Here is a 57,671-nt window from a genome sequence, read left to right on the forward strand (position 1 = left end):
GTTTTGTCATAGGCTCGTTGGTCGTTAGCAGCTTGCTGGCTTTGTCTGGCAAAACTAGCCTTCCTCTGGTCACTATAGCTATCGTAGTCTAAATGCTCTACAAGCGTTTCCGCTTCTTTCCGATGCTTGACCAGTCGCAAGTGGACAATAGTATCTGCCGTTTGAGAGAGAAAGTCTTCATCATGGGAAATGAAAATAACAGTTTGCCTAATCTTTTGAATCTGACCTTTTAGCCAATCAACCGTCTCAAGGTCTAGGTCATTTGAAGGTTCATCTAAAAATAGAATTTCAAAAGGTTTTGCTAACTCGTGGATGAGCTGAATTTTTAAAGCTTCGCCCCCCGATAGACTGCCAATCTTTTGCTCACTAGCGAAGCGATCACTATTAAAATGCAACTCCTCAGCCAAACGATAGAGGATACTGTAGTCTAAATCAGTAGACTCTAAAAAGAAGTAATCGTGTAGAGTTCTATTTTTTAGCTCCTCAGGTAACTTTTGAGGAATGTAGGCCAGTGACTGAAGGTCAGACTGGATGTCTCCCTTGATAGTGAAATCAGGTAATGCTTCCCCCATTAAAGCTCGTAGCAAGGTTGATTTGCCATTTCCTTCTTCACCAATAATAGCAACCTTTTCCCCGTCTTGGATAGTCATGGTTAGGTTAGAAACAAGCTCTCGTAGATCTTTGTTTTGTGTGATGGTCAGATGATTGATTTTTATCATATTGTTGCCCTTTCTAGAATGTCCATAGTGCATAACAAAAAGCTCTACTTTACCTAGTAGAGCCCAAAGTCACTGTCAAAAACTCCATTATCCATGTAAAAAAATCCCGTCAAGCTAGGTCAGTCTAACCCTATCCAAGCCAAGAGGAGCAGATGGTTAGCTTTCTAGTTTTTTGATTTTCAAAGAGGATAAAGTACCAGAAGATCTAGTACAAAAAGAGCACACAAAAAGAGACAAAAACACGATCTACTAAATAAAGTTTCTTTATTTGATAGACTTAGTTGTTCATGTCTCCCTTACCTCCGAGTATTAGTACCTCTATCCTATACCTTTCAGGAAATTTTGTCAATAGAAAACAAGTAATTTCAAGATCTAAAATCCAAAAACAGGTCCATAGAGAGTCAGTACGTGTTTGACATGCTCGTAATGGAACTTATCATAGTTGCGCCAAGCGGTGCGTGCTTGGTCGTTTAGTTTTAGGCTCCCCAGTCCAATCAGAAGACTGGTACGTTGGTAAAATTTCTCAAGGTCGATTAAGATACTATTGTCAAGCTTTTCCGCTTTTTTAAGTTCCTTGAGAGTGCTGTTCAGCAGTTCTTGTAGACGGAAATCATCGGCTGTACTTTGTTTGCAGTTTTGGTAGCTTTTATTTAACTCGGATAGGAGTTGGTAAGCTTCGTTGATTAGTATTTTGTCTTCCATATGAGCATCCTCCTTGCTCTGATGTATTCTTGCCTATAGTATAGCACTAAACAGAAAATATGTCATAGTAAATATGTTAAAAACGAGATTTTAATATCAAGGTTTGGGAGGCTGACTTATAGCCTTTTCATGGTATAATCAAGTGAGTACATCTTTATGGAGGAAATATGAAGTTAAATATTCAAGAAATTCGTAAGCAGCCTGAAGGTCTACACTTTGAACAAGCTTTAGACCTGGCAGCAGACTTGCGTAAACGAAATCAAGAGATTTTAGATGTCAAAGATATCCTTGCTGTGGGGAAGGTGCAGTACGAAGATCGTCTGTATTTCTTAGACTATCAGCTATCTTATACCATTGTCCTTGCTTCCAGCCGCAGTATGGAGCCAGTTGAGTTGGCTGAGTCTTATCCAGTGACAGAGGTCTTCATGGAAGGAGCAACCAATCAACTAGACCAGGAAGTTCTAGATGATGACTTGGTCTTGCCTATCGAAAATGGGGAAATCGACCTTGCTGAGAGCGTTTCCGATAATATCTTGCTAAACATTCCAATCAAAGTCTTAACAGCAGAAGAAGAAGCTGGTCAAGGTTTTGTGTCTGGAAATGACTGGCAAATCATGACTGAGGAAGAATACCAAGCCCAACAAGCAGTCAAGAAAGAAGAAAACAGTCCATTTGCTGGCTTGCAAGGACTATTTGACGGAGACGAATAATGGTCTTGTCAAAAAAACGAGCACGAAAGGTGCTAGAAGAAATCATTGCCCTCTTCCCAGACGCCAAACCCAGCCTTGATTTTACCAATCATTTTGAACTACTGGTTGCGGTGATGTTGTCAGCTCAGACAACAGATGCTGCAGTCAACAAGGCTACGCCAGCCCTCTTTGCAGCTTTTCCAACGCCTCAAGCCATGTCTGTCGCGACTGAAAGTGAAATTGCCTCACACATTTCCCGCCTAGGACTTTATCGAAATAAGGCCAAGTTTCTAAAAAAATGTGCCCAACAGCTACTAGACGATTTTGATGGTCAAGTCCCTCAGACTCGCGAGGAATTAGAAAGTCTAGCAGGTGTTGGACGTAAAACAGCAAATGTCGTTATGAGTGTGGGCTTTGGAATTCCAGCCTTTGCAGTGGATACCCATGTTGAACGTATCTGCAAGCACCATGATATTGTTAAAAAATCAGCCACACCCCTTGAAGTAGAAAAACGTGTCATGGATATTCTGCCACCAGAGAAATGGTTGGCAGCCCATCAAGCCATGATTTACTTTGGACGGGCTATCTGTCATCCAAAGAACCCAGAATGCGATCACTATCCCCAATTATATGATTTTAGTTCGTTATAAGATAAAAATTTTATGTTTTTTTCTTGCATTGATCCATTCTTTGTGATATAGTAATAACAATAAAATATTCCTTTAAACCTGTCCCGTGAGGCAGGCAAGGAGTCGGATCAATAGATAGCAGAAGTCTATACTCTTTACAGTAGGGCTGGCTTGGCTATACATTCTGAAGTCTCCTTGTTAAGGAGACTTTTCTTTTTGGAGGTTTGTCATGAGGACAAAAGAAGTTGTAGACGAATTGACCGTCAAACGAGCGATCACTCGGATTACCTACGAGATTATCGAACGCAACAAAGATTTAAATAGAATCGTTCTGGCTGGGATTAAAACACGTGGAGTTTTTATCGCCCATCGTATTCAAGAACGTTTGGAACAGCTAGAAAATGTCTCTGTTCCCGTAGTAGAATTGGATACCAAACCTTTCCGTGACGATGTCAAAAGTGGGGAAGATACCTCTGTAATCTCTGTTGATGTGACAGATCGGGAAGTCATTTTGGTGGATGATGTGCTCTATACAGGTCGTACTATTCGTGCAGCTATTGACAACATCGTCAGCCATGGTCGTCCTGCTCGCGTGAGTTTGGCAGTCTTGGTTGATCGTGGCCACAGAGAACTTCCAATCCGTCCGGACTATGTTGGGAAAAATATCCCAACCAGTCGTTCTGAAGAAATCATCGTAGAGATGACAGAACTGGATGGACAAGACAGAGTACTAATCACAGAACAAGCCTAAACACCAAAAGGAGTAAAAAAATGTCAGAAAATCAACAAGCTTTGCAACATGTCGTTTCTATGGAAGACCTTACTGTAGAACAAGTAATGAAATTGATTAAACGAGGAATCGAATTTAAAAACGGAGCGAGTGCTTCTTATGAGGAACAACATATCGTTTCCAACCTTTTCTTTGAAAGTTCAACTCGTACCCACAAATCCTTTGAGGTAGCAGAACTGAAACTTGGACTTGATCTTTTGGATTTCGATGTGAAGACCAGTTCAGTGAATAAGGGTGAAACACTCTATGACACAATCTTGACGCTGTCTGCACTTGGAGTGGATGCCTGTGTCATTCGTCACCCAGAGGTGGACTACTATAGAGAATTGATTGCTAGCCCGACCATCACAACTTCGATTATCAATGGTGGGGACGGTTCAGGGCAACACCCTAGCCAAAGTTTGCTTGATTTGATGACAATTTATGAAGAATTTGGACATTTTGAAGGTCTTAAGGTGGCCATCGCTGGCGACCTAAACCACTCTCGAGTAGCTAAGTCTAATATGCAAATTCTTAAACGCTTAGGAGCGGAGCTTTACTTTGCGGGTCCTGAGGAATGGAGAAGTGAGGAGTTTGAGCATTACGGTCGCTTTGTATCAATTGATGAGGTAATTGATCAAGTAGATGTTATGATGTTTCTTCGTGTGCAACATGAACGTCATGAAATTGTGACAGGATTTTCAAAAGAAGACTATCATAACCAGCATGGATTGACACAAGAACGCTATGACCGCTTGAAAGAAAAAGCAATCCTTATGCACCCAGCTCCAGTCAATCGTGATGTGGAAATCGCTGATCACTTGGTAGAAGCACCGAAATCACGTATTGTTCAGCAAATGACCAACGGTGTCTTTGTCAGAATGGCAATTTTAGAATCTGTGCTGGCCTATAGAAAAGCAAAATAAGGCACAAAGCGTTAAAAGATGTCTGAGAGCATCAACGAGAGGTGAGTAGATGAAAAAACGACTTCTAGTATTAGAAGATGGTACAGTATTTGAAGGCAAGGCCTTCGGAGCAGATATTGATGTAACAGGGGAAATCGTCTTTAATACAGGGATGACTGGTTACCAAGAGTCTATAACAGACCAGTCTTACAATGGACAAATCTTAACCTTTACCTACCCTTTGGTGGGAAATTATGGAATTAACCGTGACGACTACGAATCTATCAATCCTACCTGTAAGGGAGTAGTAGTTTTTGAAGAAGCGCGTAGAGCCAGCAACTGGCGTAATCAAATGACCTTGGATGAATTCTTGAAAGCGAAGAAAATCCCAGGTATCTCAGGAATTGATACCCGGGCTTTGACAAAAATTATCCGTAAGCATGGTACCATGCGTGCAACCCTTACGCATGTTGGTGATACGATGGACCATATCATAGACCAGCTCCAAGCGACAGTTCTACCGACAGATAATATCAAGCAAGTCTCTACTAAGACAGCTTATCCTGCTCCTGGAGTTGGATTGAGTGTCGTATTGGTAGACTTTGGTCTCAAACACTCCATCTTACGCGAACTATCTAAGCGTAACTGTAACGTGACCGTTGTTCCATACACAACAACAGCAGAAGAGATTCTCCATCTCCATCCTGACGGGATCATGTTGTCAAACGGTCCAGGTAACCCAGAAGATGTTCCCCAGGCGCTCGATATGATTCGTGGTGTGCAAGGGAAAATTCCGATCTTTGGTATCTGTATGGGACATCAACTTTTTGCTATGGCAAATGGTGCTAAGACCTACAAGATGAAGTTTGGTCACCGTGGATTTAACCATGCGGTGCGTGAAATTGCAACAGGCCGAGTAGACTTTACTAGCCAGAACCATGGTTATGCGGTTAGCCGTGAGGATTTGCCAGAGCATTTGATTATTACCCACGAAGAAATCAATGACAAGTCAGTTGAAGGTGTGCGTCACAGATACCAACCAGGTTTCTCTGTGCAATTCCACCCAGATGCAGCTCCAGGACCGCATGATGCAAGCTATCTCTTTGATGAATTTATCGAAATGATGGAGTCGTTTAAATCTGCTAATCGCTGATATAGGAAACTCTGTCAGAGGCTTGTCGAATAAAAAGGCAAGTCCTTTCTTTTAGTTGAGCAATGAGATGCTGAAAATTTTTACACTCGATTTATTATTGAAAAATCATCGGAGAATTTATTTAATGGCAACCTGAGAGTTGCCGAATAGAAAGGCAGGTCGTTTCTTTTAGTCGCTATTAGGCGAACTAAAAACTCCCTGCACTAGATTTTTTATCGAAAAGTATCGTTTCGCTAAAAAATCGTCGGAGAATTTATTTAATGTCGCTCTGTGAGGCGACGAATAGAAAGGAGAAGATACATTGTTCGCGGAAGTGAACACGCCCTAAGAACTGTGTGAAAAAGATAAACATCGTCTTGATGCTGAAGGCATCTGCACCGAGTTTCCTATTTTCACTTTGTTCTTGACGGGCTTTGTATCATAAACTATGCCTAAACGTACTGATATTCAAAAAATTATGGTGATTGGTTCTGGTCCGATTATTATTGGTCAGGCTGCTGAGTTTGACTACGCGGGAACCCAGGCCTGCTTGTCTTTGAAAGAGGAAGGTTATGAAGTTGTCTTGGTGAACTCAAACCCTGCCACTATCATGACGGACAAGGAGATTGCAGACAAGGTTTATATTGAACCGATTACACTTGAGTTTGTGACACGTATTCTCCGTAAGGAACGTCCAGATGCCTTGCTTCCAACTCTTGGTGGTCAAACAGGGCTTAATATGGCCATGGAATTGTCTAAAAATGGTATTCTAGATGAGCTTGGGGTAGAGCTTTTAGGTACTAAATTATCTGCCATCGACCAAGCGGAGGACCGTGACCTCTTTAAACAATTGATGGAAGAGCTTGAGCAACCGATCCCTGAATCTGAAATTGTCAACACAGTGGAAGAAGCTGTTTCCTTTGCGGCATCAATCGGCTACCCAGTTATCGTTCGTCCAGCTTTCACACTTGGTGGTACTGGTGGTGGTATGTGTGCCAATGAGGAAGAATTGCGTGAAATCGCTGAAAATGGGTTGAAACTGTCACCTGTTACCCAATGTTTGATTGAGCGTTCCATTGCAGGTTTCAAGGAAATCGAATACGAAGTGATGCGCGACTCAGCTGACAATGCCTTGGTTGTTTGTAACATGGAAAACTTTGACCCAGTTGGGATTCATACAGGGGATTCTATTGTATTTGCTCCTGCGCAAACCATGTCAGACTATGAAAACCAAATGCTACGTGACGCGAGCTTGAGCATCATTCGTGCCCTCAAAATTGAAGGTGGATGTAACGTTCAGTTGGCTCTTGATCCGCATAGCTTTAAATACTATGTTATCGAAGTAAACCCTCGTGTATCGCGTTCGTCAGCTCTTGCTTCTAAGGCAACAGGTTATCCGATTGCCAAATTGGCTGCCAAGATTGCCGTCGGTTTGACCCTAGATGAGGTTATCAACCCAGTTACAGGTTCAACCTATGCCATGTTTGAACCAGCCCTTGACTACGTCGTTGCTAAGATTCCACGTTTCCCATTTGATAAGTTTGAAAAAGGGGAGCGTCGTCTTGGTACCCAGATGAAGGCGACTGGAGAAGTCATGGCGATTGGTCGTAATATCGAGGAATCTCTTCTTAAAGCTTGTCGCTCCCTTGAAATTGGGGTTCACCACAATGAAATGCCTGAACTTACAACAGTTTCGGATGATGCCTTGATTGAAAAAGTTGTGAAAGCCCAAGATGACCGTCTCTTCTACGTATCAGAAGCCATTCGCCGTGGTTACACACCAGAAGAAATTGCTGAATTGACCAAGATTGATATCTTCTATCTAGATAAACTCTTGCACATCTTTGAAATTGAGCAGGAATTGGGTGCCCATCCACAAGATTTAGAAGTCTTGAAAACTGCTAAACTTAATGGTTTCTCAGACCGCAAGATTGCTGAACTCTGGGAAACGACAGCTGATCAAGTTCGTCAACTTCGTCTGGGAAATAAGATTGTCCCAGTATACAAGATGGTCGATACCTGTGCGGCAGAGTTTGACTCTGAAACACCATACTTCTATTCAACCTATGGATGGGAAAATGAGTCTATCAAGTCGGATAAGGAATCTGTCCTTGTCCTAGGTTCAGGTCCAATCCGTATCGGTCAAGGGGTTGAGTTTGACTACGCAACCGTTCACTCGGTTAAGGCTATCCAGGCAGCTGGTTATGAAGCTATCATCATGAACTCAAACCCAGAGACTGTTTCAACAGACTTCTCTGTGTCTGACAAGCTCTACTTTGAGCCATTAACTTTTGAAGATGTCATGAATGTCATTGACCTTGAGCAACCAAAAGGGGTTATCGTTCAGTTCGGTGGTCAAACAGCCATCAACCTTGCAGAGCCCTTGGCAAAAGCAGGTGTGACCATTCTTGGTACACAAGTTGCTGACCTAGACCGTGCCGAAGACCGTGATCTCTTTGAACAAGCACTCAAAGATTTAGATATTCCACAGCCACCAGGACAAACAGCGACTAATGAAGAAGAAGCTGTGCTTGCAGCTCGCAAAATTGGTTTCCCAGTCCTGGTTCGTCCATCTTATGTCTTGGGTGGACGTGCCATGGAAATCGTTGAAAACGAAGAAGATCTTCGTTCTTACATGCGTACCGCTGTTAAGGCAAGTCCAGATCATCCAGTCCTTGTTGATTCTTACATCGTTGGGCAAGAATGTGAAGTTGATGCCATCTCAGATGGAAAAAATGTCCTCATCCCTGGTATCATGGAGCATATCGAACGTGCTGGTGTCCACTCAGGTGACTCAATGGCCGTTTACCCACCACAAACCTTGTCGCAAAAGGTGCAAGAAACAATCGCTGACTATACTAAACGCCTAGCAATTGGCCTTAACTGTCTTGGTATGATGAACATCCAGTTTGTCATCAAGGATGAAAAAGTCTATGTCATTGAGGTCAATCCACGTGCCAGCCGTACGGTTCCATTCCTTTCTAAGGTAACCAATATCCCTATGGCTCAGGTAGCAACTAAGCTGATTCTTGGTCAAAACCTTGGAGAACTTGGCTACCAAGATGGACTTTACCCTGAAAGTACACGCGTTCATATCAAGGCGCCAGTCTTCTCCTTCACCAAGTTAGCTAAGGTAGATAGCTTACTTGGTCCTGAAATGAAGTCAACAGGTGAAGTTATGGGTTCTGATACAACTCTAGAAAAAGCTCTCTATAAAGCCTTTGAAGCTTCTTACTTACACTTACCAACCTTTGGAAATGTAGTCTTTACCATCGCAGATGATGCTAAAGAAGAAGCCTTGGACTTGGCTCGTCGTTTCCAAAATATCGGTTACGGTATCCTCGCGACAGAAGGAACTGCAGCCTTCTTTGCTAGTCATGGACTGCATGCCCAGCCTGTTGGTAAGATTGGTGACGATGAGAAGGATATTCCAAGCTTTGTCCGCAAAGGAAAAATCCAAGCGATCATCAATACTGTCGGAACCAAACGAACTGCTGACGAAGATGGTGAGCAAATCCGTCGTTCAGCCATTGAACACGGTGTGCCACTCTTTACAGCCCTAGACACAGCAGATGCCATGCTCAAGGTACTAGAAAGTCGCAGTTTTGTCACAGAAGCGATCTAGTTGAGAAATATTTTTCACAGTTTTAAAGCCAGCGTCAAAAAACGCTGGCTTTTACAATACAGAAATTGCCTATTTCAACCATCATTCTTTCCTTAAGAATCATTCCAAAATGTGATATAATAAGGAAGAATTGGAAATGGAAAACTATTTTCATTATATTTTCAAAAATTCCATTAAGAAAATATGTAAAGACAGATTAGAAAGTGGGAAATCCCTATGTCCTCTTATGAAAAAATCTCTCTTTCTGAGATCAATCAATCTATTGAGACTCCAAATAACAATCATTTTTGGCAAAATCTAAAAGCATTCTTAGGACCTGGTGCACTTGTGGCAGTTGGCTACATGGATCCAGGAAACTGGATCACCAGTGTGGTTGGTGGGGCGTCCTACAAGTATAGTCTCTTATTTGTTATTTTGATTTCATCCATCATCGCCATGCAACTACAACAGATGGCTGGAAAGATCGGTATCGTGACTAGGATGGACCTAGCGCAGGCCACAGCTCATCATGCTCCCAAGTGGCTTCGCTATAGTTTATGGGTGATTTTAGAATTAGCTTTAATGGCGACAGATTTGGCTGAAGTTTTAGGTTCAGCGATTGCCTTAAATCTTTTGTTTAAAATACCGATTATGGTCGCTATCCTTCTAACTGTTTTAGATGTATTTTTGTTACTTTTATTGATGAAATTTGGTTTCAAAAAAATTGAAGCTATTGTTACGACCCTTATTTTAACCATATTAGCTATCTTTACCTATCTTGTGGCCTTATCCAATCCAAGTATTCAGGGTATTTTTGGTGGTTATTTACCGACTCCAACATTATTTGAAACACCATTGCCGGGTCATGAAAGCCAATTGACCTTGGCTCTAGGGATTGTAGGAGCGACAGTCATGCCCCATAATCTCTATCTCCATTCCTCTCTATCCCAAACAAGGAAAATCAATCACAAAGATAAGAAGGATGTTCGAAAAGCCGTGCGTTTTATGACCTGGGATTCAAATCTTCAGTTGTCCCTAGCCTTTATTGTCAATTCCTTGCTGCTCATTTTAGGGGCCTCTCTCTTTTTTGGTCACGCATCTGAAATTTCAGCTTTCTCCCAAATGTACAATGCTTTACAGGATTCGGCAATAGCAGGAGCGATAGCCAGCTCAACTCTGTCAACTTTATTTGCTTTGGCCCTCTTAGCAAGTGGCCAAAATTCTACTATTACAGGTACCTTAACTGGACAGATCGTTATGGAAGGTTTCTTGCATCTGAAATTGCCTCAGTGGATTATCCGTATCGGTACACGTATTTTTGCCTTGCTACCTGTGATTATTGTCGCCGTTTTGTTTGGGCATCAAGAAAAAACCTTGGATCAGTTATTGGTCTATTCACAGGTCTTTCTTTCGATCGCTCTTCCGTTTTCAATCTTCCCCTTGATTTATCTGACCTCTAAGAAGTCACTGATGGGAGAATTTACCAATGCCAAGTGGAACACAATCCTAGGTTACGCAGTTTCCATTATCTTAACCATTCTCAATATCAAGCTTCTTTTCGATATTTTTTAAGAGTGGTTTTGAAGTCAAGTCTCGGCATCGGGAAGATTGGTAAAGAGGAAGTAGTCGTAGTTGATTCATAAAAAGAAGTAAAAAAAGAACAGTTGAAACTGTTCTTTTTTATCATTATTTGAGACCGTATTTTTTGTTGAAACGATCCACGCGTCCATCTGCTTGAGTGAACTTTTGACGTCCAGTGTAGAATGGGTGTGAGTCTGATGAAATTTCCACACGGATCAATGGGTAAGTTTCGCCTTCGAACTCAACAGTTTCGTTAGAGCGTTTAGTTGAACCGCTAAGGAATTTGTAACCAGTAGTTGTGTCCATGAAGACAACTGGGCGATATTCTGGATGGATATCTTTTTTCATTTTGCAATATTTCCTTTCTGCCATGGTCTCTTTGCGAGCCATAGATTGTTACCATACTAGTCTATCAGATTCTGAAAAGTTTGGCAAGTATTTTATCAGTTTTTAAGCAAGTTTTTTAACTTTTGGTAGATGATTTCGTTTTCTTCTAGACTATAGGAATTGGCACCACTGGCTAATGGATGTCCTCCTCCGTCGTGTTGTTTGGCAATTTCATTGATAGGGATAATTTTACTGCGCATTCGCACACGGAAGTGACCATCAGCTTGTTCAACAAAGATAGCCCAAGCCTTAACGGTATCGATTCGACCAGGTGCTCCAACAATCGATGCTGTTTCAGCATCCGTAACCTTATATTTTTCCAAGATGTTTTGAGTAAGCAGAACGCGTGCGGCTCCATTCTCATCAACTTCTAAATGATCATAGACAAAGCCTTGCAGTTTTGCAATCTTGAAGCTCATGGTATCCATTTGACGAGACAATCCAGCAAAGTCAAAATCAATTTCTCGGAGCTGGCCAGCTATTCTAAAGGTACGAGCACTAGTTGATGGGTAGAGAAAACGCCCTGTGTCCCCGACAATTCCTGCATAGAGAAGTCGTGCCGCTTCGCTAGACAAAGTTAGTTGGTTTTCTTGAGCAAATAGAGCAATCATCTCACTGGCGCTGCTTGAACTTGTATCCACCCAAGATAGGTCGCCATAAACATCATCATTAGGATGATGATCGATTTTGATGGTGAAAGCAGCTTGTTCATAGCGTTTATCATCGATACGAGGACGATTCGCTGTATCACAAATAATAGCAAGGGCTCCTTGGTAGTCACTATCTTGGACAGTATCCATTTCCGCCATCCAAGTCAAAGTCGGTTCATTAAAACCGACTGCTTTGATGGTCTTTTCTGGAAAATGGTGTTTGAGAAGAGCTTTCAAGCCTACCTGACTTCCCAAGGCATCAGGGTCTGGTTTCATATGACGATGAATGATAATGGTATCGTATTCTTTGATTTTCTCTAAAATTTGCTGGCAAATTTCCATAAATAACCTCAATTCTTTCTCATTTCATTGTAGCACAAGAATTTTTATTTTTAAAATGAAAAAGATATGATATAATGGAGAAAGATAAATTGAGGAGGACGATATGGCATTAGCAAAAATTGTATTTGCCAGTATGACCGGTAATACCGAAGAAATTGCAGATATTGTAGCAGACAAATTACGTGACTTGGGCTTGGATGTCGATGTTGATGAATGTACAACTGTTGACGCTTCAGACTTCTTGGAAGCGGACATCGCAATCGTTGCGACTTACACCTACGGAGATGGAGAATTGCCCGATGAGATGATGGACTTCTACGAAGACCTAGCAGATCTCAACTTGAATGGCAAAATCTACGGAGTGGTCGGTTCAGGAGATACCTTCTACGACGAATTCTGTAAGGCTGTTGATGACTTTGATCGTGTTTTTGTAGCGACAGGAGCAGAAAAAGGTTCAGAGTGTGTTAAAGTGGACCTCTCTGCCGAAGAAGAAGACATCGAACGTTTGGAACAATTCGCAGAAGAATTGGCTGCAAAAGTAGGATAAGAATCAAACTGCGCTGACTGGAAGAAGTCGGTGCGTTTTTTTATTAGTTTTTTTGGATTTTACTAGCCTATTTAGAGGCTTTTTGATACAATAATTCAAATAAAGGAGGAGACTGTATGAACTTAGATATTATTCGGCAAGAAATTGATCAAATTGACGATCAAATCGTCAAGCTCCTAGAAGAACGGATGCACTTAGTTGAAGGGGTTGTTGCTTATAAGAAAGCATCAGGAAAACCTATTTTAGATACTAAGAGAGAAGAAGTTATTTTTGAGAAAGTTAAAAATCGAGTAGAAGATAAGCGCTATCAGGAGACCATTGTTGCGACTTTTTCAGACATTCTCAAACGTTCGCGTGACTATCAGGATCAAAATATCAAATGAAAAAAGAACAATTTTATCCGCTCGGGATTTTTCTGGCTGCTATGTTGGGAGGCCTTGTCCGCTATCTGGTTTCCACTTGGTTACCAGCCAGTCCAGACTTTCCTTTGGGCACCCTCCTTGTCAATTATCTGGGAATTTTCTGCTTGGTCTATCTGGTAAAAGGCTATCTGGTCTATAAGGGAAGCAGTAAAGGTTTGGTTTTGGCCTTGGGTACAGGCTTTTGTGGTGGTTTAACAACCTTTTCTAGTCTAATGCTTGATGCAGTAAAACTGCTTGATACCGGGCGTTATCTTAGTTTAGGGATCTACTTATTTTTGAGCATTGGTGGAGGTCTGCTCTTGGCTTATGTTCTAGGGAGGAAGAAATGGTAATCGTTTATCTTGCAATCGCCTGCGGGTTCGGAGCCTTGGTTCGTTATTTCTTTTCCCGCTATAATCAAGCTTCAAAATTACCTTTAGGGACTCTCGTAGCCAATCTTATAGGCTGTTTTTTAATCGGCCTACTCTACAATCATGTGGAGTCCAAGGAAGTCTATGCTATCCTAGCGACAGGTTTTTGTGGAGGGTTAACGACCTTTTCAACCTTGAATGACGAGCTGCAAAGACTATTAAGTGACAAGAAGATATTTTATAGCTATTTTCTCTTAACTTATATAGGCGGTTTTCTAGCGATTTTTTTAGGAATTCTGCTATGTAAGTGTCTAGTGTTTTGAGGTAAATAGAAAATATTGAGTTAACGGAAAATTCCGTTAGCTCTTTTTCGTGTTTTGGGAGGTAAAATTATGAGACAAAAAAGTAAGGAGAGAATATCAAGAGAGATGATAATCCAATTTTTGATGAAGGAAACAGGTTCAACACGACAAGAAATAATGGCAAGTATAGAAGAACTTGAGGCCTTTGGATTGATAGGATTTAACGTGAATGGTGACTTTAGACTGAAAGAGGTGTAGTTGATGAGACAAATTCAGTTCATTAGTGCCAGCCATTATCAGACATCTGATCGCTTTTATGCCTTACCGAAGGTTTTGTTTGAAAATCCTATTTATGAAGATATGAGGTTAGATGCAAAAGTCGCTTATGCTATGCTTAAAGATAGACTAGATCTTTCTTTCAAGAATAATTGGATTGATGAAGATGGAAATATCTATTTGGTATATTCTAACTCTAATTTGATGAAGATCCTTAACTGTTCAAAATCTACCCTATTAAGAATTAAGAAGCAACTCACAGAGTATGGATTAATTCATGAGGTTCAACAATCTACAAGTAAATCAGGAAATCTAGCTAATCGAATTTACCTTGGTCTCTTGCAAGATGACACAGTTGCTAGAATGGTTGATAAATCAGGTGATTTCAAATCTGACACTAGGGGGGTGTCAGATTTAGACCAGGGGGGTGTCAAAAAAACACCAGGGGGGTGTCAGATTTATACGGGGCTGGTGTCAGATTTAGCCCCTAACGATACTGAATATAGTGAGACTAATAGTAATGACACTGAATTAGTTATTTCTGAGGAGGACGAGGAGAGATTCCCTAAAAATTCCCAAAATAATAAACAAGACAGTCTTTCCAGAAAAGTTGATAAAGCTAGCAGGTATGATAAGGATTATATCTATGATTTAGTTTATTCTCAGCTGTTAGAAGAAAATTACTCAGATACGATGGCGGCTTATATCATGATGCCATTTGAAGAACGTTATAGATATGCTTTAGAAAATATGCGATTTGCCCGTTCATCAGAAGTGATTGCTGAATACGTTTATAATGGTTTACTTGCAATTTATAATAGTAATGCTAGGAAATGTATGGGAAATAATTGAAAATGAAATATATCAAGTTAAGAAGAATTACAACAAATTGCTAAAAGAAAGAGAGTTGACTTTATGGGATTGTTTAATAGCCAAGAGAGAATTTACAGAGGGCAAGCTATGAAAGCTACACCTTCCCAACCAGTTCAAGAAATTGAAATGATTGTAGAGTATTTTGATAAAACGGTAGACAGTATTTCCGTCACTTCCAACTTGGAGGAACTAGAAAAATTGGTATCAAGTTCATTTGGAACAGGAGCGAGTATGAATTTTACATCAGCGACTCCACCGTTTTCTATCAACCCTAGATGGGTGAAGAAGATAACCTATCGGACAAAATAAGGATAGGAGATTACCATGCTAGTAGATTGTCCAATGTGTGATACAGAGTTCGATTCTGCTGAGGAATGCGGATTCTGTCCGTGTTGTGGAGAAGATTACGATTCTTTAGTAGGTGAAGACTGGAATTAAGATAGCCCCATATTTCTAAAATATTTGACCTGAGCAAGTCATAAAACTACTTTTGACCTTTGAAAATTGAATATCCCCACTGTCCCGATTAGCGCAGTCTAGGCATAAAAAGAAGAATAGGGGCGGTGTGTAGCTAGAAAGTATATCTAGTGCTGACTGCATTATGTAAAGTCACGGTTGACTTGTCCCGTAAGACGAAAGAGTTTGCGATTCCTAAACTATAAATCGTGCGTAAAAAACACAGTAGAGATGTACGGCATCAACTCGGCATGGCTGTAAATCAGCCTTTGATTCAAAAAGGAGGACAATATGAATCAAATAAAATCAACTAGTGAGGTTACACTCACTGACTTAAGACGACTAGGTTTGCAAGGTGATGCCACTGCACGGCTTGCAAGTGGTGAAGAAATGAAATTAACTAGTAAGTATGGTCTTGTTCCTAAAAAAGGATATGTGGCGGGAAAACTTCAAACCGTTGAAATGATTGCAGAATACTCTAAAATCTATAGAGATATACGCACCATTAAACGTGGAGATATTTTAGTTGCCAGACGAATTAAGCAAGGAAATAAAACTATCTTACAGCTAACCGGTAAAGGTTATCACCGACCTAGCGGTAAAATTTAACAGATAGAGTCCTCATCTATCTGTTTTGGGGAGCAAGGAACTGTTTCTTTGTTGCTGAAAGCAGATAGGTGATGTTATGAAAAGGTGAAGAAATGAGTATTATACAGATAATATTTACAGTTATTCTTTTAGCCTCAGGGATTCTAGTATTTATGACTTTTATCCCAAATAAATTGTCTGATAAAATCTCACGAGAACTAAAAGACTATTCAAATAAGCATTATTTTAAGTAATATCAAAAAGGAGAAATCAAATGGAAATGATGAATGAAGTTAAGAAATTTATGTTGGCTAGCGCAATTGCAACCGTAGCGGTTGGAGTAACGACTCAGGCTTCCGCAGAAGAAGTAAAGCCTATAGAGCCAATTTCAGGGAGCCAACAGAAGACAGCGACTCAAAAAACAGTTACAGAAACTGATGTTGCTATCTCCCAAGCAAATGTGGAGCAGGCAAACACAGTTGTAAAAAAACATGAGGAGATTGTAAACTCAGCTCAAAATGAGGTGAACGATGCTGAGAAAGTAGTTGAAGAAGCAACAGAAGCTGTTACTCAAGCGGAGAAAGTAGTCAAGGAAGCTACCCCTAAAAATATCCAGGATGCAAAAGAAGCTGTCTCTGCAAAAGAAATTGCTGAGAAGAAGGTTCAAGAAGAACTGACCTCTGCTGGGGAGCAACAAAAGCTAGCTGAAAAGAATGTTACTGATCAGGAAGCAAATGTCATAGAAGCTACGAGAAAGCTTGATGACAAAAAAGAAGAAGTAACAGATGCAGAACAAATTGTAGCTGAAAAACAAGCGATTTTAGACGGAACTGGAGTTGCGGGTATTGTTGCTAATGCTGAAGCAGCTAAGCGAAACTTAGAAATGAGCGAAGAAGCTGAATCACAAGCTCGAGAGGATTTGAAACTAGCTAAAAAAGCAGATGACCAACGTGCTTCTAAACTGAAACAAGCAGAAGATGAAGTAACGACTACAGAAGCAACTAGATTAGTGAAAGCGGAGGAACTAGATCAAGCAACCACTCACGCTACTAACGTTGAAAGTCAATATCGAGTAGCTAAAGAGAATCTATCTAAGGCTCAAAGTATCCTGGATAGTTTGACAACGACCTCTATCACTTATCCTTCTGGCTATGTAGAAGCTTTAAAGGCTTACTTCAATAACCCCACTGAAGAAAATTCAAATAAGTTACAAGAAATTGCCAAGAAAGGAATGACTGCTGCTGGATTTAGCTCGCCAGATGGTGGTGAAACTTATTATGGAAATCCAACTTCTCCATTTAAGCAGAGTGAAGCAGATAAAAAGACTGTGATTGCTGATGTCAATCATTTATCTGCTGAAGTTCAAGATGAACTTGCTATTTTCAATGCACATTTGATTAATGATTTCCGTCGATTGATGGGAACAGATGATATTCCAGTTTTAGTGAATCGAGATATGCAGAAAGTGGCACAGAAAGCAACTCAACTATCTACTAATCAGTACGGCCATGACCTAGATGCTTTGAATACAGTTGCGAAAGAAGTTGGTTTGAATCAAGGTAATCAAGGTCTACTTGCTGAAAACATAGGTTTCCAAAATGCAGATAATGTAGTAACATTAGCTGACCTGAAACAACAGGCTTACAACAACATGGTTATGATGCTGTTTTATGATAAGCACGCTGATTGGGGCCATGCTTTAAACTTTGCAGGACTTGATCGTAAGTCAGTCACGCTACAGTATATCGGTGTAGCAACCCGAAAGACAGATCTTGGTTTGATTGCGATGCACTATGTTGGAACAGATTCTAAAACAATTGATTTTCTGAAAAATGGTTTCCATCAAAATGTTAAAATTGATACTAAGAACAATCTAGCTAGTCTTCAGGAAAGAATTCAAGTAGCTAGAAATTCTGTGGCACAGGCTCAGGATACTTATGATACTGCGGAAACGAATCGTAAGGATGCACAAGCTAGAAAAGAACAAGCACAGACAGAATATACTCAAGCAGAAGTTACTGCGCAAAATGCAGTGACTAATCGTAATGATATTCAGAATATTGCTTTAAAAACTCCTGAAGCAGAAGCTAAGTTAAAGAAGGCGGTGGCAAACCTTGAAAAAGCTGGTTTAGAAAACAAGCAAGCGCAAGAGGCTTTGGAACAGTTGAATGCAGACGTACAAAACAAACGTGAAGCACTTGCGTTAGCTAAAGATAAACTAGCTGAAAAACAAACTGAATGGAAATCACTGAATGAAGCTTTGACTGCTGAGAAAGAGGCATTGATTACTAAACAAGGTGAACTTACTCGAATTAAAGAACTTATCCTCAATCGTCAAGCCTTACTTTCAGAAATAACTGAAGCCTTGAAAGCATCAAAAGAGCGAGTGGAAGTTTTAAAGAGTGCCCCTCAGCTCTTAGAAAAGGCTAAAGTTAATCTAGAAGCTACTCAAGAAGTTTTGAAAGAAAAGAAATCAGTTCTTGAGTTAGCACTAGCAAAACTAGAAACTGCGAAAGCAGACCAAAGAAATGTATTGGAGGCTCATAAAGAGTTGTTGTCGGCTTATCGTGATTATCTGGAAGTACAACTGGAAATCGAGCGTCAAGAAAAATTGTCTGCTCAGAAAGCTAGTATTGAACTAGCTGGAGGTCATCCGATTCCAGTATTTCAAAATGGTAAGATTGTGAAGTATGTGCAAGATCAAGTTGAAAACCAAGCATCAGAAGTGAAAAATCCAGTCTATCAAGCACCTGCTGCCACATACGAATTACCTAAAACAGGGGAAAAAACTTCTAGTCTTTGGTTCTTGGGGATGGTAACTATTTCACTTTTAAGTTTGTTGAAAATCAAACGAGAATCTAAGGAAAACTAAACATGCTAAAGTCATCAAGATTTCTTGGTGACTTTTTGATTGGAGAAAGAAATGAAAATTATACATTTTAGGGCGAGAGCTCCTTCAAATTATATCGAAAGCGAATAATATTGAATACTATATTAAAAGTTAAAGGAGAAATCATGAAATTCAATAATGAAACAAGAGCATTCGGATCAATCCGAAAAACAAGACGTTGGGGAACGTGTGGAGTAATTCTTGGTCTAGCTGCCCTGGGCTTGATAACTAGTCCAGTTAGAGCAGATGAACGAGTAAATCCAAATCCTGCTACAAATGCAAAACCTTTGCAAGATTCTCCAACTACGGAGTCTAAAAATGATCAAGGTAGTGCAGGGAAATCAACAGGTTCTGTTGAGGTGACTGTGGATCGTGCTAAGGTAGAGTCTGCGGTATCCACTGCAAAGAAAGCTGGTTTGACTGTTAAGGAGACTGAGGTTGATGGTGGTTTAATTGCTAATTCAGAAGAGTTAGCTAAGAAAACTGCTGAGATTGAGTCTAGTTACGACAAGCAAGCAACTACTATTGTAGACGAGTCTGAGAAGTACAAAAAAGAAGTAGAAACTCGTAAAGAAGAAATTAAAACGATTACTACTGAGAACAAGGAAAAGCAAGACTCTTATGACAAAGCTAAAGCTCAGTATGAGAAAGACTTAGCAGATGCTACTACTAAAAACGCTCAGATTGATAAAAAAAATCAAGAAAAGAATGAGCGCTTAAAAGCTGAGAGAGAGCGTGTAGAAAAAGAGAATGAGCGTATCAAACAAGAAAACGCTCTTGCTAAGTCTACTTATGAAAAAGCAGTTGAAGAAAAAGCTAAGAAAGACGCTGCTATTGATAAGGAAAACGCAGATGCCAAGAAAGCTTACGAAGAAGCTTTAAACCAGTGGACTATTGAAAAAGGTAAGTCTGAGGCTGATTTAACAAAATACAAAGAGCAATTAGCTAAGTATGAAAAAGACTTAGCTGAGTACAATCGTAAGTTAGCTGAGCTAAGAGGTCAGAGAGTTCAAGGTAGTACAAATGGTGTTAAACTATATGGAGAATTCGACCAGTCTAAACGTGGCTCATTAGATTATTATTCTAAGTTGACTGCGGTATTTGATTCAAGTAATTCAAATCTTGAGACTGTAGAAGGTGCTTTAGGTGCGAATAAAAACACAACTCTTACTTTGGATAAAGATTTGCAACATGATCGCTTAGAGAATAAAGACTTTTATGGACATTCTGATTCTAAAGGAACTTATGGTGGTTCTGTAATTACAGGTATCAAACAAGGCTCTACCTTCACTTTACATAATGTTGGTAAAACAAAAACGGGGAAAACAATTTCTGCAAGATTTGTGGCTCGTAATAATCCTATACCAGAGCATAAAATTGCAGGCAATCCTTCAACTTATACTCGTTTGAATGTTTGGTGGAATAAAGCTAAAACTGATACGGATATTTCTTCTGTAAACTTTAATCCTTACAATTACACTAACGTTGAGTGGGATATTCATTATTATGATGAGAAAACAGGTAAACCTATCGACTTAGGTTTAGTCTCTATTTACTCTGACTTAGATTTTGGACAAGCCGTAAGACATACTTATGGAGATAATAGTACAGGTATTGTAGTCAACCCATCAGGTTCGTCAGTTAAAGAAACCACAGTTAATGGGAAAACCTATTGGGTGGGTGTAAAAGCTGATGGTGTGTATAAGCAGGATGATCCAAGTGGGTTGAACCGCTATAAGGCAGGTGATCCATACTACACCGATGTAGATGATTACAACTCTATCCCAGAGGGTTCTATTGTAAGTGTTGGTCACGGTTCTGTTCAACGCTTGACTTACTTACAACACGGAGATAAGCCTTTCAGTACCTATACAGAATCACAGTCGTCTGCGTATAGAGAGTATTGGAATAATTGGAATAAAGATCACGGTAAAGCAGCTGATTCGGATGATGAAATCTTTTCATCAGGGTTTGCGTTCCAACTATGGGGTGGTCGTTCTATCATTAATCAACTAGAGGAACCAAAACCGCCACTTAAACCAAGTGAATCTACAAAACCAAGACCTTTAGAACCTAAATATAAGGAGAAGGATAAGACTCCATTGACACCTCCTACGGAGAAACCTTTATTAGCCTCACCAAAAGATGAACCAGATACACCTCACGTTCCTATTCCGAGTGAACCTCCAAAACCAGGCTTAAAACCTGTGCCAAAAGAGGTCGCACCAAGAGAAATTAAGGTTACATACACTCGCTTGAGAACTACTCCAACTGTAGAAAAGTTAGTTAAGAACTCTGCAGGTACAAATGTAAATAATTCGTCAGTACCTAAGTTATCAGAAGTTGTTTGGGAGTTGAAAACTAAACCTCTTGCTGCTAATCGTAAGAAAACTACAATTTATGAGTTAACAGATAACTTACCTCAAGGGTATCAACTTGATTTAGCAAAAACTGTAGCTCAAAACTCATATTTTACAATAACTTATGATAAAGCTAAACATCAGTTAAAAGGGTTATTGAAGTCTGAAGGTTTAGCTAAAGTTAATTTGGATTTAACTAAAGTATTTACCGCACCTGTTCTTAAAGTGTATGGTACAGTAACGAATGATGGTGCAACTTATAAGAACAACTTCCGCCTGAATTTGAATAATGAATTTGAGTCTTATTCAAATATTGCTAAGGTAACAACCCCAGGTAAACCGAATGATCCTGACAATCCAAATAACAACTTAATCAAACCTCTCAAACACAATCATAACAAGGATGGTGTTATCATTGATGGTAAAACAGTTCTAGCTGGTTCAACGAATTACTACCATATAACCTTGGATTATGATCAGTATAAAGGGATAAAGGCAGCTCCATCTGCTATTCTAAAAGGCTTTGGTGCGATTGATGATTATCCAGAAGAGGCAGTGACTATTAATAAATCAGATATTCGTTATATTGATAGCGAAGGAAAAGAAGTTTCTGGTATTTCAGTGTATCAGTACGATTCTATTGAATCTGTTGATAATGATAAGGTTAAAGCTTTTCTAGAAAGTTCTAAAATTAAGCCTAAGGGAGCTTTCCAAGTATTTTTAGTGGATGATCCAGAAGCCTATTTTAACCAATATATCAAGGCAGGAAAATCTGTTACAATTATTGATCCAATGGTAACTAAGGAAGAATTGCGAAATACAGGAAAATCATTTGCGAATACGGCTTACCAAGTTGATTTCGGTAATGGCTATCAAACTGATACAGTTGTAAATAATGTTCCTACTGTTAAACCAACCAAAAAGAATCTTAACAAGGAAGGTGTTAACATCGATGGGAAACAGGTCTTGGCAGGCTCTGTCAACTACTACAAGGTAACGGCAGATTATAGCCAATACAAGGGCATTGAAGTAGATAAAGATCGTATTGGCAAAGGGTTCTATATCGTTGATGATTACCCAGAAGAAGCTGTTACGATCAATCAAGATGGTGTTCAAGTTACTGATTCTAAAGGTCAAGTAGTTAAGGGGTTGAGAGCTACTATATATGAAAGTCTAGACAAAGCTCCAGTAGGAGTTCAAAAATCTTTGAAAGAACAAGGATTTATCCCCAAAGGAGCGATTCAAGTATTTGAGGCGGAGAATCCAGAAGAATTCTACAAGACCTACGTGCAAACTGGAGAAGTTCTGACGATTACTAATCCAATGACTGTTAAGAAGGAATTGGGTCAAACAGGTGGTCAGTATGAGAATACAGCCTACCAAATTGATTTTGGTATGGCCTATGTGACTGAAACAGTAGTCAATAATGTTCCAAAGCCAGAACCAAAACCTGAACCAAAACCAGAGCCAAAAACTCCTGAAGAACATCCGCAACAACCAGAACGAAGCCTGCCATCTACAGGTGAGCAGGCTTCTGCAGAATTGCTGTTAGCTGGTCTGGCAATGGGGGGTGCTGCTGCAGGATTGCTCTACAGCAAGCGCAAGAAAAAAGAGGCTTAGAATACTCTAGGAATCTTTAAAATAAGCTATTTTTATGGTATAATAATGATAAATCGTGGAGGAGTAGGATTATGAAATTTGGGAGTGATTTTTCCTGGTTATGGGTAGCTATTATTAGAATTTTTACGGCTCCCTTTTATATCATTCTTTGGTGTATTAATTTCGTAAAATCAGTTTTTGGAGTTATTATATTTTGGATTGTATCTAAATGCTGTGTTGGATTAGCCATGTTTTTGCCATTCTGGCTTTTGATTGATATTTTACATTGGGTTAGTCCTTCAGTAGGGGATGATGTTTTTCGGTGGTATGGAATTCATGTTATGGGCTTTGTTCAACGTGCTTGGATTGATGGCGCAGTTCGTGAATTTCCAATTCCTGCAGGCGGAACTAATTTCATTCCATATCCACATATTGAGATTCCTATTATGATTGTACTTGCTCTTCTGGTAGCTACTATTCGGACGATTTATCGTGAGGAATTTGATGAACTATAAAAATAGAATCGTGCTAAGCACTGTAGGTAATCTCTACAGTGCTTTTTATTATAAAAAATGAAATTAAAAGAGGTAAAATAAATGGAAATCATTACAAAAATTATTACTGGTCTAGGTGTTGTTGGAACAATTACAGGTCTTATTTGGATTTGGAATGGTGCAATTGACTTTATTCAAGGAAGAAAGAATAAAGACAAGCAGAGACAGGATGATGGTTCTGATTCTATGGTTAATGGTGCGTATCTGGCCGTAGCTTCTGCGGGAATTGCAGCCGCAATCGTTGCAGCATTATCACAGCTAAAATTTTAGGAGTCGCCTATGAATTTAGATATTAGAGAGTTGACTAGCTCTCTTTCCAGTTACAGTTTTGATACTAACCAAGCTGTAACCATGATGGCCAATGCTGTCCGACCTATTGGGTATATCCTTTTAGGTCTTTTTTTCTGGTTTGAAATGGCATCATGGTCACAAATGGTCAAGTCGAGGGGAGGTGCGCTAACGCAGAAGATTTGGCTAGAGGCATTGATGAAGTATTTATTTGCTTTCATCTTGATTTCAGCCTCATCCCAAATTTGTGATGCCATTCTGGAATTGCTTAATATTGTCGTGAAGGTAATTGCCCATGTAGTACCCTCACAACTTGATAAATATCAATATGCGCAAGGGGCGGTCAAAGGCTGGTTTGAAAAACTGATTTTTGGTCTAGTTGGCGGTTTAACTGAATTTATTGCTAATATTACGCTGGGAATCATCATCTTCTTACGATATTTAGATTTGTATATGCTCAAAGCCTTGGCTCCATTATTAGTGGCGTTCTTTATGATGGATTCCTTACGCTCTGTTACGATTAACTTCCTGAAATACTTTGCTGCTTCTGCCTTTATTGGAGTTGTTCTAATTGTGGTATCTGTTGTATATAACGGTTTAGTCACTACAGATATGTTAAAAGTGGCAGCAGGTTCTAATGGAAGCTGGGGAACGGCCTTTGCTTCAATTGCCAAAGGTGTTATATACATCTTTACGCTTGTTGGAACTGGTCGAAAAGCCAAACAACTTTTAGGAGTATAATCCATATCTAGAAAAATTAGGATTAATTGATGTGATTTTGTATGAAAGGAAAATAATTGAAAAAAATTGGATCAGAATTTTTAAGAGAATTTGAAACAGAGGACAGACCTATTTTATTTGGATTAACAGGTAGAATGATTGTTCTCTACGTATGTTTGCTAATAGCTGTCTCAGGGACAACTGCTATTTATTTCTTTGGTCTACCTGATTGGTACATTTATCTTTGGGATGCTCTATTTGTAGTTCCTGGGGCAATGTACGGTACAGGCATGACCAAGCGAATGCGGATTAAAGAAAAAATCGATTTCTTTTTCCGGATCCAACAAAGAACCTATGAGACAGAATTTGGAAAGGTAGGAATGTATACGAAAGATGAGTTTATTCAAAAGCAAAAGAGAAAAACTAGAAAAAGCAGAAAAGAAAAAAATTGATCGTTTGCGTCGCCAGATGAAACCTACAACGCAAAACACGATCAATTACACACATCTACATGAAGATGGATTGATGCACGTTGCACGTGAGAAGTACTCTCGTAGCTTTATGTTGGGAGATGCTTCTTACTCGACAGCTCAACAAGATGAAAAAGAGAGTATCATCGATACAACGATGGATGCTCTTAATTCACTGGATGAGGGCAGTAACTATCAACTCTTAGTAATCAACCGTCGAGTATCGGATAACTCCTTGCAGAATATCTTGTTTGAAGAAACAAACGATGGCTATGATGACTATCGTGAGGAGTTGAATGAGATGATTAAGGAGCGATTTACAACACATGCTAACAACTTCGAGGTACATAAGTATGTGACCATTTCAACGAACGCTGATGATCGAAAACAGGCTCAGTTGTTACTGCAAGATATAGGAGTTTCTCTGGGAACGCAATTTCAGGAATCTGATATTACATTTAAGGAAATGAATGGTTTGGATCGTCTAAAGGTCTTTTCTGAACTGTTACGAGATAACCCGTATGTTAATTTTGATTACAAAGAAATTGCTTTATCTGGTCTGTCAACGAAATCATTTATTGCTCCAAATCGGATTGAATTTCAGGAAAAACGGATGGTTATAGATGATCGTTGGTGCAAGGTGCTCTATGCACGTCGCTATCCTAACTGGATGTCTGATCGGCTTATTCGAGATTTGACGACACTGGGGCTGGAGCTTGCTATTACTATCCATGCAGAACCCTATGAGAACGTTGAAATCTTAGAGAAGATTGATGATGCAGAAACAGATGCTGAAATTGGGAAATTACGTTCTAAACGTAAGGCCGCTCAATCTGGTATCTTTGATGATGCGGTCGTTGCTGGTCGTGACCAAGAAATCTCAGAAGCAACCAAGAAGTGGCGAGATGAGATTACTGAGTATGATCAGAAAATCTTCTCTGGCTTTATTGCAGTGTATTTTAAGGCGGATAACCAGGAGGAACTACAACGTAATGAGCAGAAGATTAAGCGTGCTGGTCGGAAGCTAGGGGTAGAATTTGAAGATCTCTATTATTACCAAGAAGAGGCTCTAAATACGGTTTTACCTATCGGTGAGTGCTTCGTAAATGTGAAGAAGAATTTCATGAGAAAGATGACTACAGCTAATATTGCTACGCAAGTCCCTTTTACTAACGTGGATTTAAAGTCTGACAGCCCACTTGCTCGCTACTATGGCCAAAATCAGTTATCAAACAATATCATTACATTGGATCGAAAACGTGATCTGAATACGGGTTCAGGTGTTGTGCTTGGTTCTTCTGGTTCTGGTAAATCTACGACAATCAAGGGTGGAGAAGTTATCCCAACTTTACTGAAATATCCAGAAGATCGAGTGCTCATAGTGGATCCCGATGATGAATATTCTGATATTGGTCGAGCTTTCGGTGCTCAGATGGTGGATATTTCGATTGGTTCTAAAACACATATCAATCTTTTGGATTTACCAGACTTGGATCGTTTGGACGATGAGGATGACGATCCGATTGGAGATAAGGCAAACTTATTGATGGGATTGTTTGAATCGATTCTATCTGAGGTGACAGATGCACAGATTGGGATTATTGACCGGGTAACAGGTTTGACTTATGAGCGCTATTTGACAGATGATTTCACTCCAACGTTAAAAGAGTGGCACCAGGTATTGAAGGAACAACCAGAGCCAGAAGCTCAAGATTTAGCTTTGGCGGTAGAAACCTATACAACTGGTTCGCAAGATATTTTCGCTCACAATACAAATGTGGATCTCAATCATCGCTTTGTTATCTTTAATCTGAAGAAGTTGTCGCACAAGTTGAAGCCGTTCGCTTTGATTGTTGTTCAGGATTATATCTGGAAGCAAATTGTAGAGAACCAAGGGAAATGTACTACATGGGTTTACTATGATGAGATGCAGATTCTATTTAAAAATAAGGCTCAAGCAGACTTCTTTACTACATTGTATTCACGGATTCGGAAATACGGTGCGATTCCAACAGGAATCACCCAGAACGTAGAAACTCTGGCTGCTGTTGAAGAAGGTCGGAAGTTGCTTTCAAATAGCGAGTTCATGATTTTGCTCAAACAAAAGCCCCAGGATTTGGCTATCTTAAAGGAGATTGTCAATCTGACTGACAAACAGATTCGCTACTTGGCTCGACCAAAAGCTAAAGGTACCGGCTTAATCGTAGCAGGGCCAGTTGTAGTGCCATTTGAGAATCCAATACCTAAGAATACTAAGTTATATAACTTAGTCGCAACAGACGCTTAGGAGTCTCATTATGAATCAGGATCAAGGCAGACCAAACACAATCGGTCATAAGTTAGATCAAAAACTGGAGACGGCTCGGAATAATTACCGAACTGTTCAACAAGATAGTGCTAAGCAAATGAAGGAGCTAAAAGAACAAACACGTTCTAAGCGCCATATAGTGAAGAAGAGTCGTAAACAATTTAGAGCTTCAAAGGCCAAGGTAAAATCTCTAAAAAGGGCATATAAGAGTTTACAGAAACAAGGAAAATCATTAACTCCAGAAGGTGCTAAAAAGTTAGCGTCACTCAAGAAAGAGCTCAATAAGGCAAAACTAGAGAAGAGAGTTGCTAAAAAAGTCTTCAAAGTTGCTCAAGAGGCTAACGGTGGTTCACGTAAGAAGAAGTTTTATCGTGCTACTAAACATGCTTTAGAACGTTCTGCGAGTCAACAAGCTAATTCTGCAGCGCATCAGGATGATACGCTATCAGATTTAGCACGAGCTAAATATCGGTATCAGGATATTCAGATTCAAGGGAAACGTACCAAAACGATTGGGAAATATAGCGGTAAGATTGGCCAAGGAGTAGTTAAATCAAGCTATAGTCTAGGAAATAGATTCTATAATAAAGCTAAGGGGAGAGGTTTCACCCGAACTCCAAGAGAGTTTTCCTGGGAAGGACGGCTATCACGTCGTATCCAGGACTATAAGAAACGTTTGGCCGCTTCTAAAGCTGGGAAAGCTGCCAAGAAGGCTAGGAAGGTCTACCGTGTAGGTTCTAAACCGATTAGAAGCATTATCAAAAATCCATTTAGCTTAAAGGCATATCTGATTTCTTTTGGTTTGCTTTTGTTTCTGGCAATTCTTGGTATTGGTAGTTCAGGAATTACCCGTCAAGATGAGTTTGATATGAATGATACCTGGTTGTATCTTTCAAAATTGGATCGTGAAAAATCTAATGATAAGGTAGATTATTGGACAAAAATTGATGATCCGCTTTTGTACTTGAATTATAAGTATGATGATATTTCAGATAAACTTCGTATAGACGGGAACAAGTATTTTTCGCAAAATAATCGTGGGAAACTTTACTTAGATACCTTATGGAAGAATTTGAATGGGGATAAAGATAATCTTAAAACAATGGAAAATCTTTATACTAAAAATGACCTCTACAAGTTGAGTGAGGATGAGTTAGAAGGGTATAAAGAACTCTTAGAAATTGCTCGAGATAGCGGAAAATATATGTTGCTTCAAGAGTTGGATAATCCGTTTTATACGGATGATCAGCCTGAATCGCAAACTCCACTTCAAATTATTGAGCGGTTTGGGTATAAAACTAAGACGGAAATTTTTAATGGTTCTGTTCTGCAGGCCTCAGGTGGTCAGACTCTATTAGCCGTTTTAGATGGGGAAGTTGAGGTCAATGGGAATGACCTAGAAATTAGTGATCAAGACTCTAAGTTTCTGTATAAGAACGTAGATACGATTCGTTACAAAACAGGAGACCATGTTAAGTCTGGGGATATTATCGGAAAGGTGGCTGCTGAAGGAAATCAAACAGTCTATTATCAAAAGCTAGAACCTGATCGATCAAATAAGAAAGACAAAGATGGTAAGGTTGAAAAGAGTTGGACCTATGTCAATGTCGGTTTTTACTTCCAGCGTGTAGAATACACACAAGCAACGTCTGTTGTCAGTGATATCGAAACATCTGGAGAAAAAGGGAAACGTGCAAGAGCTTTTGCGGATGCAATCAAAAAGAACATACCAGAAGCGACTAATGAAGGGATTGCAACTGTTTTGGGAGGATTTGATATTGAGAGCTCCATCACTTTTAAACGATATGAAACGGACTACCTAACCAATAATCAGTTTGATAAGGTTGCTAAAGAGCCTACTGCAGAAAATCTAGTTGGCAACTGGGGAGCCTTTCAAGCTATGTATCCTACCTTACCTTTAAACGAAAGAGGTTACTTGGTCAATGGATTGCACTATATTGGGATTGGGATTGGTCAATTTACTGGTCCTCGTGCTCTTGCATTGTGGAATTTTGCAAAAGCTGTGAATGGAGATATTTGGTCTGCAGAAGTTCAAACAAAATTTCTGCTAGAAGAAGATGATCCAACTAGACGGGCAGCCTTTAGAAGAATTGTGACTTCAACTGGATCCGTAGAAGCCCTTTCAGAGGACTTTTTAAATGCTTGGTTGGGAGTTCCGGGGAACAAGCTTTTAGAACGGCAATCTGCGGCTCGTCAATGGTTGAACTTCTTAAAAAATAAGGGAAGTGGTTCGACAGGTATATCTAGCCAGCAAGTTCCAGCAGAATATAAAGATAAGCTCCCTTATGGACTACCTACAGATCAAGCAATTTTAGAAGGTCAAGGTTATTCAGGTAATGCTTATGAACTAGGCAATTGTACCTGGTACGTCTATAATCGCTTTGCTCAAATTGGGATTGGAATCTATCCATATCTGGGTAATGCCAATCAGTGGGTTGACAGTGGTCAAGTTCAAGGATATGAAATTTCAACGACTCCAAAACCAGGTTCTGCAGTTGTATTCATGAATGGTGTAGCTGGAGCATCACCAATCTATGGTCACGTTGCATTCTGTGAGTACGTTAATAGCGATGGTAGTTTCTTGATTTCAGAAATGAACTTTGGTGGTTTATATGTAACGACTTGGCGTACCTTGACACCACAATCAGGCATCTATTTTGTTACCCCTAAATAAGAAAGGAAAAGAATGTATAATCAAAAGTTAATCAAAATAGTAAAGGGCCTCCTTATAGGAGCCGCCGCCGTTTTATGTATTGTCCTGGGCTATTCTATTGCTCAAGTACAACAGAATTTGAGACAGAATAGTCAAGTTCAGGAAGAGGCGAAGCAAAAACCAGAAGAGAAACAACAGGAACAACTATCTCTTACTGAACAGCAGGTCGAGGACTTTCTAATTGCTTACTATACCAAAAAGGATTTAGAAGAGAATCGTCCGCGATATAAGCCTTTTATGACTGATTCTATGTATCAGGAAACTGTTCAAGAAGAACAAAAGCCAGTCAATCAGACCTATAAGGGGTATGTGGTTGACCAATCTTATGAATCAGGCTCTATCTACATTGATAAAACACATAAAGTTGCTTTAGCTCAGATTAAATATATTAGTACAACCTTAACAGAAAAAGATAATCGAGATTCTAAGGGGCTTACTGGTACCACTAAGGCTACAATTCGGTTGACCTATGTGGAGCAATCAGGGAAGCTATTGATTAATAAAATTGAGCCGATCGTCTTGACTGAAGCAAAGGGGCAAAGTATAGGAACTTATTCAGATACTAGCAGTTCAAGTTCGACTTCAGTTTCCTCTGCTGAACAAACGACCTCATCCAGTAGTAGCCGATAAGGAGAATTGAATGAACAAGAGAATAAATCAACTTGAAAATAAACTCGAAAAAATCAGGAGGGACAAGGCGAAAGCGCAACGACAAAAAGAAGAAGCGACTGACAAAATCAAGAACTACACAGTCCAGGAAAAGGATGTGGAGGCACAACTTTTCGTTGCCCTTTCGGAAGAAAGTGGGCTATCTTATCAGGAAATGAAGGATCTAATCCTTCCAGCACAATCAAGTAACCAAGGAGTGAACCATGTATAAAATTATCAATCAACTGACTAAACAAGAGGAAAAATTTGAGCATCGAGACGAGCTGTTTTCAAAGCTAGAAATCATCAACGAACGAATGAAGAGTAATAAAATGAACGGAATTTATCTACTCTATTCTCTCAATTCTGAAGGTGAAACCCTACAAGAACTTAGTCTCGAAATGCCTTTTGTTGGAATCATTGATCAGTTACTGGAAAATTTTGGTACGAGTGTTGGGAAGAAAAAAAGAGGTTTTCTTCATTTTTGGGCAAAACATAAAGAAAAGACCTCCTCATCAGCCGAACGAGAACCTCAAACAGATCCTGAATTAGAGGATCTAACGTTAAAGGAAGAGGCTGATATGGCTCGACAAAGAATTGCTGAGCTAGTGTCTCAAAAGCCTCAAGATGAGGTTGGAGAGGCAGTGCCTTTGGAAGATAAAATTACCTATTCTTCTAGTGAATGGACTACAGAAAATTTCAGTAGATTGGACGAAAAAGAGGAAGAACGAGTAGAAGATTCACAAGATATTCCTACAGAAGAAGTAGCACCTGTTGTTGAACAATTTAGTCAGAAAGAAAATACAACGATTCCTGATAAAAAGGTTGAATCTTCTTTTTCTCTTTCTCATGCGGCTACAGTAAATTTGTCTTCAGAGGTTATTGATAGCTTTGAGGCTCAGACGATTACTTATAAGCAATCTATTAAAAATAAAATCAAATCTAACGAAGATTTTATCAAGGAAGCAAACGAGGAAATTATTGAGTGCCAAAGTAGAATCGATGAGTTGCAAGAACAGATTTTGGCTAAAGAATCTCAAGCCACTCAATTGAAAGATCTTTATTTCAAAATTGAAGAGGTGAGCTAAAATGGAACAAGAGCAGGTAGTAGCCCAGTTAGGACGGGCAACTCTTGTGACAGGAGAAGTAATTTTAAAAGGTCTTTTCCTGGTGTGCTCTAAAGGAGTTGAAATTTATCAAGCCAGGGGGGAGAATGTAGTCTTTACTGGTGAGACAGACTGGAATAAATTCATGGCAACAGCAGATACCAAAGAAGTCCAGCAATTACTACAAAATGAAGTCAATCTCGAGGCGGTTCGAAAAGAACTCGGCCAATATGGGATTGGCTTCTCTTTTTATACCCACCCGGACGGTAAGACAACTCTCGCTTTCAACGCTAAAGATAAGGGAGTTGTAGAGCAAGCCTTTAAGGATGTCCTAGAAGGCATCACAAGAGATCCTAAAGGATTCAATGAGCGAAACCTTAACAACGGAGAAACAAGCTCATTTGAAGAGAAAATGAAGCATTTTAAAGCGATGGAACAAGAGAAAATTGCTTCCCTACAGGTAAATATTCATACCAAGGAATTTGTTCTTCCGGAAAATATCGAACCACAGATTGGAGGGAAAATGAAGTGATTACAGAAAAGAAGAAACGGAGACTTAGACCATATTTGTTGTTAGGATTAGGTCTATTTTATCTCTTTCATTGGCTCTTTAAACTGTGGCTATTAGCACCAGATACCGATTCAGTAACGGATGTATTTGGACTTGGAAAGCTTAATTGGATGAGCGACCATCTAAGCGATAAATCTTGGCTTGATTTTCAATTCACACCAACTTCTTTATTGATTGGTATGAGTGGATTTCTGATTGCTTTTTTGCTGTATTTGAGGGTAACGGATACAGGTACGTACAGGTATGGGGAGGAACATGGATCAGCTCGCTTTGCGACAAGAGAAGAGTTGATGAGATTCCGAGACGAAGAACCTGAAAAGAATATGATTTTCACTCAAAATAGCCAGATGGGACTATTTAATAACCGATTGAGCTTTGAAAATCAGATTAATAAAAATGTCTTGGTATATGGAGGTACGGGGGACTGGAAGACACGGAGTTTTGTAAAGCCAAATTTATTACAAGGGAACTCTAGCTTTGTGATAACGGATACCAAAGGACTTCTCATTCATGAGACTGGGAAATCTCTACTGGGAAAAGACTATGAGATGAAAATTTTTGATCTGATTACCTTTCTGAATTCCGATGGTTTCAACGTTTTTAGATATGTTCATAATGAAATGGATATAGACCGAGTGTCAGAGGCAATCACGGAATCTCTGAATAGAAATGGTCATGAAAGCGATCCTTTCTGGCCGGCGGCCAATAAGCTTCTGATGCGTTCTCTTATTGGCTATCTTTATTTTGATAGCCGGCTTGATCATTATATGCCAAATCTAGGTCAAGTCACGGATATGATTCGGGAATTGAGACGGAATCATCCAGAGGCGGAAAGTCCAGTTGAATTAATGTTTGAAGATTTGGAGCGTAGATTGCCGGGGAATTATGCTTGTAGGCAGTGGAGCTTGTTTAATAAAAACTTTGATGGTCAGACACGAGCTTCTGTTTATGCCATTTTTGCGACTACTTTCTCAGTGTTTGACCATGAACAGCTGAGAAAGATTATTGAAAAAGACACGCTGGAGATTGAGAAATGGAATATAGAAAAGACTGCTGTCTTCATTCATATTCCAGAAGTAGACCCAGCTTATCAGTTTTTGTCTGCCCTTCTTTTTAGTACCATTTTTGATGTCTTGATAAAGACTGCAGATGCAATTTTGCTAGGTGAGCATCCAACAAAGTCTAAAAAGGATTTACTGCATGTTCAGATAGAGGGGGATGAGTTTGGACAGATTGGCAAGATTCCTAATCTGCCACCGATTATCTCTGTTATTCGGTCTCGAGAAATCTCTATTAAAATGATGGTTCAATCTCAAAGTCAGATTGAAGTATTATACGGTAAAGAGAACACGAAAACGATTATCAATAACTGTGGGGCTATTCTTTATCTGGGAACAAATGATCCGGATACTTTGAGAGCTTTATCTGAGCGATCTGGTAAGCAGACTTTGAATGATCAGAACTATAGCGAGAGCAGGGGAAGAAATGGCAGTAGTTCCAAGCAGAACTCCAAAATTGGTCGGGAATTGTTGACACCGCATGAAGTTGCTACAATTGGAACAACGGAAGCCCTACTCTTCCTATCCAAACAAAATGTTTTTAGGGATCAAAAATTTAACCTGGATACGCATCCGAGAGCCTATCTCTTAAGTAATGGCCCAAACGATAACAACTGGTATCGTTACAAGCGCTATCTAAGCGATATTGATGAGTGGAAAGACCAGGTTGGGGAAGAAAATGTTATTCATATTGGGATTAAGGAAGTCGAGGAAGTTCCTCTCAAAGTGAGTTAGGAATCTTTGGATACACCACTTTCTATAAGTTGACTATCTTTTCTTCAGATGAACTTAAGTTGATGGTAACTAGGAACCAGAGCGCAGAATATATCTTAGTATTTTATGATATAATAAGTGGAGAATTTTGAAGGAGGACATAGATGGCAGTTTCAAAATTTTATGCTGTGTGGCGCAAGAAATCAGGAGAAGAAGAGATTGTGAATGCTTTTCAAGCACTCGCTCTCAAGGGGCGAGCACAAATTATCACGACGCCGAAAGAACAGGCGACTCTTTTTGATTTGGAAACGGGGCTCAAGGTTAATCCAAGAAGTAGCCAGAAAAAAGATGGTCGCTATGTAGGTCAACCATACTTTAGTTACTATCCAGGTGAAGAGAGCCCGTTAAAGGGATTAGAAAGTAGCTTTGAGTATTCCTCTGAGATGAATGCTTTTATCGAGGCTTTCAAGACTATTGAGAAATTTCAGATTGAATATGACAATCATACGGCTTATATTTTTCCTAAAGCTATTTCTCTGATGCAACGGATAGTGTTTGAAGATGAAGATTTTATTATTCTAAAGCTCTTGATTGATATCGATGAGACTTATCCTTATTCTGAATACTACCGTTTAAATGGTCAACTAGGTATTGAATTTTATAAAACGAGTAGACCAGAACCTGTTAAACGGATAAAATTAGCTAAAGAAGGTATTCCCTTGTTTGAAGCTAAAGCTCATTTCCCTAAATCTACTAAGATCTCTGTACCTAAAGAATTTACTTCACCTGAACAGGTTAAAAGTGTTGCTGATAGAGTTAGGAAAGTTTATCAGGAAACAAACTATAAACTGTATGGGAGTTTTGATAAATACCATTTAGAGGCATTTGTCTTTTTAGATGATAATGAAAGGAAGTACCAAACTTTGAAAACTTATGAGGAGCAGTGTAAGGAACTCAAGGAAGAAATTGCTCAATTAGAGTCATCCTACAATGAAAAAAATAAGGAAGTTAAGCAACTTTCAGAGGCGATTGGACAGGCTAAAACACGCTTGAGAAAGTATCACGAAAAGGAGGAGTATTACAAGAAGTTAGAAAAGGAGAATCAAAAACTGGAAGATGCTAATCAGAGACTGAAGCAGGAAAAAGGAGAAATTCTCTCTGAAAATCAACGTCTAACCAATGAATCACAGCGTTTACGTAAACTGAAAAATGCAGCACAAGAGGAGACAAAGTCTTTACGAGAACGTTCGTTCTTACAACGACTTTTTAATAAATAACAAATAGCAGGTAATGAAACAGTTCTGAAAACAGAGCTGTTTTTTTGATGAGGAGAATCAAATGGAATTAGAGCAATTGAAGCAACGACGAGATGAGCTTGTTAAAGAGAATCAGTGGATGGATAACTTAATTAAGGAGAAGGAAGAAGAGCTATGGGAAGTGAAAGTGAGAACAATTGCGGCTTCTGAGTTAGCTAGATCGGCATTGGAATCGGCTTTACGTTCCGCAGGTATCGTAGATACCTTTTACGGCCCAGATAACGGAAAGAAAGGAAACGAAATAGAATGAATACACTACCACAAAAACAATTTAAACGAATGAAGCGTGAAGTTGAGGAAGAAACTGCTCGAGGGATTGGTTATTTTGAGGGGATTTTAGAACATATTCCTTCTTACCCCCTATCTGAATCCGTAAAAGAGTTGGCTTTATCTGGCTGGATTACTCCTCATACAGATGTCATCGATGTCCAAAATATGATTGTTACAGAATCTATAAAATGGATGAATTATCAAGATTTCAAAGAAGTTGCTCCCTACTTATTTTCCTACCCTCGAGAGCAACGAGAGAAAGATTTATTGGTTCGACCAGTGAAGATTTCCAGAGAGTATTTTGAGGAATTAAAGGCTAATGCAGAAGAATTATTTCATTTGAAGCAAGACTTGCTTCAGATTAATAATCAATTAGATGCTAAAATCCAGGAATTGGAGATGGATCAGCTACCAAATGGTGATCAGGTCATTGGAGTTGATCTGGAAGCTGAGGAGGTATTGTTACTACGAACTTCAGAAAATGCTCAAGTTGAGGAGTGGGAAGTTCGTAAAGATGGCTTGATTACTGATTATCGTTCCAATCTTTCAGAATCAGCTCAAATTGTAGAGGTTTTACTTGAAATGAAGAGTTCAGAGATTGATACTATTCTCTACGAGGAAGTAATCAACTATTCCAAGAGAACTTGGCCAGATTCGGAGCCAATACAACTTCCAGAAAGTATCAAGGAAATGTTGAATCAAGAAGCTAAGCTTGATCCATCATATTATCAAATAGCCCAGTTTGAAACATTAAGACAAGCCTATATCTATGGGATGATTTCACCTATCTTTCAGGAACATTTCCCTCATTATTCAGATTTCGTTAGGAACTATGTCGAAGATAGGGAACAATATGAATTTTTCGACTATCGTACAGAAGCAGTCTCTCTAGCTCAGGAAATCTTAGTCCCCCGTTTAGACGATATTAATCGGATTTTAAGCACTAACAATCAGGAGCTAATTGTTCAAGAAGTCACTGGGTATTCTCAGGGTGAAAGCTGGGAACTGGCCTATTTGCGAGATACAAATACGGAAGATAGAGAATCAGTTCAGTTCTATCTTGAAAGTGAGATTGGAGCTTGGTATAAGGGAAGTTTGACAGAGTTGGCTGTCATCCGCTTTGATGATATTGATTTAGAGAAAGGATTTAATGGCCATCAGGAAGCAGTCTATCATATCGATGAGAACTTGTTAGTTCATGATAAGCTAAAACAAGCCCAACTCCATTTTCCTGATTTAAAACGTTTTGTAGAAGCAGAAGAGCTTGAAAAAGAGCGAACACAAGATGTATTAGAAAAAGAAGTGCCAGAATTTTCATTGTAGAGGAGGCAAGAGATGGCATTAACTAAAGAAGCAGCTAAAAATATATCTATCATTTCTGTTGCGGAACAGCTGGGAATGAGGCTAAAGCGCACGGGAGCCTATAGTTATACGTGGACAGAGCATGATTCGTTTGTAATCGATGCAAAGAAGAATGACTTTCATTGGAATTCTCGATCAGAATTTGGAGATGTGATTCAACTAGTTCAAACTATCCAGGGTGTTACTTACAAGGAAGCGATGCACTTCTTGGAAACAGGAGAATTTAAGAAAGTGGATTTGGCGGTTCAGATAGCCCCAAAAGAGCCCTTTTACTATAATCTGGAAAAATATGAGCATCAGGATTTCAAGGCTTCTAGAAGCTACCTGAAGACTCAGAGAGGCCTTTCAGATGACACGATTAATTTCTTTTTGAGTCAGGGGAGTATGGCGGAGGCAACCCGAAAAAAAGGAGACTATTTTGAGCCTGTGATTGTCTTTAAATATAAAGACAACACAGGCTTTTTAGCTGGCGCTAGTCTCCAGGGAATAGTAGAGAATCGAGTGCACTATCCAGAACGTGGTCGCTTAAAACAAATTATGAGAAATTCAGATGGACAACTGGGATTTTCAATTGATATTGGAACCCCTAAACGTTTGGTCTTTGCGGAAGCTCCAATTGATTTAATGAGCTACTATGAGCTTCATAAGTATACGCTTCAGGATGTCCGCTTAGTGGCTATGGATGGTGTCAAAGAGGGCATCATTAGCCGACGTTTTATGGAATTGTATGCAGAGATGAACGGTAAATTCTATCAAATAGATCAGAATACTGGAAAAGCTCTAGAAACTGTCGTCAACACAACGGATTATTTCAAAGATGGTCGGTATCAAGATGTGATTACGTTGGCTGTAGACAATGATGCTGCAGGACAGAATTTTATCACCCGATTGCAGGAAAAGGGGATTCCAGTACAGATTGCGATTCCTCCTATTGTTCAGGAAAATCAGGAAAAGGAAGATTGGAATGATTTCCTGAAAAAAGGGAATGAAGTTTCTAAGGATCTGGCGCACGTTTACATAGCAGATGAAAAGTCCTGGCATTACCAGGGCTTTTTTGAGAAGGAAATAGCTCTTGCAAAAGCGCAAGAGCTAACTGCAGATGATGTAAAAGCCTTTGTCTCAGCTAGGCAGCTGACGAAGGAAGAAGTCCATCAGGAATATACAAGGATTGTCAATCAAGAGAAAGAAAGGAAACATACTATGTCGGAAGTACATGAAGCAGGGGCTGAGTATGAAGCAGAAAAGCCAGATAATAGTCGCTTGGCGCAAGCTAGACGAAAGCTAGAGCGACTCAAAGGAGAAGCTGATGAGGCAATCAATGCGGCCTATTCTCATCAATCCCTAACGAATGGCCAGCCTATGAATAATAAACGAGGAGGGGGCCGTTTTATGCAGAAGCAAGAACAAATTGAAAATCGTGTCTTCTCTAAATTGGATGAAATCAAGGAACAAGAAGAGCGAATTGAAAGGCTCCAGGAAAGAGAAGACCGAAAAGCAGCAGGTCTCAACCGGCAGGGGAATGGTCTGGAGATGAGTGTCCAAAATATTCCCCGTATTCGGGAAGAAATTGAGAAGGCAGAACGTGGGGAATCGAGTTATAGGCCTGAAACTATCAAGCGTTACAAAAAGGAATTAGAACGCCTAGAAGCCATTCAAGATAAAGTTGATGGACTGGTTATTCAACTAGAGACACAAGCTTTAATTGATTCTGGAGAGGTCAAGCAGTGGGCTAAGCAGCCAAATATCTACTTCGTAAAAGGGCTACGTCGAGTTGCTTTAGAATTGACGGAGGAAGGTAGATTTGAACTATCTCCTAAATATCTCCCTAATACGGATGAAGAAAAAGAGATGGTGAACAAGTTGCTGTCCAATCAGAAGAGACGTGAGGATGAGACTCAAAAATCAGCTCTGACTCCAGATACTAGTAATCTATCTCCAGAAGATTTAGAATGGCTGAAGCAGAACTGGGATAATATCAGCTTCTCAGTAGAGCCTAAAAAACAGATGGTTATTGATTCAGATAAAACGGTAACCTTTGAAAAACCTTCCAATCCTCTTGGAGATACTTATGAAGCGCAGGAACAAATTCAGAGCACAGAAAAAGCTCCTGAGAGTACTCAGGAGCAAAATATGAATTCAGAGTATCAAAAAAATGAGAGGACCAATGGTAGTCAGGGGTCTTTACAGCCCAAGGCTGAAGGCAGTCCCACACCCGTACCAGAAGTTGGTACCTTTGAACGCTCTGTTACCAGTCGCCCTACGTTATCCTCTCATTTATTATATTTTAGCATAAATGAAGAGTTTCAGTCAAGTAATGATGGACATTATCATTCTATTTCCTCGAATGAATTAGCTAAATTGAATCGTCCAATTCGTAGTCAAACTATTCAGAATGCAGCGCAGTATTATTTGGATGAATTGGCTAACTCTAAGATTTATTATGTCACCCCTGATAAGACTGTACAAGTGAATTTTGAAGAGAAACACTTCATGCACTTAACAGGGATTAAGCCACTTGCACCAGGGCAGACACCTGAAAAAACTTTACGTGATTTTGCAGAGGGAAAAGGGCACTTTGATAATATTCTTTTGGCTAATAATGATGCAGCTTTTGACAAAATCAACGTCTTGCCAGATCTTTCAGTCGCAACAGAAAGTACATCTTTCTATTTTGATGATTTAACTAATCTTAGACGATATAATGGGCGCTTTGACAGCCTTATAAAATCTGATGATAAAGATATTATTTTACTGTTTAAAGAGCTGGAAGAAGAAAATTATATTCCAGTATCAGTATTTCAATCCAGAGCAAAACTGGTCAAAGAACTGGAGACTGTAGATAAAACGCCTATTCTCGCTGTATTCCGTGAACGTAATGGCCACATTGAACAGCTATCGATCAATGAGGACTACATCAAGGATGGGGGCAAAGAATTACAATCCATTATGAAAAATGGCTTGTTTGAGGAACTACGGACTAATGAGACTGACAAGAATAACTATATGATTCGCCTCCAATGGGCAGAAAAGCATGATGGTGGGCCAATTTTACCTTTTAGTGAAACAGAGTTGATTGATTATCAGTCTTTTGCAACAGAGCTATATAAGCAGAATAATATCTATTACGAAAAGCATCATGCGAGTGTAAGTGATCGAATGAACCAGGTAGAAGGTGCTTCCTATACTCCTTTTACAAAGGTTCAATTTGCTTTATACAGCCCTGACGGCGAACTGATTCAGGATGGCATCCGTTATGATATTGGGGATGAGATTAACCCAATCGCTCATAAAGAAAAACTTGGTACACGAGAAATGCGAGAGCATCCAGAGTTGATGAAGATAGATGGGGCATTATTCACTCCGTATCATCTAGAGAGATTAGCGAGTGAGTTAGATATTTCTCAGTTTAGTTACGCTTTGGAAGATACTCCTTACACAGATCAACTTCTATCCCAACTCCCTTATGGAAATTTAGAAAATAGTCCAATTGGATTTACAGATAGTAGTCATGATGGTCGTCTTGGATTTATCTCTTTTGATGGAATGGATAGTGTTGAGGTCGAAAATCTATCTGCTTGGTTTGAGAAGTTGGGAGTCAAGGACTCACCTATGGAACAATTGCCCCTTATTGAAAAATGGCAAAAAGAAATCAAGGGTTTATCAGAAAAAGTTGAACAAACGATCTCCACAGTTCGAGAAGAATTTGAGAAATCACAAGTCAAAAATTTGCAAAATACACCAGATAATCCATACGAAAAAATTTATCAGTATAACCGAAAAGATGAGAGGGATCGTGATTTGGATGGTGATGGTATTTCCAACTCCGATGAGATGTTGCAAGGAACAGATCCATACAATGCTGCTTCTAACCTTCATAAAAAGCAGGAAGATCGAGAAAGAAGGACAGATGCCGAAGTAGCTGCAGGTGCTATTATTATCGAAGAAGTTGCTACTAAAAATTCGGAACAAACCATTTCCCAGTTGGTCGCAAATAAAGATACAAAAGCTTTAGCTGAACACTTGAAAGAGGGAATGAAGAACTATTTGGATTCAGAACAGTTTAAATCTTTCTTGGATACGATGAGTAAGTTTCATAACTACTCCCTCAACAATATTCATTTGCTGAAGATGCAAAATCCTAATGTTTCCCGTGTTGCAAGTTTTAATAAATGGAAAACGGATTTTGAAAGAACAGTTAAAAAGGGTTCTAAAGCTCTGAAAATCTGGGTTCCGTATCAAGTGAAAACTAAGATTTCTGCTAATCAAAATGAGTTGAGTTTTTCTCCATCTGAGAATGAAATGGAAGAGAAGGAAGTCACAGTTACTCGATTCAAGTTAGGGAATGTCTTTGATATATCTCAAACAGAAGGAAAAGAATTGCCAAAAGCAATTAATGAATTGACTGGTTCTGTTAAAGATTATGAAGATTTATATCGAGCAGCCAAAGCAGTTTCGATGGATAATCAGGTTTCTATCAGTTTTGAAGATATAAAAAGAGAGAGCGCAAATGGTTATTACTCTCCAGATGAAAATCGAATTGTCATTTCAAAAGGATTAAAGGGGCAAGAACATATTCTAAAAACCATTTTTCATGAAATGGCTCACTCAGATTTACACAGAGGAACTAATGCACAATATGGTGATGACCAATACCGTAAGCAAGAATTACAAGCTGAAAGTGTGGCCTATGTCGTAGCTAATCATTTTGGTTTTGATACTAGTAGCTACAGTTTTGGATATTTGGCTATTTGGGCAAAAGATAAAAATGGTTTTGAAGATATGGTAGAGCAACTGCAGGTTGTCCAGAAGGAAGCAAAAAGTTTGATTGATCGAATGGATGCTAAGTTGGAACTGGTGAAAAATAAAAGCGTAACGAAAGATAAATTTTCTGATAAACTCCAACAGGCAAAAGAAAAATCTGAGCAGTTGGGTAATCAAAAGGCGGAGGCTGTAAAGCAGGTGGAAGAAAAAAAGTTCCTGAGCAGCCCTCACTAATGGAGGCACTAACCCGTCGGAAGAAAAACAAAAAAGGAGAAACAGAAGATGATTGAAAATCTAAGACAAGAAACTTTTGATATTTTAATGGAGATATTTTTTGAGAATGAGGCTACAGATTCGCCAAAAGTGAATGAAGTCAACCAGCATATTTCTCGTAAAGAATGCCTCTACATTCTTCGTAGAGATATGCGAATCAAAACAAACTATGAGTTAGAAGAAGTAGAAATGTATCCCATTGCACTTAAAGAAATTGAAGGGATGAGTGATGAAAGATTTGAGCAACTAAAAGACGAAATTCTTAAAATGGAGCAGGTTGATACAATGGAGCTTCTATTGGAAGACTTAAAAGTTTAGTCAAACTTTTCCCCTCGTGATAGAACAACATTCCTGCTTGCAGGGATTAGGGGATTGGGGATTTCCCCAAAAATTTAAAAAGTCAAGAATGGTCAGGTCGTGCACGCTGACCATCTTTGACCTTTTTAAAAACAGCATTTGGGTACCCAAGTGCTATGCTTGCCAGAAGAAAAGGGGCCCTAGGCCCTCAAGCGAAAAAGTAAGAAGAAGGGATATTTTTTTTGAACAATAGAGAAAAACGAAAACGAATGATTCAGAAGAAAATTCGTTTAACGGAAGAAGAGGAACGATTTATTTCAACAAAGGTTGCAGAATCTGGAATGACAAATTTTAATGCCTTTGCCCGAATTATGTTGATTATGGGGGAGGTCAAAATCTTAAATTTTGAAGAATTGAAAGAATTGCGAAAGGAAATAAATCGAATAGGGGTCAATATAAATCAGGTCGCAAAAAAGGTGAATGAAGATGATCAGGCCAATCTAAATGAATTGAGTCAGATTCTTGAATTGCAGAAACATTTGAAAGATACTGTCAATCAATTTATTCAAAAACAGGAAAATCAAACAAAGGAACAAGAGCGATGGTTGTAACAAAAGTTCTCCAGATAAAAGGAGTGGGTTCATTAGGACGATCTACAAAATATATTGAGGATGAAGCCAAGACGGTCGAGCTGACTGATACAAAAAGTTTGAATAATGCTTTACGCTATATCGAGAATCCATCTAAAACGAGTTTCTTGGAACAAGATGAACAGCTTGAATTTCCAGCAGTGGTCAAAGATGGTCGAGTAGTCAAGCAACTGGTATCTACTTATGGAATTACAGATGCCAGCACAGCGACAGAAGAATTTCTTTTGACAAAAAAGAATGCGGCTCAACGAGCAGGGACAAAAGAACTATCTGATATTCAAAACCCGAATCGAGTTTTGGCTCATCATATCATCCAATCATTTTCGCCTGAAGATGATTTGACTCCACAAGAAATTCATGAGATTGGTCGTAAAACAATTTTAGAATTGACTGGTGGTCAACATGAATTTGTCATTGCAACACACATGGATAAGGGGCACATTCATAACCACATCATTTTCAATTCTACTAATTCTGTAACCTTAAATAAATTTCGCTGGCAGAAAGGAACGAAAAAAAGTTTAGAGAATATTTCAGATAAGTATGCGGATTTAGCTGGAGCTAAAATTCTCAAAGAGAGATTATGGACTAATCGAAAAACCTATCATGCCTATCGCAAAAAAAATTCTTTTCGCTATGAGATTAAATCTCGTTTAGATTTCCTTTTAAAACATTCAACCTCATTAGAAGATTTCAAATCGAAGGCTCAAGCATTAAATCTTGTAGTTGATACTTCAGGAAAGGAAATAAAATATCGTTTAACTGATCAGGAACAAACAAGAAATGTTAGGGATCGTACACTGTCCAAAAAAGGAAATTATTCTTTAGAGAAAATTTCTGAGAGAGTGGTTGGTAACGAGGTGACCTTCTCTGTTGATGAAATTAAATTTGAATATGAAAAAATGGTTGCGGAACGAGAAGATGATTTTGAAATGAGAATCACAGTTGAAGAATGGCAGGTGATGGAAGAAACAAAAAATGGGATCTATCTTGAAATGGAATTTGGGATTAGAAATAAGGGAACCATTCTTATTCCAGCTCATCAGATTGAAAAAGCAGAAGATGGCTCTTATGAAATTTTTATCAGAAAAAATGACTTCTACTATTTTGTTAATCCTGAACACGCTGATAAGAATCGTTACATGAAGGGAGAAACAGTCGCTTCCCAGTTGTCGTATGATAATGGAGAAATGATTATCCGAAAAAATCCTAAAATCTCAACTTTGGATCAGCTTGTTCGTGAATATAATTATCTATCCGCTCATGGAGTGACAGAAGGACAGCAATTTGATGAATTGTTAAATCGTTTTGAAGAAGAACTAGAAGAAGTAGATAACTTGCTTGATAAATTAGATCAACGCTTGGGTGAGCTTAATAAAATTCAGTCTGCATTTCTTGCATTGGAATCAAGCAATCCTCAGGAAGTGAAACTAGCTGTTTCTATTCTGAAAGACTTGAGAGTAGATCCTAGCACTCGCAAGGCTGAGATTGATAAACTTGTTAAAGAGGCTACCTTTGAACGCCAGGCTTTGTATCAACGAGTAGAAGCAATTACAAAAGATTATAAGCTACATCAAGACATTGAGAAAAATGTGGAGCAGCGTAAGGATAGAGAAACTTCATTACAAAAATAAATATAAATATAATTATAAACATATTGACAAATATAATTATAATGGTATAATAGAAGTATAGAAAATAACAAGGAGATAGGTAGATGGCAGAAAAATCTCATTGCAAAATTTGCGGTTGCACTTGGAACAATGCTTGCTATACTCCTGACAAAGGAGCTTGTTGGTGGATAGATGAAGAAGAAACAATGTGTAGTCATTGCTATTACGGATGGAATGGAGAAATAGAATGAAAATTATTACTTTTGCTGCTATTAAAGGCGGTGTTGGAAAAACAACTTTAACATTTAATTATGGGGAATGGCTGGCTAAGAAAGGGCATAAAGTTCTCTTTATAGACTTAGACCATCAGTGTAATTTGACTCAGTGTTACAATATCTATGAGAGCAAGAATACAATTGCTAATGCTTTTAAAGGTGGCGATGTGGATATTAAGCAAGTCAAGGAAAATATCAGTCTAATTCCAGGTTCAGTTCAGCTTGACACGGTGGAACGAGATCTGGAGAACAGCGATAAGAAAAATATGTTACTTTATCTTTGGCTAGAGGATAACTACGAAAAGAAGAAGTTAGATCAGTTTGACTTTATCTTGATTGATTGTAGACCGGACTTTGCGACAGCTACTAAAAATGCTGTTGCGGTCAGTCACGCTATTATTAGTCCCTTGACTCCTTCAGAGTTTGGTTATAATGCCAAATTCAATCTATCAACTCGGTTAGAAGCATTCAGAAAGGATGTAATTGACTATCGTACAAGGGAATCATACATTACTGCTGAGCTATATTTCTTAGCAAATATGATCCGACCGAACTATGGATCATCAAGAGAGTTACTGGAAGCTCTGGGACTTGAAGCTAAAGAGAAGGGAACAGACAACCTTCTAGGCATCGTACCAGCAAAAGAGCTATTCAATCATTCCACGATTGATAAGATCTCTATTGCAGATATGAAGGAGAATCCTGAGCTTTATCAAAAACACAAAAAGTTTTTCACTGAGCTGGAGCAGACTTTTTCAAAAATTTATGATACAATATAATTATATTTATAAACACAAATACAATTATAAATATAATTAGAAGGAGATTGTCATGGCATTCACACCAAAAGAAAAAGAGATTTCGCAGATTATCGAAGCAACCCATCAACCTGAGCAGATTTCAGATGTAGCCAGCTTTGAAAGTTTTGAACGTAAGAAACAATTTCAGTTTACTTTGAAACCAAGCAATCGGAAAAAATTGGATAAAATTGCTAAAGCGGCTGGTGCAAAGTCTGCATCAGATTACCTTGATAAACTGATTGAAAACCTATCACTATAAATATAAACATAATTGTAATTATAATTTCAATCAAAAAACCTTTCCTTATAGGGAAGGTTTTTATCTTTACTGACAAAAAACATTTGAACTCTTGAACTAAAATCTTTATACTTTTTTATTATGATTTTAGTTGGGAGTGTTTTTAATTTGGATACAAAAATTATTGATGAAAGGGAATTTGTAGAGAAATTTAAAGATAAAAATCTACAAGAATTTCATAAGTTTGTAAGTGACTATGACAACCATATTGCTCCCACAATGAGAGCTAGAGGTTACAAATTTGTAAACTATGCAGAGAGAACCGTTATTTTTACGTTTGGTCAGGTAACATTTTCAAGAAGGCGCTGGTATAAGAATGGGAAATGTAGGATTCCAGTAGATGAGAAGTTAGGTCTGGAGAAACGTATTGCTTATTCTAAAGAATTGCTATATCAGATCACTAAACTAGCTACAATGTTACCGTATCGGAAAGTAGTGGAAGTCATTGAACTGATGTACCAGGTTTGTATCACTAAAGACACGGTGTTAAAAGCGATTAAACTAGCAAGTCAATTGTTAAATGAAAAAGAAAATTATCGTTTCTATAGCGATGAAGTATCTGTCAAAAAAATTGAGGCTCCTGTTATTTATCTTGAAGGGGACGGTGTCTGGATAAAGGTCAGTGGACGTGAAAAAGAACAACAGAATAAAGAATTATCTCATTTTGTCATCCATACTGGAACGGAGGAGTACGGAAAGAGGAAAATTTTAAAAAATAAGGTGGAAATTGTGTCATCCAATAATCGAATAGCAAGGAAAAAAGTAGTAGATTATATTTATAATCACTTTAAAATTACATCAGATACTCTACTTGTGACAAATTCAGATATGGGTCATGGATATACTCCACATTTATTTAAAGAGATATCAAATGATCTAGGAATTAAGCATCATCAACATTTTTGGGATAGATACCATCTAAACAAAGAAATAAAAAAGTTGGTCAAGCCGTATTCAGAAGAGCTACTAGATCAATTTATGAAAGCTATAGATAGCCATTGCAAGCAGAAATTGAAAACAGCTATTGATACTCTAGAATCATTAGTCCTGCTTAATCGGAACGAAAAAAAGATTGATACCTTTACGGTTTTTAAGAATAGAATTCTTGGAAATTTTAAATATACGCAGCCACCTGAACAGAGGAATCTAGATACAGCAAGTTTAGGAATCATGGAAAGTCAGCATCGCAAAATAAGTTATCGGATGAAAAATAGAGGGATGTATTGGTCATTAAACCATGCCGATGCGATGTCCCATCTTATTTTGCTGTCTTACAATCAAGAACTCCGAGAGTTATTTTTTGGTAATTGGAGAAATGAATATGAAAAATACCACTCAGAAGGAATGAGCAGTGCAAAAGTACGAAAAAAGATTAATCAAGCTCCAAGGAGTTTAGGAACGATTGTAAATGCTTCTTGGAAGGGGCGAAAGCAGAGAGATAAACAACGTTTTGTAGGGAAAAAAATAAATAGATAGTATGCTTCAAAACGGTTTAAACTCTTGACTTACAGGAAGAAATAGTGTATAATATTCTTATAACTAAAAAGAGGCACGCAGCAACGTACCTCTCATAAAGATAAACAATTGGTGCTTGTTTATCAGTAAGATTAATACTATCAGAAATTTTAGTAGATGTCAAGGCTGAGCAAGTAAAATTGTTTAGCCTTGTTTTGATATTTCCGTTTTTGATGTATTTTTTTACTACCTCAAAAGAATAGACACAAACTTCTGCTATAAATTTCTTTACTTTTAGGTGGAAATTTGGTAAACTGTATCTTGTGTGTAATGGACGCACAAAAATACAGTTTATCCGCTGAGGAAGGTTCCTCAAGATTGACAAAGATAGGAGAATAAAATGAATCCATTAATCCAAAGCTTGACTGAAGGTCAACTTCGTACAGATATCCCATCATTCCGTCCTGGTGACACTGTTCGTGTACACGCGAAAGTTGTCGAAGGAAACCGTGAACGTATCCAGATTTTTGAAGGTGTTGTTATTGCACGTAAAGGTGCTGGCATCTCAGAAAACTACACAGTTCGTAAAATCTCTAACGGTGTAGGTGTTGAGCGTATCTTCCCAATCCACACTCCACGTGTTGAAAAGATCGAAGTTGTTCGTTACGGTAAAGTACGTCGTGCGAAATTGTACTACTTGCGTGCACTTCAAGGTAAGGCAGCTCGTATCAAAGAAATCCGTCGTTAATTCGACTAAAAAACTCTGCTCATCAGCAGAGTTTTTCTCTAGCTCCCTTAGTTCAATGGATATAACAACTCCCTCCTAAGGAGTAGTTGCAGGTTCGATTCCTGCAGGGGGCATTTTGGGAAGTGTAAAGAAAAACAAAGAATATTCAAAGTGTTAGTTTAAAGGCAATCATCACAAGTTAGCTTTTTAAAATAGGTTAGTATTTTTGGAATCTTTGACCAAAGTGTGACCAAAATTTGACCAAAAAATCAATGAATATAGAATAAAGTGGATCAGGAAACTGGTCTATTTTGTTTTGTAATTATTAATGAACAGTATTTTTAAGTTTATAATATTCAGTTTAAGTTAAATAGTTGTGATTATAGTATATAAGTTTTTCTTTGTTAATGTTATAATATAAAGTATATAGAGCTATTTTTCGAGGTGCGGATTTGGCAAATAATAGAAAAATTGAGACATTAGGTGTTTCACATCTGTCGACATTTATAGATAAGCATGAGTTACTTCAATCTTATTTTGATAGAAATGATAAAACTCCAGTGTGGGATGGAGAAATTCATGTTCTTAAATCACCGAGTGAGAAGAAAGACGAAATATTAGGTAAAGTACCTGTTCAGATTAAAACCACTAGACAGAAAAAAGATGTGTTAAAATCCTTCTCATTAGATACTAGAGATTTAGAACTATATAAATCAAATGGTGGAGTAGTTTTATTTGTAGTTTGGTTGAATGAGGATAATGGTTTAAGAGATATTTACTATAAGTCATTACCTCCTCTTTCTATAAAGAATTTGCTCAAAAAGAGTAAACTAAAAAATAAATCTACAAATAAGAAGAAACTTTCCATAGAGATTTTTAAACTGGATGAGAAAAAAATGTATCCAATGTTAGTGGATTTCATAAACAATAGTCAGAAGCAGTATAGTTTCATAAATGTCGAAAGTATTTCAGTTGAGGACATTCCTGATGATAAAACTCTAAAGTTCTACTTCTATGGTCAGGAAAAAGAAGAAATTTTTAACTATCAGGAAGAACATGATCTCTTTATTTATTATTTAGATCTCCTATAACTGGCATAGAAATACCTCTTGAAAACACAATAAAGATTGTAGAAACTGAAGAAGAAACGGATTTAATTATAAAAATAGGCGATTATGTTTTTCAAGACGTAAAAAGACATCGTTTTCCTGATGGGAGTGTACAGCTTCATTTTGGTGAAAGCTTTACAATGTCTTTTGATATAAAGAAGAAACAATTCAAATTTAACTATACTAGGCCGGATTTGCTGTCAAAAGCTATAAAGTGTACTCAGGTATTTCAAGAGCTAGGAAAAATCGGATATTTTACCCTTAATGGTAATAAAATAGAGTTAGATGAACGGTCAATAAAGGATATTTCTTCACTTGATTTAGAGGCTGATATAAAGGGATTGTTAAAAATTTCTAACTTTATGAAAAAAATGGGTATACAAAAAGATGTTGATTTATCTTGCTTTGATAAACAATCTCAAAGAAATCTAAATATTCTTTATTCAGGTCTTGTCTTAAAAAAGAAAGTTGCTTTAAATTATAATGAATCTAAATTACTTCACCTAAATATTGCTAACATCCACATTATAACTTTATATAGTTTTTTGTCAGATAAAAATGGAACTATGATAGACATTTTTACTGAAACTCCTTGGTGCCGAGAAGGAGAAACTGAAGATGAAGATTATTTAGACATTTCAATTTTTGAAGTATTTGAACCAAACGATTGGCTAAAAATTGATAATTGTAAAATTGATTCAGTTATTGCCTCATATCAAAGATTAGTAGATAATAAGCTGAAATATGAAGGCGCTGACCGTACTATTTTAAAAATAGTTATCGCTGCAGACATGGCAGAAGATATGACTAAAAGAGAGTTGTTACTTAATTGGGCTCAATGTCTTTCTAATTGGAACTTAAAATACTCCCAAAATAGTGAGATAGTTATAATAAATGACCTTCAAATAAAATCTAGAGTTCGTAAATTAAACAGCAAAGAAATGGAGATTCTGAGCAACATTTTAGTAAATAGTAATGATAACTATGAACTTTGTTTCGGTTCATCAGTGTTATTAAAATCAAAACCACAAGCTGATTTGTTTTGGAATAAACTGGATAATGAGACAAAAGAAAGATATAAAGACTTTCCTATTTATACTTTGTATATGAAATTATCGTAAAATTAAAAGAGATTATAAAGAGATAAAATATGGAAATAAAGAGGGTGATTTATTACAATTCAGTACCACAATTAAGGAAGCAATACCTATTTTTGTACTCTCAAGATTTAAGTAACTGTACAACTGCAATTCAATTTATTAATTTATTCTCATTGTGATATGTTCATACTAAAAACCGCTCTGCTGAGCGGGTTTTATCTATTCTTACTTTTTTACAATACCCACGTACGAATAGCATGGGCAACGCCAGATTCATCATTTGTTTTGGTGATGTATTTGGCGATTTTTTTGAGTTCTGGATTTCCATTTTCCATAACAACGGGGTTTCCAACGACTTCGAGCATGGCACGGTCATTTTCTTCGTCCCCGATAGCCATAGTTTTATCTTTGGTCAATCCTAGTTTTTCAGCTAAGTGAGTGATGGCTGAACCCTTGTCCACATTCTTTTTAAGGAGTTCGAGGTAGAAAGGAGCAGATTTGTTAATAGAGTATCGTTCGTAAAATTCTGCTGGGATTTTTTCAATTGCAGCATCGAGAATCTCAGGTTCATCGATAAACATACACTTGACGATTTCCTTGCCAGCCATTTCTTCAGGTGTGCGGTAGAAGATGGGCATGCTGACGAGGGTTGATTCGTGCACCGTGTATTTTCCGATATTGCGATTGGCAGTATAGATACCGTCCTTGGTAATAGCGTGCATGTGGACACCGAGCTTGCGACTGAGAAATTCCATATCCAGATAATCCTCATAGGTCAAGGATTCGCTGATAATCTCATGGGCAGTAGCAGTCTCTTGGACAAGGGCACCGTTGAAGGTCACGACATAGTCACCCTCGTCTCTCAACTGCAAGTCGTCCAGAAGTTTGGCAACACCTGCGATAGGACGACCTGTTGCAATCACGACTTTGACACCGGCTTGTTTGGCATCTTGGATGGCAGAAAAGACTTCAGGAGTGATTTCTTTTTTACTGTTAACCAGGGTACCATCGATATCGACGGCGATTAGTTTAATACTCATAAATTTCCTCTATTCGTTCTTATTTGGGGTAAAATGATCGTTCTCAATCAAGTGTAAAAATTGCTGGGTAATGCTTGCGAAGATACTGTTTTGGTCCAACATTTCTTTTGGAAAATAGAAACGATTGTCACCGTGGCGACTGCCAGCAAGGGATTGGACGATAGGGGACAGGCTAGAGAGTTCTGCCAGTTCTCCATTTTTTTGTAGAATCTCAATCTGTGTCCGTGGATTTTCAGATTCGGGACGATAGATATCATAAGGGAGGTCAAAGTTCTTATGAATAGCTGTGTAGTAGTCTGGATCAAAACCGATTTCTTCAACCAGTTGTCTCATGGTTGCGAGTTGGTCTTGGTCTTTTTCTGAAAAAGTAATGGATTTAAAGACCTTACGGTTGACAAAGCGTTGCGACAGGTCTGCGAGAATCTTGTCAGGACTGGTCATCCAGAGTTGGAAGTAGGTATTCATCACGCCGTCATCAAGTGCCAGATAGTCAGATAGAGTAACTTTCTTTTCAAAAAAAGGTAGCAAATGTGGAGAAGTGCGTGCAAAGAAGTCCTTGTCTTCAGGATAGAGTTCCTTGGCGCGTTTGAGGAGATTTTGTAGGAGAACCTCCATGGCGCGTGTTGCTGGGTGGAAATAAACCTGCATATACATCTGGTAGCGACTGAGAACATAGTCTTCGATGGCGTGCATGCCATTGCGCTGAAAGGCGATGCCATTTTCGACAGGACGAATGACTCGAAGGATGCGAGTTAGGTCAAATTCCCCATAGGAAGCTCCTGTAAAATAGGAGTCGCGCAAAAGATAGTCCATGCGGTCTGCATCAATCTGACTAGAAATGAGCTGTACGACCTGCTTGTTAGGGTAGGTATGGTCAATGACACTGGCTACCTTTTTGGGGAAATCAGGCGCTACTTGTAGCAGAACTTGGTGAATCTCTGTCTCAGGACTTTGGATGATTTCCTGAGTAATGGCCTCATGATCTGTATCAAAGAGATGTTCAAAAGTATGAGAGTAGGCACCATGCCCGAGGTCATGAAGGAGCGCAGCGGTCATGGTCAAGAGAGACTCAGCAGGATCCCATTCTTCAGGATATTTTTCTTCAAAAATCTCTGTGATGCGTCGTGCAATCTCATAGACCCCCAAACAGTGGGAAAAGCGACTGTGCTCCCCACCATGGAAAGTATAGCTGGAAGTCCCTAGCTGTTTGATACGGCGCAGACGTTGAAATTCTTTTGTATTGATCAAGTCATAGATGACCTGATTATTGACATGGATGTAGTTGTGAACTGGGTCACGGAATACTTTTTCGTTCATATGACCATTATAGCAAAATCCTGCTCTTTTTGGTAAAATAGTAGGACAAGATACAAGAAAGAGGACCTGATGTGAAGATTCGGATGCGAAATACGATTCAGTTTGATGAGCAGTTGGAAGTGATTGACCAGCTTTATGACGTTGAAGTGCATGAAAAAGGGGATTTTAGCTATTTACTCTTTTATAATGAGGAAAAAGAAAAAGTAGTCATTAAATTCCATGGTCAAGAACTGGTGATGACCCGTTTCTCGAGTCCCAAAACCATTATGCGTTTTCTAAAGGATAGTGATAGTTTAGCCTATATTCCGACTCCAATGGGGATGCAGGAGTTTATCATTCAAACGAATCACTACAAATTGGATGGGCAAAAGATTGAGCTAGCCTATCAACTGCAAAATCAAGAGGGACAACCCTTTGCCAGCTATCAATTAGAAATTACTTGGGGATAAGAAAAAGGTTGGCGAATGCCAACCTTATTTGATATAGAGTTCTTGATTTTTTAGAACAATTTCACGTACACTTGTAAACTTCTTGAGTTTTTTAAGTTCTTCAGGATGGGTTACGAGAGTGATGACATAGCCCTCTTTACCCATGCGACCTGTACGGCCAGCGCGGTGGGTGTAAGTTTCCATATCTCTAGGGACGTCGAAGTTTACGACACATTCTAGGCTATCGATATCAATTCCACGTGCCAAAAGGTCAGTCGCAAGAAGCAGGGTTAGTTGCTTATCTTTAAACTTTTCTAAGATGACTTTTCGAAATTTAACATTGACATCACTAGCGAGGGAAACGGCCAAGATATCGCGATACTGTAGTTTTTCCTCTGCACTTCCAAGGTCTGACAAGCTGTTAAAGAAGACCAGACCACGGAAATCCTCTACATGTGCTAGTTTTCGTAGCATGTCCACTCGGTGACGTTGGTCTACCTGCATGTAGAAATGCTGGATGTTATCCAATTTTTGGTCAGAGAGATCAATGGTGCGCGTGTTTGGTGCAATCTTTTTTTGGTCAAACTTGGTCGTCGCACTCATGTAGATGAGTTGGTGGTCACGAGGTGCGTAGTGAGTGATTTTCTCAACAAAGTGAATCTGAGAATCATCTAGCAATTGGTCAAATTCATCCAGGATGATGGTTTCCACATTCATCATCTTGATTTTTTTCAATTTAATCAACTCAAAGATACGGCCAGGAGTTCCAATCAGAATTTCTGGTCCTTTTTTGAGGCGTTCAATCTGGCGTTTTTGACTGGAACCTGATAGGAAGAGCTGAGCAGTCAAGCCGATAGCTTCTGCCCACGTTTTACACACGTCAAAAATCTGCCCAGCCAGTTCTGTATTTGGTGCTAGGATCAAGAGTTGTTGGGCTTTTTTCTTTTGTAGTCTGAGAAGACTTGGCAAGAGGTAAGCGAGGGTCTTACCTGTTCCTGTTGGGCTCACTCCCAGGAGGTTTTCTCCAGCGAGGATGGGTTCAAATAGTTGAGTTTGAATGGGCGTGAATTCTTGGAAACCGAGCTGGTCGCTTAGTTCCTGCCATTCAGTCGGTAGTTTGGTTTTCATTTTTCTGCCTCAAATCTAATGCCAGCAGTCTGGCGCATGGTATATAGTAGCTCATGAACAGAGCTTGCATCATCCAGCCAGTTCTTGTAGAGCGTCTGGTCTGGTTGCTGGATCATCTGTGCAAATGCAGCAACTTCCTCAGTCATCGTATGGGGAGCTTGTTGGATAGGGAGCTGGATTTGATTTCCTTGGTGGTCGCTAAAAATAGCTGAGCGGACATGTTCAATCGTGTTGAGGGTCAAGGTTCCATCTGCTGTGTAAATTTCACAAGGAAGATTGGAAGTGATGTTTTTCCCAGCCTTGATATGAACTTGAAAGTCAGGGTAGAAGAGGATACCGTCTCCATTTAGGTCAATGCTATTGTCAAGCTGTTGAGCCTGATAAGTCGCGTCTTGAGCCTTTCCAAAGAGGCGAACGGCAGCATAGAGAGGATAAATCCCCAAGTCCATAAGTGCTCCACCAGCAAAACGATCTGAAAAAACATTTGGCGTCTGCCCAGCCAATAAGTCAGGCATCTTGGAAGAATACTTGGCATAGTTGAAATCTGCTCCCAACACTTGCTTGTCTGCTAAAAATTTTTTGATAGTAGTAAAAGCTTCCTCGTGGTAATTACGAGCAGCTTCAAAGATAAAACAGTGATTTTTCTCAGCTGTCTGTGTCAAATTCAGCCATTCTTGTGGCTGAGTGACAGCTGGTTTTTCAAGAATGACGTGCTTACCAGCAGACAAGGCAGCCTTGGCTTGAACAAAATGCAAGGAGTTTGGACTGGCGATATAGACCACATCAAAGGAAGACTTAAAGAAGTCTTCTAATTGATCAAAGAGTTGGATATCCTGATACTGAGAAGCAAAGGTTGCAGCAGTTTTTAGTTTTCTAGAATAGACAGCGACCAGCTGATATTCTCCACTGGCATGGGCTGCTTCTATGAAATGATGGCTGATAGCGCCTGTTCCGATAACACCTAATTTAAGCATAGATACTCCTTTTCCGACTTCAAATCCTCCCTTCATTATAACATAGAAAAGAAGGACTATCCAACAGATGGTAAAAATTTTCAAATGGGCTACGAATTTCTTGGAGAAAGTGGTACAATATTTAGATAAGTAGATGAAATGAGAAGGGGGAGAAAATGAGATTATTACCAATAAGGAAAATATCACGTCAGTCTAAGCGACTAGCGCTTTTTTTGACTTTTTGTGCAGGATATGTCGATGCTTATACTTTTATCGTGCGAGGGAATACCCTTGTCGCTGGACAGACTGGGAATGTCGTTTTTCTTTCTGTAGGACTCATTCAGCAGAATGTCTCGGATGCCAGTGCTAAAGTAATGACCTTGTTGTCCTTTATGATGGGTGTCTTTTTTCTGACATTATATAAGGAAAAACTTCGAATTGTTAAAAAGCCGATTTTGTCCTTGATTCCTCTTGCAGTCCTGTCCCTAATTATAGGCTTTGTGCCGCAAACGGTTGACAATATCTATCTCGTACCGCCATTGGCCTTTTGTATGGGACTGGTGACAACTGCTTTTGGAGAAGTGTCAGGTATTGCCTATAATAATGCTTTTATGACAGGGAATATTAAACGTACCATGTTGGCTTTTGGAGATTATTTCCGGACCAAGCATACGCCTTTCCTACGAGAGGGCTTGATTTTTGTTAGCTTGCTCAGCAGTTTTGTCTTCGGAGTTGTTTTTTCAGCTTATTTGACGATTTATTATCAGGAGAAGACAATTTTAGGTATTCCTCTGATGATGAGCATCTTTTACATCAGTATGCTTTTTGCTTCTTGGAGGAAAAAAGGGAAAGAAAAACTTAAATTTGATTGATTTTACTTGTAAGAAAAAAGAAGATATGCTATACTTGAAGAGTTGACTATGCACAATCCTGTGCAACCGCACGAACATCGTTTGCTTGTCGTATACAAAAGTTAAATTTTGTTATACTTGGAGCTCTTCTTTTAAGTGGTTCGTCCCACGATGCTAGGCGAGTCTTCACAAAAATATGGGGAAACCCTAAAAATCATAGGAGGTGCATAATGAGCACATACGCAATTATCAAAACTGGCGGAAAACAAGTTAAAGTTGAAGTTGGTCAAGCAGTTTACGTTGAAAAATTGAACGTTGAAGCTGGTCAAGAAGTTACTTTTAACGAAGTTGTTCTTGTTGGTGGTGAAAACACTGTTGTCGGAACTCCACTTGTTGCTGGAGCTACTGTAGTTGGAACTGTTGAAAAACAAGGAAAACAAAAGAAAGTTGTTACTTACAAGTACAAACCTAAAAAAGGTAGCCACCGCAAACAAGGTCACCGTCAACCATATACAAAAGTTGTCATCAACGCGATCAACGCTTAATTTTTAAGGAGAACACATGATACAAGCAGTCTTTGAGAGAGCCGAAGATGGCGAGCTGAGGAGTGCGGAAATTACTGGACACGCCGAAAGTGGCGAATACGGCTTAGATGTCGTGTGTGCATCGGTTTCTACGCTTGCCATTAACTTTGTCAATTCCATTGAGAAATTTGCAGGCTATGAACCAATCTTAGAATTAAACGAAGATGAAGGTGGCTATCTAAAGGTTGAAATACCAGCGGATCTTCCTTCGCACCAGAGAGAAATGACGCAGTTATTCTTTGAATCATTTTTCTTAGGTATGGCAAACTTATCGGAGAACTCTTCTGAGTTCGTCCAAACCAGAGTTATCACAGAAAACTAACACGGAGGAAAACATTATGTTAAAAATGACTCTTAACAACTTGCAACTTTTCGCCCACAAAAAAGGTGGAGGTTCTACATCAAACGGACGTGATTCACAAGCGAAACGTCTTGGAGCTAAAGCAGCTGACGGACAAACTGTAACAGGTGGATCAATCCTTTACCGTCAACGTGGTACACACATCTACCCAGGTGTAAACGTTGGACGTGGTGGAGACGATACTTTGTTCGCTAAAGTTGAAGGCGTAGTACGCTTTGAACGTAAAGGACGCGATAAAAAACAAGTTTCTGTTTACCCAATCGCAAAATAAAAAGGTTCAGTGAACCTTTTTATCCCAAGCCTTGAAATGAAAAGGCGAGGAAGCTAGAAGTAGCATTAAATAAGGCTTTCCGAGTTTTTCGGAGAGCCTATTTTTTTGTTTTGATACCCATAATTCTTTGTTACTAGTGTAGATGAATTTTATGAGTGACATTATTTTTCCTAGGTGGAAAACTTCTAAAATATGGTATAATGAACAGATAGAGAAGTTGGGGGGAAAAGATGAACATTCAACAATTACGTTATGTTGTGGCCATTGCCAATAGTGGTACTTTCCGTGAAGCTGCAGAAAAGATGTATGTTAGTCAGCCAAGTCTGTCTATTTCTGTGCGCGATTTGGAAAAAGAGCTGGGTTTTAAGATTTTCCGTCGGACGAGTTCAGGAACGTTTTTGACTCGTCGTGGAATGGAATTTTATGAGAAAGCGCAAGAATTGGTCAAAGGCTTTGATGTTTTTCAAAATCAGTATGCCAATCCTGAAG

54 protein-coding genes, 1 tRNA gene, 2 pseudogenes and 1 other annotated feature (2 of these 58 running past the window's edge) are annotated in these 57,671 nt (G+C 38.8%); of the genes and pseudogenes, 48 read left to right on the forward strand and 9 right to left on the reverse strand.

Translation table 11 applies throughout. The features are described 5' to 3' along the window. Nucleotides 1-752 carry the 5' portion of an ATP-binding cassette domain-containing protein gene (locus BLS46_RS00830; protein ID WP_093584789.1) on the reverse strand. The gene continues 808 nt to the left of window position 1, outside the view, so 752 of the gene's 1,560 nt are visible here — the first part of the coding sequence; it begins with the start codon at nt 750-752; its stop codon lies beyond the left edge, outside the window. Nucleotides 753-1,091: 339 nt separating this feature from the next. Further along, nucleotides 1,092-1,421, reverse strand: coding sequence for a helicase BlpT (locus BLS46_RS00835; RefSeq protein ID WP_093584792.1), 330 nt, complete (start codon nt 1,419-1,421; stop codon nt 1,092-1,094). A gap of 167 nt (nt 1,422-1,588) precedes the next feature. Here BLS46_RS00835 and BLS46_RS00840 point away from each other — a divergent pair, with 167 nt between their 5' ends. The 7 genes from BLS46_RS00840 to BLS46_RS00870 all read left to right on the forward strand — a co-directional run bounded on the left by BLS46_RS00840 (nt 1,589) and on the right by BLS46_RS00870 (nt 10,721). After that, nucleotides 1,589-2,131, forward strand: coding sequence for a YceD family protein (locus BLS46_RS00840; protein ID WP_093584795.1), 543 nt, complete (start codon nt 1,589-1,591; stop codon nt 2,129-2,131). Then, nucleotides 2,131-2,760 carry an endonuclease III gene (nth, locus tag BLS46_RS00845; protein ID WP_084946246.1) on the forward strand — a complete coding sequence of 210 codons (630 nt, stop codon included), beginning with the start codon at nt 2,131-2,133 and terminating at the stop codon, nt 2,758-2,760. The genes BLS46_RS00840 and nth overlap by 1 nt, the downstream gene beginning before the upstream one ends. Nucleotides 2,761-2,968: 208 nt before the next feature. After that, nucleotides 2,969-3,490: a bifunctional pyr operon transcriptional regulator/uracil phosphoribosyltransferase PyrR gene (gene pyrR, locus BLS46_RS00850; RefSeq protein WP_001259299.1), complete on the forward strand. Its 522-nt coding sequence runs from the start codon at nt 2,969-2,971 to the stop codon at nt 3,488-3,490. A 20-nt stretch (nt 3,491-3,510) separates the two neighbouring features. Then, nucleotides 3,511-4,434, forward strand: coding sequence for an aspartate carbamoyltransferase catalytic subunit (locus BLS46_RS00855; protein WP_001293859.1), 924 nt, complete (start codon nt 3,511-3,513; stop codon nt 4,432-4,434). A gap of 49 nt (nt 4,435-4,483) precedes the next feature. Beyond that, nucleotides 4,484-5,566, forward strand: coding sequence for a carbamoyl phosphate synthase small subunit (locus BLS46_RS00860; protein ID WP_084946245.1), 1,083 nt, complete (start codon nt 4,484-4,486; stop codon nt 5,564-5,566). 427 nt (nt 5,567-5,993) lie between these two features. Further along, nucleotides 5,994-9,170 carry a carbamoyl-phosphate synthase large subunit gene (carB, locus tag BLS46_RS00865; RefSeq protein ID WP_093584798.1) on the forward strand — a complete coding sequence of 1,059 codons (3,177 nt, stop codon included), beginning with the start codon at nt 5,994-5,996 and terminating at the stop codon, nt 9,168-9,170. A 216-nt stretch (nt 9,171-9,386) separates the two neighbouring features. Continuing rightward, nucleotides 9,387-10,721, forward strand: coding sequence for an Nramp family divalent metal transporter (locus BLS46_RS00870; RefSeq protein ID WP_093584801.1), 1,335 nt, complete (start codon nt 9,387-9,389; stop codon nt 10,719-10,721). Nucleotides 10,722-10,835: 114 nt separating this feature from the next. Here the strand turns inward: BLS46_RS00870 and BLS46_RS00875 are convergent, their stop codons facing one another. Together BLS46_RS00875 and BLS46_RS00880 are read right to left on the reverse strand one after the other, a co-directional pair. Then, nucleotides 10,836-11,078: a type B 50S ribosomal protein L31 gene (locus tag BLS46_RS00875; protein WP_000710762.1), complete on the reverse strand. Its 243-nt coding sequence runs from the start codon at nt 11,076-11,078 to the stop codon at nt 10,836-10,838. 95 nt (nt 11,079-11,173) lie between these two features. Next, on the reverse strand, nt 11,174-12,109 hold the full coding sequence (locus tag BLS46_RS00880; protein WP_093584804.1) for a DHH family phosphoesterase: 936 nt from the start codon (nt 12,107-12,109) through the stop codon (nt 11,174-11,176). A 103-nt stretch (nt 12,110-12,212) separates the two neighbouring features. On the opposite strand from BLS46_RS00880, the gene BLS46_RS00885 reads away from it, so the two are divergent. The 35 genes and pseudogenes from BLS46_RS00885 (at nt 12,213) to BLS46_RS01050 (ending at nt 50,270) form a co-directional block, all read left to right on the forward strand. Then, nucleotides 12,213-12,656 (forward strand): flavodoxin, encoded by a 444-nt coding sequence (locus tag BLS46_RS00885; protein ID WP_001162125.1) that lies wholly within the window; start codon nt 12,213-12,215, stop codon nt 12,654-12,656. Nucleotides 12,657-12,772: 116 nt separating this feature from the next. Further along, nucleotides 12,773-13,039 (forward strand): chorismate mutase, encoded by a 267-nt coding sequence (locus BLS46_RS00890; protein ID WP_070534556.1) that lies wholly within the window; start codon nt 12,773-12,775, stop codon nt 13,037-13,039. Beyond that, nucleotides 13,036-13,410 carry a fluoride efflux transporter CrcB gene (crcB, locus tag BLS46_RS00895; RefSeq protein ID WP_093584807.1) on the forward strand — a complete coding sequence of 125 codons (375 nt, stop codon included), beginning with the start codon at nt 13,036-13,038 and terminating at the stop codon, nt 13,408-13,410. Before BLS46_RS00890 ends, crcB (BLS46_RS00895) begins: the two co-directional genes overlap by 4 nt. Then, on the forward strand, nt 13,404-13,751 hold the full coding sequence (crcB, locus tag BLS46_RS00900) for a fluoride efflux transporter CrcB (protein WP_093584810.1): 348 nt from the start codon (nt 13,404-13,406) through the stop codon (nt 13,749-13,751). Before crcB (BLS46_RS00895) ends, crcB (BLS46_RS00900) begins: the two co-directional genes overlap by 7 nt. A 69-nt stretch (nt 13,752-13,820) precedes the next feature. Next, nucleotides 13,821-13,988 (forward strand): hypothetical protein, encoded by a 168-nt coding sequence (locus tag BLS46_RS09940; RefSeq protein WP_218969772.1) that lies wholly within the window; start codon nt 13,821-13,823, stop codon nt 13,986-13,988. A 3-nt stretch (nt 13,989-13,991) separates the two neighbouring features. Then, entirely contained in the window at nt 13,992-14,858 is an 867-nt protein-coding gene (locus BLS46_RS00905; protein ID WP_093584813.1) for a replication initiator protein A, read from the forward strand. 63 nt (nt 14,859-14,921) lie between these two features. Next, nucleotides 14,922-15,188 carry a thiopurine S-methyltransferase gene (locus tag BLS46_RS00910; protein ID WP_093584816.1) on the forward strand — a complete coding sequence of 89 codons (267 nt, stop codon included), beginning with the start codon at nt 14,922-14,924 and terminating at the stop codon, nt 15,186-15,188. 438 nt (nt 15,189-15,626) lie between these two features. Continuing rightward, the gene (locus tag BLS46_RS00915; protein ID WP_093584819.1) at nt 15,627-15,944 is read left to right on the forward strand and encodes a hypothetical protein; all 318 of its coding nucleotides are present in this window, start codon (nt 15,627-15,629) and stop codon (nt 15,942-15,944) included. A gap of 253 nt (nt 15,945-16,197) precedes the next feature. Beyond that, nucleotides 16,198-18,795 carry an SEC10/PgrA surface exclusion domain-containing protein gene (locus BLS46_RS00920; protein ID WP_093584821.1) on the forward strand — a complete coding sequence of 866 codons (2,598 nt, stop codon included), beginning with the start codon at nt 16,198-16,200 and terminating at the stop codon, nt 18,793-18,795. Between the two features lie 143 nt (nt 18,796-18,938). After that, on the forward strand, nt 18,939-22,793 hold the full coding sequence (locus tag BLS46_RS00925) for an SspB-related isopeptide-forming adhesin (protein WP_093584824.1): 3,855 nt from the start codon (nt 18,939-18,941) through the stop codon (nt 22,791-22,793). 71 nt (nt 22,794-22,864) lie between these two features. Then, a complete protein-coding gene (locus BLS46_RS00930) occupies nt 22,865-23,287 on the forward strand; it encodes a hypothetical protein (RefSeq protein WP_084973873.1) in 423 nt (140 codons plus the stop codon). An 81-nt stretch (nt 23,288-23,368) separates the two neighbouring features. Continuing rightward, the gene (locus BLS46_RS00935; protein WP_000402889.1) at nt 23,369-23,596 is read left to right on the forward strand and encodes a hypothetical protein; all 228 of its coding nucleotides are present in this window, start codon (nt 23,369-23,371) and stop codon (nt 23,594-23,596) included. A gap of 9 nt (nt 23,597-23,605) precedes the next feature. Next, a complete protein-coding gene (locus tag BLS46_RS00940; RefSeq protein WP_084872844.1) occupies nt 23,606-24,355 on the forward strand; it encodes a conjugal transfer protein TrbL in 750 nt (249 codons plus the stop codon). Nucleotides 24,356-24,411: 56 nt separating this feature from the next. After that, nucleotides 24,412-24,786 carry a hypothetical protein gene (locus BLS46_RS00945; RefSeq protein WP_093584827.1) on the forward strand — a complete coding sequence of 125 codons (375 nt, stop codon included), beginning with the start codon at nt 24,412-24,414 and terminating at the stop codon, nt 24,784-24,786. Further along, the gene (locus BLS46_RS00950) at nt 24,728-27,091 is read left to right on the forward strand and encodes a VirB4-like conjugal transfer ATPase, CD1110 family (RefSeq protein ID WP_093584830.1); all 2,364 of its coding nucleotides are present in this window, start codon (nt 24,728-24,730) and stop codon (nt 27,089-27,091) included. The genes BLS46_RS00945 and BLS46_RS00950 overlap by 59 nt, the downstream gene beginning before the upstream one ends. Before the next feature lie 10 nt (nt 27,092-27,101). Next, complete coding sequence (locus BLS46_RS00955; RefSeq protein ID WP_093584833.1) at nt 27,102-29,807, forward strand: phage tail tip lysozyme; 2,706 nt, start codon at nt 27,102-27,104, stop codon at nt 29,805-29,807. A gap of 117 nt (nt 29,808-29,924) precedes the next feature. Then, nucleotides 29,925-30,476: a hypothetical protein gene (locus BLS46_RS00960; RefSeq protein WP_257365729.1), complete on the forward strand. Its 552-nt coding sequence runs from the start codon at nt 29,925-29,927 to the stop codon at nt 30,474-30,476. A 10-nt stretch (nt 30,477-30,486) separates the two neighbouring features. Then, on the forward strand, nt 30,487-30,726 hold the full coding sequence (locus BLS46_RS00965) for a hypothetical protein (RefSeq protein WP_093584839.1): 240 nt from the start codon (nt 30,487-30,489) through the stop codon (nt 30,724-30,726). Then, complete coding sequence (locus BLS46_RS00970; protein WP_093584842.1) at nt 30,719-31,582, forward strand: hypothetical protein; 864 nt, start codon at nt 30,719-30,721, stop codon at nt 31,580-31,582. The genes BLS46_RS00965 and BLS46_RS00970 overlap by 8 nt, the downstream gene beginning before the upstream one ends. Before the next feature lies 1 nt (nt 31,583). Then, nucleotides 31,584-32,132, forward strand: a complete 549-nt coding sequence (locus BLS46_RS00975) for a DUF3801 domain-containing protein (RefSeq protein ID WP_093584845.1) — start codon at nt 31,584-31,586, stop codon at nt 32,130-32,132. Next, complete coding sequence (locus BLS46_RS00980) at nt 32,129-33,964, forward strand: VirD4-like conjugal transfer protein, CD1115 family (RefSeq protein WP_093584848.1); 1,836 nt, start codon at nt 32,129-32,131, stop codon at nt 33,962-33,964. Before BLS46_RS00975 ends, BLS46_RS00980 begins: the two co-directional genes overlap by 4 nt. A 143-nt stretch (nt 33,965-34,107) precedes the next feature. Continuing rightward, complete coding sequence (locus BLS46_RS00985) at nt 34,108-35,220, forward strand: SH3 domain-containing protein (RefSeq protein ID WP_093584851.1); 1,113 nt, start codon at nt 34,108-34,110, stop codon at nt 35,218-35,220. Between the two features lie 61 nt (nt 35,221-35,281). Then, nucleotides 35,282-35,509, forward strand: coding sequence for a hypothetical protein (locus tag BLS46_RS00990; RefSeq protein WP_093584854.1), 228 nt, complete (start codon nt 35,282-35,284; stop codon nt 35,507-35,509). Further along, nucleotides 35,506-36,852 (forward strand): hypothetical protein, encoded by a 1,347-nt coding sequence (locus BLS46_RS00995; RefSeq protein ID WP_093584857.1) that lies wholly within the window; start codon nt 35,506-35,508, stop codon nt 36,850-36,852. The genes BLS46_RS00990 and BLS46_RS00995 overlap by 4 nt, the downstream gene beginning before the upstream one ends. Before the next feature lie 12 nt (nt 36,853-36,864). Beyond that, nucleotides 36,865-41,886, forward strand: coding sequence for a PBECR4 domain-containing protein (locus BLS46_RS01000; RefSeq protein ID WP_093584860.1), 5,022 nt, complete (start codon nt 36,865-36,867; stop codon nt 41,884-41,886). A 48-nt stretch (nt 41,887-41,934) separates the two neighbouring features. Beyond that, on the forward strand, nt 41,935-42,243 hold the full coding sequence (locus BLS46_RS01005; protein WP_000572069.1) for a hypothetical protein: 309 nt from the start codon (nt 41,935-41,937) through the stop codon (nt 42,241-42,243). A 221-nt stretch (nt 42,244-42,464) separates the two neighbouring features. Further along, the gene (mobC, locus tag BLS46_RS01010) at nt 42,465-42,833 is read left to right on the forward strand and encodes a plasmid mobilization protein (protein WP_093584863.1); all 369 of its coding nucleotides are present in this window, start codon (nt 42,465-42,467) and stop codon (nt 42,831-42,833) included. Continuing rightward, complete coding sequence (locus BLS46_RS01015) at nt 42,824-44,506, forward strand: helical hairpin domain-containing protein (protein WP_093584866.1); 1,683 nt, start codon at nt 42,824-42,826, stop codon at nt 44,504-44,506. The genes mobC and BLS46_RS01015 overlap by 10 nt, the downstream gene beginning before the upstream one ends. An 83-nt stretch (nt 44,507-44,589) precedes the next feature. Further along, on the forward strand, nt 44,590-44,736 hold the full coding sequence (locus BLS46_RS01020) for a hypothetical protein (RefSeq protein WP_050112676.1): 147 nt from the start codon (nt 44,590-44,592) through the stop codon (nt 44,734-44,736). Continuing rightward, nucleotides 44,733-45,539: a ParA family protein gene (locus BLS46_RS01025; protein ID WP_093584869.1), complete on the forward strand. Its 807-nt coding sequence runs from the start codon at nt 44,733-44,735 to the stop codon at nt 45,537-45,539. The genes BLS46_RS01020 and BLS46_RS01025 overlap by 4 nt, the downstream gene beginning before the upstream one ends. A gap of 52 nt (nt 45,540-45,591) precedes the next feature. Continuing rightward, nucleotides 45,592-45,819 (forward strand): hypothetical protein, encoded by a 228-nt coding sequence (locus tag BLS46_RS01030; protein ID WP_084911290.1) that lies wholly within the window; start codon nt 45,592-45,594, stop codon nt 45,817-45,819. 147 nt (nt 45,820-45,966) lie between these two features. Next, complete coding sequence (locus tag BLS46_RS01035; protein WP_093584872.1) at nt 45,967-47,334, forward strand: ISLre2 family transposase; 1,368 nt, start codon at nt 45,967-45,969, stop codon at nt 47,332-47,334. A gap of 379 nt (nt 47,335-47,713) precedes the next feature. Then, on the forward strand, nt 47,714-48,061 hold the full coding sequence (gene rplS / locus BLS46_RS01040; RefSeq protein ID WP_001068669.1) for a 50S ribosomal protein L19: 348 nt from the start codon (nt 47,714-47,716) through the stop codon (nt 48,059-48,061). 41 nt (nt 48,062-48,102) lie between these two features. Next, a tRNA-Arg gene (locus tag BLS46_RS01045) sits at nt 48,103-48,174 on the forward strand. Nucleotides 48,175-48,492: 318 nt separating this feature from the next. After that, nucleotides 48,493-50,270: pseudogene (locus BLS46_RS01050) on the forward strand (DUF4365 domain-containing protein). A 212-nt stretch (nt 50,271-50,482) separates the two neighbouring features. Here BLS46_RS01050 and yidA read toward each other — a convergent pair. Both yidA and BLS46_RS01060 read right to left on the reverse strand, forming a co-directional pair. Then, on the reverse strand, nt 50,483-51,289 hold the full coding sequence (gene yidA / locus BLS46_RS01055) for a sugar-phosphatase (RefSeq protein WP_093584875.1): 807 nt from the start codon (nt 51,287-51,289) through the stop codon (nt 50,483-50,485). A gap of 9 nt (nt 51,290-51,298) precedes the next feature. Next, complete coding sequence (locus tag BLS46_RS01060) at nt 51,299-52,606, reverse strand: HD domain-containing protein (protein WP_093584878.1); 1,308 nt, start codon at nt 52,604-52,606, stop codon at nt 51,299-51,301. A gap of 71 nt (nt 52,607-52,677) precedes the next feature. Between BLS46_RS01060 and BLS46_RS01065 the strand changes: the two genes are divergently transcribed. Then, on the forward strand, nt 52,678-53,055 hold the full coding sequence (locus tag BLS46_RS01065) for a YwiB family protein (RefSeq protein ID WP_093584881.1): 378 nt from the start codon (nt 52,678-52,680) through the stop codon (nt 53,053-53,055). A 24-nt stretch (nt 53,056-53,079) separates the two neighbouring features. On the opposite strand, the gene BLS46_RS01070 is transcribed toward BLS46_RS01065, so the two are convergent. Both BLS46_RS01070 and BLS46_RS01075 read right to left on the reverse strand, forming a co-directional pair. Then, nucleotides 53,080-54,162 (reverse strand): DEAD/DEAH box helicase, encoded by a 1,083-nt coding sequence (locus tag BLS46_RS01070; protein ID WP_093584883.1) that lies wholly within the window; start codon nt 54,160-54,162, stop codon nt 53,080-53,082. Then, nucleotides 54,159-55,136 carry a Gfo/Idh/MocA family protein gene (locus tag BLS46_RS01075; protein ID WP_093584886.1) on the reverse strand — a complete coding sequence of 326 codons (978 nt, stop codon included), beginning with the start codon at nt 55,134-55,136 and terminating at the stop codon, nt 54,159-54,161. Before BLS46_RS01075 ends, BLS46_RS01070 begins: the two co-directional genes overlap by 4 nt. A gap of 155 nt (nt 55,137-55,291) precedes the next feature. Here BLS46_RS01075 and BLS46_RS01080 point away from each other — a divergent pair, with 155 nt between their 5' ends. From BLS46_RS01080 to rpmA, 4 genes are all read left to right on the forward strand, one after another. Then, a complete protein-coding gene (locus BLS46_RS01080; protein WP_093584889.1) occupies nt 55,292-55,987 on the forward strand; it encodes a YoaK family protein in 696 nt (231 codons plus the stop codon). A gap of 54 nt (nt 55,988-56,041) precedes the next feature. Then, nucleotides 56,042-56,162: a sequence feature (ribosomal protein L21 leader region), on the forward strand. Nucleotides 56,163-56,196: 34 nt separating this feature from the next. After that, a complete protein-coding gene (gene rplU, locus BLS46_RS01085) occupies nt 56,197-56,511 on the forward strand; it encodes a 50S ribosomal protein L21 (protein WP_000109141.1) in 315 nt (104 codons plus the stop codon). Between the two features lie 16 nt (nt 56,512-56,527). Continuing rightward, nucleotides 56,528-56,872, forward strand: a complete 345-nt coding sequence (locus BLS46_RS01090) for a ribosomal-processing cysteine protease Prp (RefSeq protein ID WP_000613705.1) — start codon at nt 56,528-56,530, stop codon at nt 56,870-56,872. 16 nt (nt 56,873-56,888) lie between these two features. Further along, nucleotides 56,889-57,182 (forward strand): 50S ribosomal protein L27, encoded by a 294-nt coding sequence (gene rpmA, locus BLS46_RS01095; protein ID WP_000916509.1) that lies wholly within the window; start codon nt 56,889-56,891, stop codon nt 57,180-57,182. A gap of 166 nt (nt 57,183-57,348) precedes the next feature. On the opposite strand, the pseudogene BLS46_RS09965 reads toward rpmA, so the two are convergent. Next, nucleotides 57,349-57,420 (reverse strand): annotated as a pseudogene (locus BLS46_RS09965) (AraC family transcriptional regulator); the annotation flags it as partial. Here BLS46_RS09965 and BLS46_RS01100 point away from each other — a divergent pair. Continuing rightward, nucleotides 57,413-57,671, forward strand: partial view of a LysR family transcriptional regulator gene (locus tag BLS46_RS01100; protein WP_049550016.1) — the start only. 650 nt of this gene lie beyond the right edge of the window; only the first 259 of its 909 coding nucleotides appear in the window; the start codon lies at nt 57,413-57,415; its stop codon lies off the right edge, out of view. The pseudogene BLS46_RS09965 and the gene BLS46_RS01100 overlap by 8 nt on opposite strands.

The organism is Streptococcus sp. NLAE-zl-C503 (assembly GCF_900104285.1).
In the GTDB taxonomy this organism is placed as follows: domain Bacteria; phylum Bacillota; class Bacilli; order Lactobacillales; family Streptococcaceae; genus Streptococcus.

Coding starts and splice junctions, on each gene's coding strand:
- BLS46_RS00835 (WP_093584792.1), bottom strand. CDS start 1,421: ATGGAAGACAAAATACTAATCAACGAAGCTTACCAACTCCTATCCGAG.
- BLS46_RS00840 (WP_093584795.1), top strand. CDS start 1,589: ATGAAGTTAAATATTCAAGAAATTCGTAAGCAGCCTGAAGGTCTACAC.
- nth (WP_084946246.1), top strand. CDS start 2,131: ATGGTCTTGTCAAAAAAACGAGCACGAAAGGTGCTAGAAGAAATCATT.
- pyrR (WP_001259299.1), top strand. CDS start 2,969: ATGAGGACAAAAGAAGTTGTAGACGAATTGACCGTCAAACGAGCGATC.
- BLS46_RS00855 (WP_001293859.1), top strand. CDS start 3,511: ATGTCAGAAAATCAACAAGCTTTGCAACATGTCGTTTCTATGGAAGAC.
- BLS46_RS00860 (WP_084946245.1), top strand. CDS start 4,484: ATGAAAAAACGACTTCTAGTATTAGAAGATGGTACAGTATTTGAAGGC.
- carB (WP_093584798.1), top strand. CDS start 5,994: ATGCCTAAACGTACTGATATTCAAAAAATTATGGTGATTGGTTCTGGT.
- BLS46_RS00870 (WP_093584801.1), top strand. CDS start 9,387: ATGTCCTCTTATGAAAAAATCTCTCTTTCTGAGATCAATCAATCTATT.
- BLS46_RS00875 (WP_000710762.1), bottom strand. CDS start 11,078: ATGAAAAAAGATATCCATCCAGAATATCGCCCAGTTGTCTTCATGGAC.
- BLS46_RS00880 (WP_093584804.1), bottom strand. CDS start 12,109: ATGGAAATTTGCCAGCAAATTTTAGAGAAAATCAAAGAATACGATACC.
- BLS46_RS00885 (WP_001162125.1), top strand. CDS start 12,213: ATGGCATTAGCAAAAATTGTATTTGCCAGTATGACCGGTAATACCGAA.
- BLS46_RS00890 (WP_070534556.1), top strand. CDS start 12,773: ATGAACTTAGATATTATTCGGCAAGAAATTGATCAAATTGACGATCAA.
- crcB (WP_093584807.1), top strand. CDS start 13,036: ATGAAAAAAGAACAATTTTATCCGCTCGGGATTTTTCTGGCTGCTATG.
- crcB (WP_093584810.1), top strand. CDS start 13,404: ATGGTAATCGTTTATCTTGCAATCGCCTGCGGGTTCGGAGCCTTGGTT.
- BLS46_RS09940 (WP_218969772.1), top strand. CDS start 13,821: ATGAGACAAAAAAGTAAGGAGAGAATATCAAGAGAGATGATAATCCAA.
- BLS46_RS00905 (WP_093584813.1), top strand. CDS start 13,992: ATGAGACAAATTCAGTTCATTAGTGCCAGCCATTATCAGACATCTGAT.
- BLS46_RS00910 (WP_093584816.1), top strand. CDS start 14,922: ATGGGATTGTTTAATAGCCAAGAGAGAATTTACAGAGGGCAAGCTATG.
- BLS46_RS00915 (WP_093584819.1), top strand. CDS start 15,627: ATGAATCAAATAAAATCAACTAGTGAGGTTACACTCACTGACTTAAGA.
- BLS46_RS00920 (WP_093584821.1), top strand. CDS start 16,198: ATGGAAATGATGAATGAAGTTAAGAAATTTATGTTGGCTAGCGCAATT.
- BLS46_RS00925 (WP_093584824.1), top strand. CDS start 18,939: ATGAAATTCAATAATGAAACAAGAGCATTCGGATCAATCCGAAAAACA.
- BLS46_RS00930 (WP_084973873.1), top strand. CDS start 22,865: ATGAAATTTGGGAGTGATTTTTCCTGGTTATGGGTAGCTATTATTAGA.
- BLS46_RS00935 (WP_000402889.1), top strand. CDS start 23,369: ATGGAAATCATTACAAAAATTATTACTGGTCTAGGTGTTGTTGGAACA.
- BLS46_RS00940 (WP_084872844.1), top strand. CDS start 23,606: ATGAATTTAGATATTAGAGAGTTGACTAGCTCTCTTTCCAGTTACAGT.
- BLS46_RS00950 (WP_093584830.1), top strand. CDS start 24,728: ATGAGTTTATTCAAAAGCAAAAGAGAAAAACTAGAAAAAGCAGAAAAG.
- BLS46_RS00955 (WP_093584833.1), top strand. CDS start 27,102: ATGAATCAGGATCAAGGCAGACCAAACACAATCGGTCATAAGTTAGAT.
- BLS46_RS00965 (WP_093584839.1), top strand. CDS start 30,487: ATGAACAAGAGAATAAATCAACTTGAAAATAAACTCGAAAAAATCAGG.
- BLS46_RS00970 (WP_093584842.1), top strand. CDS start 30,719: ATGTATAAAATTATCAATCAACTGACTAAACAAGAGGAAAAATTTGAG.
- BLS46_RS00975 (WP_093584845.1), top strand. CDS start 31,584: ATGGAACAAGAGCAGGTAGTAGCCCAGTTAGGACGGGCAACTCTTGTG.
- BLS46_RS00985 (WP_093584851.1), top strand. CDS start 34,108: ATGGCAGTTTCAAAATTTTATGCTGTGTGGCGCAAGAAATCAGGAGAA.
- BLS46_RS00990 (WP_093584854.1), top strand. CDS start 35,282: ATGGAATTAGAGCAATTGAAGCAACGACGAGATGAGCTTGTTAAAGAG.
- BLS46_RS00995 (WP_093584857.1), top strand. CDS start 35,506: ATGAATACACTACCACAAAAACAATTTAAACGAATGAAGCGTGAAGTT.
- BLS46_RS01000 (WP_093584860.1), top strand. CDS start 36,865: ATGGCATTAACTAAAGAAGCAGCTAAAAATATATCTATCATTTCTGTT.
- BLS46_RS01005 (WP_000572069.1), top strand. CDS start 41,935: ATGATTGAAAATCTAAGACAAGAAACTTTTGATATTTTAATGGAGATA.
- BLS46_RS01015 (WP_093584866.1), top strand. CDS start 42,824: ATGGTTGTAACAAAAGTTCTCCAGATAAAAGGAGTGGGTTCATTAGGA.
- BLS46_RS01020 (WP_050112676.1), top strand. CDS start 44,590: ATGGCAGAAAAATCTCATTGCAAAATTTGCGGTTGCACTTGGAACAAT.
- BLS46_RS01025 (WP_093584869.1), top strand. CDS start 44,733: ATGAAAATTATTACTTTTGCTGCTATTAAAGGCGGTGTTGGAAAAACA.
- BLS46_RS01030 (WP_084911290.1), top strand. CDS start 45,592: ATGGCATTCACACCAAAAGAAAAAGAGATTTCGCAGATTATCGAAGCA.
- rplS (WP_001068669.1), top strand. CDS start 47,714: ATGAATCCATTAATCCAAAGCTTGACTGAAGGTCAACTTCGTACAGAT.
- yidA (WP_093584875.1), bottom strand. CDS start 51,289: ATGAGTATTAAACTAATCGCCGTCGATATCGATGGTACCCTGGTTAAC.
- BLS46_RS01060 (WP_093584878.1), bottom strand. CDS start 52,606: ATGAACGAAAAAGTATTCCGTGACCCAGTTCACAACTACATCCATGTC.
- BLS46_RS01070 (WP_093584883.1), bottom strand. CDS start 54,162: ATGAAAACCAAACTACCGACTGAATGGCAGGAACTAAGCGACCAGCTC.
- BLS46_RS01075 (WP_093584886.1), bottom strand. CDS start 55,136: ATGCTTAAATTAGGTGTTATCGGAACAGGCGCTATCAGCCATCATTTC.
- BLS46_RS01080 (WP_093584889.1), top strand. CDS start 55,292: ATGAGATTATTACCAATAAGGAAAATATCACGTCAGTCTAAGCGACTA.
- rplU (WP_000109141.1), top strand. CDS start 56,197: ATGAGCACATACGCAATTATCAAAACTGGCGGAAAACAAGTTAAAGTT.
- BLS46_RS01090 (WP_000613705.1), top strand. CDS start 56,528: ATGATACAAGCAGTCTTTGAGAGAGCCGAAGATGGCGAGCTGAGGAGT.
- rpmA (WP_000916509.1), top strand. CDS start 56,889: ATGTTAAAAATGACTCTTAACAACTTGCAACTTTTCGCCCACAAAAAA.